The following is a 46,792-nucleotide window of genomic DNA, read 5'->3' as shown; positions in this document are numbered from 1 at the left end:
GATGTAGGAACTAACGATGAGAACCCTGACGGACCTGTAGACAGTGAAGTTTACACGGTATTGACTCAGCCAAGTAATGGTACTTTGGTATTCAATGCTGACGGGACCTATACGTATACACCAAATGACGGGTTTATCGGCACCGATGGCTTCAGTTATGAGGTATGTGATGGCGGAAGCCCTGTAGCTTGTGATAGTGCAGATGTTACTATTCAGGTGATTCCTGTAGGAACCCCTGATAATGCAGCCCCTGTAGCCAATGATGATACAGCAATTACGGAGTCAGATACTCCTGTTGATGGTAATGTACTGGTTAACGACTTTGATCCTGATGGAGATACTATAACAGTAACCGGTAATACACAACCCACCAACGGAAGTGTAACGGTTAATCCTGACGGAACGTATACTTATACTCCAGAGCCTGGTTTTGTAGGAGAGGATAGTTTTGAGTACACCGTATGTGATGATGCAAATCCATCATTATGTGCAACAGGAACAGTGACTATCGAGGTTATAGCAGATAGCGGTAATACGACTGTTGCTAACGACGATGCTTACTTCGGTTACATCGGAGAAGAGATCACCGGTAATGTACTTGCTAACGACAGCGATCCTGAAGGTGATGCGATCAGTGTAGTGGGTAATACCAGTGCACTAAACGGAAGTGTATCTTTAGGCGCAGACGGAAGTCTTACCTATACTCCAAATGCAGACTTCAGCGGATCGGATCAGTTCACCTATACGATTGAGGATGCTAACGGAACACAGGATACCGCAACGGTATACATCAGTATTGATCCTAGTCCAAACGGAGGGAATGTTATCCTTGCGATCAATGATATCAACGATACCTTTGAAGGTCAGCCTGTGAGTGGAGATGTAGGAACTAACGATGAGAACCCTGACGGACCTGTAGACAGTGAAGTTTACACGGTATTGACTCAGCCAAGTAATGGTACTTTGGTATTCAATGCTGACGGGACCTATACGTATACACCAAATGACGGGTTTATCGGCACCGATAGCTTCAGTTATGAGGTATGTGATGGCGGTAGTCCACAGGCTTGTGATAGTGCAGATGTTACTATTGAGGTGATTCCTGTAGGAACCCCTGATAATGCAGCACCAGTAGCCAATGACGATACAGCAATTACGGAGTCAGATACTCCTGTTGATGGTAATGTACTGGTTAATGACTTTGATCCTGATGGAGATGCGTTGACAGTAACAGGTAACACCCAACCAACCAACGGAAGTGTGACGGTTAATCCTGACGGTACCTATACCTATACTCCAGAGCCTGGTTTTGTAGGAGAGGATAGTTTTGAGTATACCGTATGTGATGATGCAGATCCATCATTATGTGCAACAGGAACAGTGACTATCGAGGTTATAGCAGATAGCGGTAATACGACTGTAGCCAACGACGATGCTTACTTCGGTTATATCGGAGAGGAGATCACGGGTAATGTACTTGCTAACGACAGCGATCCTGAAGGTGATGCGATCAGTGTAGTAGGTAATACCAGTGCACTAAACGGAAGTGTATCCTTAGGCGCAGACGGAAGTCTTACCTATACTCCAAATGCAGACTTTAGCGGAGCGGATCAGTTCACCTATACGATCGAGGATGCTAACGGAGCACAGGATACCGCAACGGTATACATCAGTATCGATCCTAGTGAGAATGGCGGTAACGACATTTTAGCGATCAATGACATCAACGATACCTTTGAAGGTCAGCCTGTGAGTGGTGATGTAGGAACTAACGATGAGAACCCTGACGGACCTGTAGACAGTGAAGTTTACACGGCATTGACTCAGCCAGCTAATGGTACTTTGGTATTCAATGCTGACGGGACCTATACGTATACACCAAATGACGGTTTTATCGGCACCGATAGCTTCAGTTATGAGGTTTGTGATGGCGGTAGTCCACAGGCTTGTGATAGTGCAGATGTTACTATTGAGGTGATTCCTGCAGAAGATTCAGATGAAAATGAGTCACCAGTTGCAAATGATGATACCAATATTACAGAGAGCGGTGTTCCTGCTACGGGTAACGTGTTAGTCAATGATTTTGATCCTGATGGAGACGCATTGACAGTAACGGGTAACACCCAACCAAATAATGGCAGTGTAACGGTTAATCCTGACGGTACCTATACTTATACTCCTGAGCCTGGTTTTGTAGGAGAGGATAGTTTTGAGTATACCGTATGTGATGATGCAGATCCATCATTATGTGCGACGGGAACAGTGACTATAGAGGTAATCTTAGATTTAGGGAACAGTACTGTAGCTAATGATGATGCCTATTTTACACTTATTGATGAGATAATATCTGGAAATGTGTTGGAGAATGATTTTGATCCTGAAGGACAAACTCAAACAGTGGATACCAGCGTAACACCTCTAAATGGACCTGTAAATGGAACACTTGCAATAAACGCTGATGGTTCATTCACTTATACTCCTGATGATGGTTTTGTAGGTACAGATCAGTTTACCTATCAGATTGTAGACTCTGGAGCTCCAGTTGCAACAGATGTAGCAACAGTTTATATTACTGTTAGAGATGCCAATTTACCACCTCCTCCACCGCCACCAGCACTTATTTCAAGTTTAAGCCTTGAAAAAGTAGGAGTGTTTAATGATGAGAATGGTGATCAAAGGCCTCAGATAGGAGAGACTATAACCTATACATTTAGAGTTATAAATACTGGTGAAACCACAATTAGTGATATTGTGATAGATGATGAATTAGTCGATGTTACCGGTGGTCCAATAGAACTGGCTCCTGGTGAAGAAGACAGTACAACATTTACTGCAGTTTATTCTATAACACAAAGTGATATTGAGCAATTGGCTGTAGAAAATCAAGCTCTTGTAAGTGGTGTTAATCCAGACGGAGAGGTAATAGATGATCTTTCTGATGATCCAAACAATCCTGCAGATGTTGATGTAGATGGCGATGGTGAGCCAGATGATGTAACAGTGACCATAATTCCTAATGTACTTGCTGATGAAGATATTATCGTTTATAATGTGATGACTCCAAATGGAGATGGTCTTAACGATATCTTTATGATTCAGAATATTGATAGATACCCTGATAATAAAGTTCAGATCTTTAACAGATGGGGAGTAGAAGTGTATAGTACTGAAGGTTATAGTATAGATAACGGAAATGTATTTAGCGGATTCTCTGATGGTCGGGCGACAGTAAGGAGAGGTGAGCGTTTACCAACAGGAACCTATTACTATATTATAGAATATGCAGATCCAGATACGGGTGCTGTAAGAAATAAAGCTTCATTCCTTTACATTAATTAATAAAGATTACTCAATGAGTACTTATAATAAAATACTTATAATGATGAAAAGAAATTTGAGTAAGTTGCTACTTCTGCTTGTATTGTTAATTGCAGCTTCAGGCTATAGTCAGCAAGATCCTCAATACACGCAGTATATGTACAATCCTCTGGTTATAAATCCTGCTTATGCAGGTAACCGTGGGGTAACGAGTATTGTGTTACTGCATCGTAGTCAGTGGGTAGGTCTTGATGGAGCTCCCAGGACTCAAAATCTTTCGGTACACAGTCCAATAGGATTGGGTAAAGTAGGTATGGGTTTTAGTTTAGTGAATGATGTACTGGGGCCTGCACGAGAAACTTATTTCAATGTAGATTTCAGTTATACATTGGAGACAGGTGCTGAAGGTAAGTTTAGTTTTGGTTTAAAAGGGTCTTTAGATTTATTAGATGTAGATTTTAGCAGGACGAATCCTTTTAATACGAATGATCCTTTTTTAATTAATATAGATAATAAGCTTTCTCCTAATGTAGGAGTGGGTGTTTTTTATCACGATTCTAAGTTCTATGCAGGTTTATCTGCACCTCAGTTATTACAAACCGATCATTTTGATCGTAGTGGATCTCAGGGAGCAGAAACATTTGTAGCAGAGGAGAACATTCATTACTATGGTTTGGCAGGTTACGTTTTTGATCTAAACCGAAACGTGAAGTTTAAGCCATCAACCTTAGTTAAGATGGTTGCTGGAGCACCTCTGGCAGTAGATGTGAATGCAAACTTTATGTTTTATGATAAGCTTACTTTAGGGGCATCTTACCGATGGAGTGCTGCATTAAGTGGATTAGTAGGTTTTCAAGTTAATGACGGACTGTTAATAGGCTTTGCCTACGATCGCGAGTCTACAGACCTTGGTAATGCAACGTACAATAACGGTACCTATGAATTGTTTTTACGCTTTGAACTTTTCAAAGAATACAACCGTATGTTAACCCCTCGTTTCTTTTAATAAAACATACCCCTATGAATCTAAGATATTATGGTATTTTTCTTTTGGTATTTGTGCTTAATGCTTCTCAGGTAGTAGTAGCTCAGGAGCGTGAAGTAGCTAAAGGGAATAAGAAGTTTAATCAATATGCTTTTGTTGACTCTCAGAAGATTTACTTAAGAGTAGCAGAAAGTGGTTATGAGTCAGCCGACCTGTTCTCTAAACTTGGGGATAGTTTTTACTATAATGCAGATTATACTGAAGCAGTATCTTGGTATGATAAGCTTGTAGAAAAATATACTGAATCTGTAACTCCGGATCAATATTTTAGATATGCTCAGGCGCTTAGAGCTGTAGAGCAATATGATGAATCTGACAAAATGATTGAACGCTATCAGGAGCTTATGGATGCTTCTGGTGAATCGTATTATGATCCCAATACAATTAAGAAAATTCGTTCTGAAAGGCAGAATTATACGATAAACAAGTTAAATGTCAATGCAGCAGGTTATTCAGATTTTGCTCCTGCTTTTTATGGAGAGCGATTGCTTTTTGCTTCAACTCGTGATACAGGAACCTTTACAACGCGAATACATAAATGGAACAATCAGCCGTTTTTGGACCTATATGTAGGTACTATTGATGATACTGGTCAGGTTAATTTAGCAGAAAAATTAAAGGGCCCTGTCAATACAGAGTTTCACGAGAGTACAGCAACCCTATCTCCTGATGGAACAGCATTATATTTTACACGAAACAACTTTACAGCAGATCAGTATCGTTCAGATAGCAATAAAACGAATAAACTTAAACTTTATAAAGCAACAAAAGGGTCAGGAGATACTTTTGGTAATGTGGTTGAACTTCCATTTAACGATAATAGTTTTTCTACAGCACACCCGTCAATATCTCCAGACGGTAAGGTTCTATACTTTGCTTCAGATCGCCCGGGAACATTAGGGGAATCTGATTTATGGAAAGTGGATCTAAACGAGGATGGTAGCTTTGGAGATGTTGAAAATTTGGGAGGAACTATAAATACTCCCGGCCGAGAAACCTTTCCGTTCGTAGGTAAAAATGGTAAGCTCTATTTTTCTACCGATGGTAGAGGAGGATTGGGAGGTCTTGATGTTTATGTATACGATTTTGAGAAAAATGAACTTTCAAATATCGGCGAACCTATAAATAGTATAAAAGACGATTTTACGTTTATCTATGATACAGACTCAGGCAACGGTTTTTTTGCATCTAACAGGGCTAACGATCCGTTAGATGATGACATTTATAGCTTTATACGCAAAGCTTGTGAAAGTATTTTAACCGTAAATGTTATTGATAAAGAAACTAAAGAACCATTAAATGGAGCTTTAGTTGGAATACGAGATTTAGAAAACGAGCTTTTAGTTTCAGGAGAAGCAATAGTGCCAGATGCTACTTTTATTTATGAAGAACCTGAGTGTGGCGAGAATTACCTTGCTCGTGCAGCAATGGAAGGATATACTACCGCAGAGAAAATGGTAGAAATTCCTGAAGAGTCAACCGAGGTTGGATTAGTAATAGAACTAGAGCGTATAAAAATTGATCTTGGAAAGTTTATAAAACCGATTTATTTTGATTTTGACAAATCATTTATACGCCCTGATGCCGCTGCTGAACTCGATATAATTGTTAAGTATATGAAAGAGTTACCCGAAATTAGTATTGACGTACGTTCACATACTGATAGTCGAGGTAATGATGCTTATAACTTAGCACTTTCAGAACGACGTAATAAATCTACAATAGAATATCTGGTAGCAAACGGGATCTCTAGAGATCGATTAACTGGTCGTGGTTATGGAGAAACACAATTGCTTAACAAATGTAGCAATGGAGTGAACTGTACCGAAGAAGAACATCAGCTTAACAGACGTAGTGAATTTATCGTGCAAGGTTATTAATGCGCATCTACATAACACAAACCCTAAAAAGCCTTCTAATTTTGAAGGCTTTTTCTATTGTTAAGGCTTTAAGGTATTTGTACATTTACAGTCAAAAATAGTTTATGAAAGAAGAATTAGTGATTCTCGTTGATGAAAATGATCAGCAAATAGGTTTGATGCCAAAAATAGAGGCTCATGAAAAAGCCTTATTGCATCGGGCTTTTTCTGTATTTGTTTTCAACAGCAAAAAAGAATTGATGATTCAACAACGAGCACTTCACAAATATCATTCACCAGGTTTATGGACAAATACTTGCTGTAGTCATCAACGTGAAGGAGAGTCTAATATAGAGGCTGGTAGAAGACGTCTGATGGAAGAAATGGGTTTTACTGTAGACTTGGAAGAAAGTATCTCTTTCATTTATAAAGCTCCTTTTGATAACGGTCTTACAGAACACGAGTTTGACCATATTTTACTAGGTAATTTTGAAGGCGAGCCAAACTTAAATCCAGATGAAGTGGCTTCATGGAAGTGGATGTCCCTAGAAGCTATAAAAGAAGATATGAATGTTCATCCTGAGATTTATACCGAGTGGTTTAAAATCATTTTTGAAAAGTTTTACAATCATATAGCACAATGAGAGTAACCGTAAGTCGCAAAGCTCATTTTAATGCTGCTCACAGGCTCTACAGGTCAGACTGGGATGATGCTAAGAATTTAGATGTTTTTGGCAAATGTAGCTATCCCAACTACCACGGTCATAATTATGAACTTATAGTTGCTGTAACCGGAGAAATAGATATTGAGACTGGTTTTGTAATAGACCTTAAAATCTTAAAAGATATCATCAAGTCTGAAGTAGAAGACCCTTTTGATCATAAAAACCTCAATTTAGACGTTCCGGAATTTGCGGAGTTAAATCCTACTGCAGAAAATATATGTGTGGTTATCTATACTAAAATGAGAAAAAAAATAGGAGCTGAATTTGATATTGAAGTGACACTTTATGAAACTCCGCGAAATTTTGTAAGCTATAGCGGTCAGTAAAATTTTGATGCATTTATAATTAAAATCAAAAAATAAAAATCATTAATCATAAAACGCCTTTGTGGCTATTGTAAAAATTATGAGCAATTCTGTATATCCATTAACATTTAGACCTGTTCTTAAAGAGAAAATTTGGGGAGGTCAAAAGCTACATGAAATCTTCGGAAAAGGAGATAATGCAACTGCAAAAGTGGGAGAGAGCTGGGAGATCGCAGATCTTGAAGAAGGGCAAAGTATTGTGAAAGAAGGAGCCTTAGCAGGAAAAACTTTAAATGAAGCTATTGTTTCAGACCCTGAGGGACTTTTAGGTAAAAAGGTTTATAACGTTTTTGGGCCTCATTTTCCATTACTTATAAAGTTTATTGATGCTGCCAGTGATCTTTCTATCCAGGTGCATCCTACTGACGCAACTTCACCTACGGGAGTAGGTAAAACCGAAATGTGGTACATTATGCAGGCCGATGAAGGTGCAAAGCTAACAGTAGGTTTCAATACAAAAATCACAAAAGAAGAGTATGATGAGCGTATAGATAATCTTACTATTGAAGAAGTGATGGATGAGCACGTGGTAGAAGAAGGAGATTCTTTTTTTATAAATGCAGGTCGCATTCACGCTATAGGTGGTGGTGTTTTATTGGCTGAAATTCAACAAACATCAGATGTTACTTATCGCGTTTACGATTACAACCGCAAGGATGATGATGGTAACTTACGTGACTTACACGTTAAAGAATCTCGAGAGGTTTTAGACTTTGAAACCACTCAAGATTTTAAATTGGATTATGATCGCAGTGCTAAAAACGAGGCTCAGATTGTTAAGCATCATACCTATTTTAAAACGGAATGGGTAAATATTCAAGAACAAGCTTATACTGTAGAAAGAACAGACTCCTTCACGATAATCATTGTAGTTTCGGGTAGCCTTAGTTTTTCAGATGGAATAACAAATGACAAGCTCTCATCAGGTGAAACCTTATTAATTCCTGCTGCAAACAAAGCGGTTCATTTAGAGGCTGATAATTGTGAGATTCTAGAAGTTTATCTATAACAGCTGAGATAATTAAGCGTACTTTTGCGCAAAATTTATATTATGGCAAATATTAGAGACCTCAAAAAAGACATAAACTTCGTTTTAGGAGATATAATCGATGCAGTGTACATCTGGGAAGCAATTAACCCAAAAGAAGATCACAGTAAGTCTGAAGCGATTATAGACGATGCTATCGCAACTTTTGATGATTTAATCGCAAAGGTTAATGACAATAAAGTTGAAAACCGCAGTAAACATTTTAAAGCTGTTAACGCAGAATTAGAAGAGCGTGGTAAAGCTTTAATAGATCGTGTAAACGCTCTATAGTATCTTTTAAAATAAGCGAATTAAAAACGCCTCGTGTTTTAAAACACGAGGCGTTTTTAGTTATAGATTTTTATTTAGAATTAAGAGCTGAAGTTTGCAGCGAAATCGAAAGCCTTTCCTTGAGTTTTATTCGGCTTACCTCAAGGTGATTTACTTCTTAATCATCTTCTGAATAGGTAGTGTCTGTAACCGTATTAGTGGTTTGACTTTCTGCGTTTTTACGCTCTTTAATATAGCCTTTAAGAGCATTCCCGTATTTAGATTTTTTAATCTTTGGTTTTAAAGAATTATAAATGGTATCCAGATATTTTACGTTAGCGTCAAAAATTTCAGAAACTGCTAAGTAGGGCGCAACTTCATAATCCTTATTATTTATAGCAAAATTAACCGTGTATAGATATTTCCGCTTAGTTAGATTTTGCAGTTGATTGTCGTAGTAAATAATAGAATCTTCATTTGCCTCTTTGCGTACTTCAAAGGTTTTTTTGATCAGATCTAAATTCTGGTCATTAAAGCGTCTGATAATTTTAGTATACTCGTCTAATTTAAGCTGGTTTTCAGAACCGGTGATCGCCGCCTGACTTTCAAAGTTTTTTAAAGAAGTATTTAGAGTCATTTCGCCGGGTTCAGCAAAAATCATGATACGATCATCATAATCATAAGCATCTACTTTGTCTAAAGTTAAATACACGATTTGAGGTTCTTTCAAATCAGTTATAAATTCAAATTCTGAGTTGCCATCAACCACAAGACTATCTAGATTAACTAGTGTGGTATCTTCGATTTTTTGAAGGTAAATGGTTCCTTTTTTTAGACCGTTTATTTTACCTGTTAATTTAAAGTCTCCTTCTTTACTGCAAGCTGTTACTAAGAATAATACAATGAGGCTTAGAAGGGCTAATTTTGTACGCATTTTAAATATTTTGTGTGCTGCAAATATGCCTAAAATCTTTTTTAAAAGCTAATACAACGGGTCATTAGCACGACTTTTGTGAAAATGATTTAAAATGAGGCTGTTGAATTGAAAAATGTATAGATTTTAGATCTTAGGTGTATTTTTCCAGAACTGTAAAAGCTCGTTATTCATCTATAAAAGAAATGATATTTTTTATTAATTCTGAAGAAACAGGTCTGTAGGGTTCATTATAGGACTTTGAATTTTCGAGGTCATCACCTTCAATTTGTTTGAGAACGTGATTCATATCTTTTATGAGAATTAATTGCGCTTCGGGTTTTGCGCTTTTGAGTATTTCTGCTTGTTCCTGAGGAATTTGCAAGTTCTTAGTTCCCTGAATGAGAAGTATGGGTAAGTCTAGTTCTGTTATTATTTCTGAAGGGTCATAATTTATCCAACTTTTCATAAAAGGTTGTACAGAAGGCCTGAAAATTGTAACTAATCCCTGACTGTAATTTTTAGACTTTCCGGTTTCCTTTAGATCTTTAAATGCTTGTTTTGCGTTATCTACAAGTCCCGGTGCCTGCAATTCTAGTTGACCTATTATAAGCTGATCTATCGATTCTCCCATTCCGGCAATAGAAATTATTTTAGTCACTTCAATCTTTTGAGCAGCGAGCATCGCTATTAAAGATCCTTGAGCGTGTCCTATAAGGATAATTGAAGAATATTTATCTTTAAAAAAGCTGATAACAGCCACTGCATCATTTACTAAGTCATCAAAGCGCAAACGCTCTTCCTGAAGTGTATTTTGACGAATTAAGGGGATTAAACGTTTATCATATCTAAAGGTTGAAATACCTTCCTCTGTAATTTTTTCAGCTAAAAACTTTAAACTGTTGTTTTGCACATTCCGCTGATTCCCGTTTCGATCTGTAGGTCCAGAATCTGCAATAATAATCGCTAACGTATCTGACTCACTATTTTTTTCTAATAGCGTACCAGCAATGAGATTGTTTACCCTCAGGTTAGACTCTAATAAATTTTGTGAATGTAGCGTAACATTAAAAAGAACAAAGCACAGAAGAACTGCTATACGCATAGCGGATTTAATTTTTGAGAGGGATGTTGTACTTCTTGAAAAATTCCATGATTTTTTCAGGCTGTTGTGTGCCTAAAAGCAACTCATTTCCATCATTAAATATGAGTTGTATGCCTTTATTACCTTTTGTAGTAAGAGCTTTCCTTTTAGTAAAAGAAATGCGATAACCCCAACCTCCATACTCACGTATAGGATGGTATTTTCTTATTGTAGCACTTTTAATTTCTTTCCAGGATTTAAATCTTGATTTGATGTGAAAGGGAACAAATCTATAGGTAATGCCTTTTTCGTTGATTGTGGTTTCTAGCTTAAAGATATACCAGAATCCTAAAAACAAGCCTAAAATAACCAATATGCTCAATACTACAGATGCAATCTCAAAGCGTGATAATTTTAACGTATCCCAGTCCATAACCAAAGGACTTACTGCAATAGCCAAAATAACAACTAGTAAAAGTCGCAGCCACCATTGATCAAAACGTTGTACTTCATTAAAAGATTTCATAATAGAATTGCTTCTTATATTATTATGTAAAAACTAACGCAAAGGTATAAAGATAATCAACCCAATGTGTTCTTTTAAACGTAAGTTAAACTTAAATGTTTTAGATAACAACGCGAGGTTTTGCTAAAAAATCTTTAAATCATAATTGTTTTATTTTCAGTGTTATATATGACGGTTTTTTGTAATGATTGTCCATAACGTTTCTAAAGCCTTATAAAGGTTTAAATTTGCCAAAAATATTCTGATGAGAAATACATTTTTAAGCCTTTTACTATTGGTTTTGAGTACTGTTATCGTTAAAGCAGATGACTGGGGAAGTAAGGGGCATCGTGCAACTGCAGCAATTGCAACAAACTATTTAAATAAGAAAACCCAGCGAGAACTTGAAAAGTTACTGGGAGAAGAAACTTTAGTAGTCATCTCTACATATGCAGACGAGATAAAAAGTTATGATGCGTATAGAAAATATGGTAGTTGGCATTATGTGAACATAGCTCCAGGTCTTTCTTATGCAGAAGCTGAGCATAACAAATACGGAGATATCGTTATGGGTATCGAGAAATGTAAAGAGGTTCTTAGCTCAAAAACTACTTCTAAGAGTGATAAGGTTTTTTACCTTAAACTGTTAGTGCACTTTATTGGAGATTTGCATCAACCCTTACATTTAGGTCATGCTGAAGACAAAGGAGGCAATGACTTTCAGGTGCGTTGGTTTAATGATGGTACCAACTTACACTCACTTTGGGATACCAAAATGCTAGAAAGTTATGGGATGTCTTATAGCGAGATTGCTGAAAATTTTGGTTCAGTTTCTAAAGACCAATATAAAGAATTAACTAAAGGAAGTGTTCTTGATTGGGTAACCGAAGGGCAAACTCTGGCAGAAATGGTTTATGATTCGGCTGAAATAGGAGAGAAGCTAAGTTACAGGTATCAAGCAGATCATATAAAAATTGTGCAAGAACAACTCCAAAAAGGAGGAGTGCGTCTTGCTGCTGTTTTAAATGAACTATTTGGTTAAAAACCAAATCTCTAATTTATATAGCTATTTATCTGTGGCTACATGAGCATCTTTGTATTGCTTAGGAGTTGCTTTACAATATTTTTTGAAAATACGCGTAAGATGACTTTCATCTGTAAACCCTAATTGTATCGCTATTTGAGATACCGTAAATTCTGAATTTAAAAGTCTGTCTTTAGCTATCTCAAGTTTATAGAGTAGAATGTAATTATGAAGAGAATTCCCTGTTTCTTTCTTGAAATAATTACTCAACGTACTACTTGTAATATGAAAATGCTTAGCAATAACAGATATTTTAAGCATACTTGAGTCATATATGTTATATCGAATATAAGCATAGATCTCATCTATACGTTCCGTTTTTTTAGACTGTCTGTATGTATTACTTTCTGGATTGTTTTCTGTGATATTACGTGCTAATATACTCAAGAGTGTACTAACCATATTAGCGATTATTTGCAAGTGATATTGCTCTCTATTTGCATTTTCCTTACGTATAAAAAAGATAATTCTCCAGATCAGATCTCGCTCTTCTATTGACTTCAGAGCTTCTTGAAATCTTCTCTTGGGGTGATTAAGTATAAACTCACTACGCCTTAACCAATATTGCTTATCAGGAAGGCTTATCTTACTAGAAAACAATAAGTCTGTGAATTTAAATATTATAAAAGTTGTAGTCTCATGAATTTTAATCTGAGGAACTTCTTGTTTACTGAAAATAAAAACATCACGACTTTTAAAAGCAGTAACTTTTCCATCAAGAGTTATTCTCCCGCTTCCGTCTTCAATAAAAATTATCTGAAAGTATAAATCATCATCAAAGTCAGAATCCCATCTTGAAGTTGAAAATCGATTTATTATAAATATGTCTTGCCAGTTTAACTGTGCCATGGCATTTTGAGTTTAGTAGATTTTTGTGTAGCATCAAAGGGGATATATATGTCATTAGGGCTGTTTAAAAGTTACAGTATTTTAAGGGGATTTTTACAATCGCATCTAATTTAACAAAAAATTAAGAAAATGACTTAAGATGTATTAGTTTGCTAAAAGTTTTAAAGTCTAGTTGACTATTAGTTTAGCTGGTAGTAAATAGTTTAGTTAAAATAAATAGTCTAAACGTGTAATCTCCTAATAAAATTCTATTTAACAAAACTATTTGTTAAATAGTAAAAATTTGAAAGTAAATTAAGTGTTTAGAATTCAGTTAAAACGGCTATAATATTCTAGGAGACAATAAATTTGAGTTCATTACGATATGTAGATGGTGTTTTACCTGTAAACTTTTTGAACTGTTTATTAAAGTGACTAAAATTATTAAACCCACTTTCAAAACAAACATCTGTAATACTTATCGGTTTTTCATGAAGAAGTTTTGCAGCATGGACAAGTCGATATTCATTTACAAATTGAGTAAATGTTTTTCCGGTAATTTTTTTGAAATATCTGCAAAAGGCAGGAACGGTCATACTAACTAATTCAGAAATTTCTTCAAGAGTGATTTGTCTTTTAAACTCTTCCTTTACAAAATTGAAAATTATATTAATTCGATTATTATCTTGTAATTCAGTCTCTAAAATAAATCCTTGTGCATTGAGAACTGTGTATTTATCTGCAATTTCTAAGAGTTTTAAAATTTCAAGTAAGCCCAATAAACGTTCGTAATTTGATACATCTTTTAATGCTTCAATTTTGGCGCCTACATCTCTCTTTAATTCCCCGTGAAAGACAATGCCCATTTTAGCGCGCTCAAAGAGAGCTTTTATACTTCGCATTTCAGGAATATTAAAAAAAGACTCTCCTAAAAAGTCTGGACGCATTTGTATAACAGTTTCACGTTCGTAATTATTTAATGAATCTGTAAAGCCACAGTGGGGTAAATTAGAACCTATGAGTATGAGTTCTCCATTGCGGTAATAAGAAATGTGACTACCTACTTGTCTCTTACCTGTACCGCCCTTTACATAAACTAATTCAAGTTCAGGATGATAATGCCAGAAATTGTGGTTGTTGTTTTCGTGATTTTCATCATACATGCGGTATGAAAATGAACTGCCAAAACCGGGTTCAATTTTCTCAAATGCTGGTTTTGGAGATTTAATCATGGGCTTAACTGTTAGTTCAGTATAAATTTAGACAAGCGTTTAACTTATAACTTGTGCTATATTAACCTAAATATATATAGTTTTCACAAAAATAAATAAAAAGATATTTGTTAAGTTAAAATAGCACATAATTTAGCACAATGGGTTCTATTTTAGAGTGAATTACCACCATACATTTGCAATGTGAATAAATTAAATCACTCACAAAAAACCAAACCTATGAAAACAAGTATTAAAACTTTGGTATTAGCATTGACATTAGCTTTTAGTTTAAATGCCAGTGCAGCAGATGGAATTGCAGTGACGGTTAACGAGAACTTTATGGTTCAAGTAGAATACACAAATGCGATTGAAGGAGCTCAGATTTATCTTGAGGATGGTGACGGAGAGCGTCTTTATACAGAATATGCAGGTAGTGTCGCTAATGATACAAAAACATTAAGTCTAGAAGAACTTCCTGTAGGAAAGTATTATCTTATATATGAAGATGATTATGCTAAATCTTATACTACCATTAAAAAAGAGTATAAAGGATTAGATGTTATTAAGGACGAAAGCAAAACTATCTTTAAGCCTAACTACAAAGTTCAAGATGATATCGTAATGATTTCTTTTACAAACCCTAAAGAAGTAAAAACTACTACTCGTGTATATGATGAGAATGGTTCTATTATAGAATCTCTTACAGATCATAACCTAGTAGTGAAGCAAGCACTAAACTTTCAGGAATTGCCATCTGGTAATTACAGAATAGGAGTGTCTGTAGGTAAAGATTATTTCTCAAAGCAAATTGAGATCAAATAAGAAATTATAATCAATCATTTATAAGCCTTTGCTAATTTAGCAAAGGCTTTTTTTATACTGTTAAATAAAAATAAGCCCAGTACATCAAACCAAATTGTAAAAAAACTCTTCCCCATAAAACCCAAGAGGGTAAATTGAGCCCTGCTTTTTTAGAAGATAACATATAAAAATGGACGAGTAAAAAAACGGCAAGCATCAAAATAATTAACCAGATCGCTGTATTTTTTGTTTCTGAAAAACATAACCCAACTCCAAGAAGAATTTCAGCAAAGCCGCTCAAATAAACCAAACTCTTAGGAGCCGGTAAATATCTTGGCATTATGCGCAAATAAGCTTTAGGTTTTATAAAGTGCATAATGCCGGCAATTATATACATAGCCGCCATCAGGTAAAGATGCCAAGGGTAAATCATAGTTGAATTTTCTTTTAAAAGTAGACAAAAAAACAGCCAATTCATTAATCTAGAGTTGGCTGTTGCTTAGATTACAATATTTTATCAATATCTGCTTTAACTAGGATTAGTTAAGCGTCTAACTTTTGCATTCAGTAGATCTGAGATAACAGAATATAGATTAATAGTTTTTGTAGAATATCTGATTAGCTTTAAAATTTTGTAATTAAGCTAAACGAAATTTATAGATCATTGCTGATAAATTAGTTGATGATGCTCTAAAAAATCTCTTTAGCTACTTTTAACCGCGAAGTAAAATGTTTGAATTTTCTAAGTGATTCGGGTTGTACCTCTAAAGGATTAATTTTAATCTTTTTTTTACTTCCTTCAATAACATAGTCTCCTGCTTTATTGCGGTAGAACCGTCTTACTTCTTTAATAGGGATTGCTTTTTTATAGATAATCCGCTGTTTGACTATTTCTTTATCTGTTATCGTAAGGTATTGAAATTTATAATTAAAATAATACTGAGTAAAATAATACAAGGCTAAGACAAGCATTGCGTAATCAAGCCAATTGATAGGCTCTTTGATGATAAATTTAGACAGAACAAGAAGCACACAAGTTATACCTATTATTAGGTTTAAATAAACCCTACGTTTTTTGAAAAGTAACTGCATTAAATTAAGTTTGATAAATTGCTAAACCAAGCTTTTGCTTTTTATAAACAAGATGCTATTTAAATAGTAATGTTGATTTTCAGTAAGTTGGGATTTTGTAAAAAGGTAGGGACTTTTAATCAGGAGCAATTTAAATCAAATTCTAAAAAAAACATTACGGAATTCCTTACAAATCAATGTGTTTAGTGAAATTTTATGTTGATGAATCTTAGAATGCAACTTTAATAGGGATTTGTCGCTTGTCTATCTTGTTAAGATCTTCAATATAGCTGGTTTGATCTGGGTATGCTAGAGAATTAGAAATGCAGAGGCAAAGCGCATCTAAAATGTCATCTCTCTTAACTTCTTTGCGTTTGGTTTCTTCAAGGATTTTATTATAGTTTTTTTCAATACCGGGCTCATATTTTTTCAAAAGAGATAGGCGTTGTTTAATACCTGTTTTGTCTGATTTTTTAGAGTGTATAATTTGCGTGTGGTTGAGGTATTTAAAACAAATCTCAGGGTGACTTTCTAATAGTTAAATAGCAGCATTATTTTTAAAAATATACTTGTCAACTTCTTGAATTCTGTCTTTTATATTCAAGGTTTGTTCAGATAGATTTTTACCCTCAATTTGAATATTTAATTTTTTGGCCTTTTGTCTGTCTGATTCATATACTGCCGGCCTGCACGGAGCGTTAAAAACAGTTGAGCTTCTGGGGCCTAGTTCAGATCTTAACCGGGTATCAACTGTTCTAGTGAATTCTCTAGATGATAAACCAATAGGAATATCAATAAAAAATCGGGCCTTTTGGTTTTTGAATAATTCTGTTAGCTCTTCGATTTTTTTAATGAAGAAATATTGAAAAATAGATTGAGATTTAGTGATAACAACCCATCCATATTTGCAGCCATCTATTCCGCCTAAAATCATAATAAATCTTTTTGCAAAATATAGTTTAAAGCGATTGGTAAATTCATTTGGTGAAGGTTAAATCTATTGTAAATACGGTTTGACTTGAGATAATAAATAATAGGTTTTCTAAATTGAACACTAAATAGAAATAACTTAGTGATGGGCTCAAAGTCATCAAAATCTTTAGGAGTATTAGCTGTTTGGGCGTTAGCTGCTGGTGGAATGGTAGGTGGAGGTATTTATACCGTACTTGGCGTAGTAATCGCAGTTTCAGCTCAATGGGCGTGGTTGGCCTTTTTATTAACCGGATTAGTTGCATTACCTTCTGCATACAGCTACGTTTTCCTGACTAAAAAATTTCATAAAGAAGGTGGGGTATTTGTTTTTTTAGAAGCAATCAAAGCTAAAAATATGGCAGGTAATCTGGCCTGGATGTTGATTCTGGGTTATGTTTTGACTATTTCAGTTTACGCTTTCGCTTTTGGTCACTATGTATCTTTTGCATTCAATTTTGATCCGTTAATAACTCGTTTGCTTGCGTTGACAATCGTAGCATCTTTAGTCGTTCTTAATCTTGCTGGTGTAGGTAAACTCTCTAAAGTAGAAATAGCAATAGTTTCTGTCAATCTCATCGTACTATTTAGCCTGGCGATTTATGGGATTATCAACTGGGATCCAAATCAATTAGTCTCGGGAATTGAACCCAGACCGTTTTGGTCAAGCCTTATAGGAGGGGCGGCCATATTTATGGCTTACGAAGGTTTTCAGCTGCTTACGTATGAGTATAGTAAAATAAAAAAGCCTAAAAAGTATTTAATGCCTACGTTACTAAGTGCTGTTGGGTTTGTAGTTATACTTTATATCCTCGTTGCTCTTGGAGCGACTATGCTAGGAGGTGCATTATCTCTTGTGCGTTTTAAAGAGATAGCACTCAGCATATCTGCTCAAAATGCATTTGGAAAAACCGGAATCATAGTTATGACTATTGCTGCTGCATTTGCAACGGCCGCAGCAATAAATTCGACATTATTCTCCACCGCAAATCTATCTAAACGTATTGCAAAACAAAACGAATTACCTTCTTGGTTTAACCATACAAATACTAACGATGTGCCAGATCGTTCTATTATTCTTCTCGGGGCTTTGGCTGCAGGTATGGCGGTAATAGGGAGTCTAAGTTCACTTGTGGAAGCAGCCAGTCTAGCGTTTTTATGCACTTTTGGTATTGTGAATTGGATAGCTTTAAAAGAGTCAGATTCAAAAAAATGGATACCTCTATGTGGTATCATTATAAGTGGAATAATAGGTTTGGCACTGGTATTTAGACTTTCAATTTCTAAGCCTTTAGCATTAGTAGCTGTGGGAGCACTTGTTTTATTAATTGTTGTGGGGAGACCTTATTTACTGAAAAATACTATTAAAAGAAGTAATCAAAATGAGAGCGATTAAATACCTAATTCCTGTTTTTCTTCTATACTTTATAAGTTGCTCAGAAAAAGGTGATCAATATGTTGAATTGCGATTGGGAGATTTTTTAGTCGAAAATTCAGCGGTTAGTATGAAGCTTATTTCTGATGGTGCCACCGAAAAGTACAGCCTAAATTATAGCGACCTTACTTCATATTATAAAATAAAGCCTGGCGTGTATCAAATTCAGGTCGTCGTACATGAAAAAGTTATTCTAGAGAAGAAAATTGGTTTTGCTGCCGGAGGAAAATTCACGCTTTTTATTTATGGTCTATTGTCAGAAAATCAAGTTGTTAACCAGACCACAACTTCTTCTCAATTGCATAGTATCGTTAGTGGGGCTGAAGCGCGCACCGCTAATGGTTATTTACCTCAGATGCGTCTTCTGGATGATCATTATGAAGGAGGTAAAACTACGGCTCAAATGCGCTGGGTGAATCTTGTTCCCTTTGAGAAATCATTTACTGCTGAAGCATCTTTAGATTCTGATATTAATTTTGGTACTACTGCTTACGGAAATGACCACGCTTCACAGAAGTTTGATATCGGGACGTATTCGGTTATTTGGAGATCAAAAAGTTCACCTATTAAGCGTTTAGAAATGAGCCAAGCTTTAGATAAGCAAACGCTATATACTTTTTTCTTGATTCCTGAAATTCAGGCAAAAACCGGTGATTTAAAAGTTGTAACAGGAGAAAGCTCAAAAACTAATAAAGAATAAAAAAAGCAGTTGCTTATTGCAACTGCCTTTGTGATTTATATAATACTTGGTAACTTACACTAATTCTTCAGCGAGTTTAATTCTCCCGCCTTTCTCGTAAATTTTGTCTTTCATCAGATCAAAGGCATCAGAGTCTAGCGCGCGAGTTGCATCTTCGTATAAGGTTACTTTAAACCCTTCATTTAATGCATCTAAAACTGAATAACTCACACAGAATTCTGCAGCAAGACCACAGAAGTATAAGGAGGTGATTCCTTTTCCTTTTAAGAAACCGGCAAGACCTGTTGACTTTTTATGTGCATTGTCATAAAAACCGCTGTAACTATCAATTTTAGGATCTGTTCCTTTTCTGAAGATAGCTTCTATTTTAGCAGCATTCATATGTGGGTGAAAATCGGCACCATCTGTTGTTTGAATACAATGTACGGGCCAAAGAGTTTGCTCAACACCATCAATAATTGTAGTGTCAAAGTCTTCTTTATCATGATGATTATCTGCAAAACTAGAGTGGTTTTCAGGATGCCAATCCTGCGTAGCAATGACTAGGTCAAATTTCTCTTGCAATTTATTTACTAATGGAATGATCTGATCGCCACCGGGAACAGCAAGTGCACCACCAGGCATAAAATCATTTTGCATATCAATTATAATGAGAGCTTTCATATTTTAAGATTTGGTTGTTTTTTGGTTGTTAAGTTTTTGTAACGCTTCAGTGATTCTATCATCTTCAGAAGTCATTATCACTACCCCGCAACTTGCCCGAGAGCCATATAATGCTGAAGCTGATATTCCTTTTAAAACGTGTACCGACGTTATGTTTTCTGCTTTGAGCATTTTAACTAAAGGTATGTATTGAGGACTTTTCTGTAGATCTATGGGGTATGTGTTTTCTGTGTGTAATACAAACAGTATTTTGCAAGCTGCAGTAGGTTTAGGCTTTGTATTATTACTTGTTCTTAGAGCCGCACGTTGTTTATTGTTTAAGCCGGTAAGACACATGCCGGGTCTTGGCTCAACATACTCTGAATCGCTAAGTGTTTTTTGCTTAATCGCTTCTAGTTTTAGGTCTTTGCTGGCTAGCTTTTCAAAATTTGCCAACCAAGTTTCATTATCTTCTCTTGACAAATAACCTGCTGTTTTTTCGCTTTGCGAAAATGAGGACAGTGAAATAAATAGAAAAAGAAAAGAGAAAAATTTAATAATCATCTATCTGATTTTTATGTTCGGCAATGAGGCGGTCACGTTCTTCTTTTAGGCGATCACTAATTCCTACTTTGTAAATATGCGGATTGTCAAACCGTTTGTATTCATCAGGTAACAAAGCCAATTGTTGTTTGCTGAAGTTAGCAATTTCTTCGATCGATTTTTTGGGGTGATTGCGTTTTCCGTTTTGCATTACGGGTTTTAACAAGGCTTCTTGTTTTAGTGTTGCTATAACAAGATTTTTAAACGGTTCTACCGGGTGATGCATACGGTTAAGATGCCATTCATCAGCAAGGCCAATGGCATCTGCGCCTATTTGCTGGCCGTCTTCATTAAAAATTCGATACACCTGTTTTTTATGTGGAAGCGTAACTTTAGAGATGCTTTCTGAAATTTTAATACGTGGTTTATTATTTGCAAAAGACAGCTTATAAACACCGTCTAATGCACCGTCTGGTTTACCAATAACAAGATTGGTTCCTACACCATAAATATCTATAGGTGCATTTTGATTTTGTAAACTTTGGATCACATATTCATCTAGCTGATTAGAAGCAGCAATTTTCACATAATCCAATCCTGCTGCATCCAGCATTTTGCGGCATTGTTTAGATAGATAAGCAAGGTCACCGCTGTCTAAACGAATGGCAAGCAGTTTTTGACCTCTGGATTCCATTTCTTTTGCGACGGTTATTGCGTTAGGCATTCCGCTTTTTAAGGTATTGTACGTGTCTACAAGTAATACACAATTCTTGGGTCTGTTCTCGGCAAAATCTCTAAAAGCAACCAATTCGTCATCATAGCTTTGTACAAATGCGTGTGCCATTGTCCCGCTAATAGAAATGTTATAATCACGCCCTGTAATTACATTGCTACTACCGTTAAAACCACCTACCATTGCTGCACGTGTTGCGTAATATCCACCTGGCCCCTGAGCTCTGCGTAAACCAAAATCAAGTAGTGTTTTGTCTCCAGCTACGTTACGAATACGGCTCGCTTTGGTCGCGATTAGTGTTTGAAAGTTTAAGGTGTTGAGCAGTATGGTTTCAATAATTTGTGCTTCGATCAGGTTGGCTTCAACCTGTAAAATAGGAGCAGTAGGAAAAACGATTTCGCCTTCAGCCACAGAGTTGATAGTTCCGCGGAAGCGAAAATCCTTTAAATAATTTAAAAATTCTGGTTCAAAATCGTGTTGTTTGAGATATTCTATATCTTCTTCAGAAAAGCGTAGATCTTCTATTATAGAAAGGATTTCTTCTAATCCTGCAAAGATCGCATAACCACCTTTAAATGGAAGTTTTCTAAAAAAGTAATCAAAAACAGCCTGCTGATTTTGGTTTTTATTGAAGTAGACCTGAGCCATGCTCAGCTGATAGAGGTCGGTATAGGTTGCAGTAAATTGAAACATTCTAAAACTTTAGTTAAGTGAATTTAACAAATTATGTATGAATCTATCTCAATTAGGGGTTAAAGAAACGTTAGAAGTTAAGTGCTTATGAGATGAGGATTTTTTTAAAGTTTAGGCAATAAAAAACCGCTCTTTTTAAAGAGCGGTTTTAGTTATGAAGTCAGGGTTTTAGATCTAGTGTCTCAAATCTAAGATCTAACTACCTATTTAATCATCTCATAGGAGCGTTTAACAAAGTTAGTTAAAGCTTCTCCTTTTAGCAAGCCCTGAGATAAACGAGCTAAATCCATAGACTGAGAAATTAAACGCTCTTGTTTTTTCTTAGTTTTTGTACTTAATATCTCGTTAACCAACTCACTGTTAGTGTTTACCACGACGTTGTACATGTCTGGCATATTACCCATGCCAAACATACCGCCACCACCACCGGTTGCTTGCATCTCTTTCATACGACGCATAAACTCGGGTTGTGTAATCATAAACGGCGCTGCATTACTATCCATCGCTTCTAACTTAACTGTGTAAGATTTATCTGCAATGGTCTCTTCAAGCAAAGTTTTTAAACTTTCTTTTTCTTCGTCAGAAAGTTTAGAGATCTGCTCTTCATCTTTCTTGATGAGATTGTTTACATCATCACCATCTACTCGTACAAAACTTACATTTTCTTTAGAAGTTTCTAGTTTTTGTAGCAAATGTGAAACGATAGGAGAGTCTAATAACAATACCTCATAACCTTTATCTTTTGCAGCCTGAATGTAAGAATGCTGTGCATCCTGATTAGAAGCATAAAGAATTACAAGTTTTCCGTCTTTATCAGTCTGATTGTCTTTGATTTTTTCCTGAAGCTCTGCAAATGTGTAATACGCGCCATCAACGGTAGGATATAATGCAAAAGCATCTGCTTTATCAAAGAATTTGTCTTCACTTAGCATTCCGTATTCAATAACCACTTTGATGTCGTTCCATTTCTTTTCAAAATCCTCACGATCTTCGTTGAAAAGAGATTTTAGCTTATCAGCAACCTTACGGGTGATGTAACTCGAGATTTTCTTAACAGCTCCATCTGCCTGAAGATAAGAACGAGAAACATTAAGTGGAATATCTGGTGAGTCAATGACACCACGAAGCATCGTTAAAAATTCAGGAACAATTCCTTCTACATTATCGGTTACAAAAACCTGGTTTTGATACAGCTGAATTTTATCTTTCTGAATATTCATATCCTGACCTAAACGCGGGAAATATAAAATACCGGTTAGGTTAAAAGGATAATCAACATTTAAATGAATGTGGAAAAGTGGCTCTTCAAACTGCATAGGGTACAGTTCGCGATAGAACTCGTTGTAGTCTTTTTCTTCAAGATCTACAGGTTGCTTCGTCCAGGCTGGATTAGGGTTGTTGATGATATTATCAACAGTTTTAGTCTCTGCTACTGCATCTTCGGCAGCATCTTCTGGTAATGGTAGCGTTTCTTCTTTAGTACCAAATTTAATTGGCACCGGCATAAACTTGTTGTATTTAGTAAGCAACTCGCTGATGCGATTTTCTTCTAAAAACTCTTCAGAATCCTCTGCGATATGTAAGATGATTTCGGTACCTCGCTCTGTTCTATCAGCAGGAGAAATGGTGAACTCAGGAGATCCATCACATTCCCATTTTACAGCAGGCTCCTCTTTAAAAGACTTAGTGATGATCTCAACTTTACGGGCAACCATAAAAGCAGAGTAAAAACCAAGACCAAAATGGCCAATGATTCCACTATCTTTAGCAGAATCTTTATACTTATCTAAGAATTCTTCAGCGCCAGAAAATGCAACTTCGTTGATGTATTTCTGAACTTCTTCTTCGGTCATCCCGATACCCTGATCTATGATACTTAAGGTTTTTGCATCCTTATCAACCTTAACTTCGATTACAGGGTTCCCATATTCAACACTAGCTTCGCCAATGTTAGTTAAGTGTTTCAGTTTTAAAGTAGCATCAGTTGCATTAGAGATTAGCTCCCGCAAAAAGATCTCGTGATCACTGTATAAGAACTTCTTTATCAGCGGGAAAATGTTCTCAACAGCAACATTAATTTTACCTGTAGACATAGTGTTATGTGATTTTTAGTACCGATTCTTTAAAATCGGATTATATGATTTTATTTGAAAGGTTTGCATTATAGCAAATCTGAAAGCTAAGAGTCAAAAAAAGTACCAAAGGCAGGTGCGTGACAAACTGACACAACTTTCATTTTTACTGAAAGAACTTTAACGTAAGGTTTTGTTTAAGAATTTTGAAATAAAATTAAACAGGTTTAATTTTACTTATCTAAATCACTTAAGATATGGCGACTACCCAAAAAAAAACTACAGCTAAAAAGAAACCAGAATTAACTCAACAACGTGTAATGACACTGTATATGGAGTATGTTTTGGAACACGGTGAGCGACCTGCTTCAGTATTTAAATTTTGTAAAGATCATGGGATTGAAGAAGGTGTCTTTTATAACTTTTTTGGTTCTTTTCAGGGAATTCGTGAAGCTATATGGGTTGCATTTTTTGACAATACAATTGCTGTGATTCATAAAAATAAAGAATATGCAACCTACCCTAACCGGGAAAAAATGCTTTCATTCTTTTATACTTTATTTGAAGTTTTAACAGCAAACAGAAGTTATGTACTTTTCGCTTTGCAAGAGCAAAAAGATAGTTTGAAGACTTTGGGACAGTTGAGAGATCTACGATTAAAAGTGAGAAGTTTTGCGGGAGACCTAATTGAGCAAGCCAACGACGAAAAGTCGTCTAGACTTACAAAAAATCCGGTTTCTGTATTTAGTGAAGGGGCTTGGTTACAAACCTTATTTCTTTTAAAATACTGGATGGACGACAACTCCGCACGTTTTGAAAATACAGATGTTGCAATTGAGAAATCTGTTAATGCCATTTTTGACGTATTTAATACAACACCTTTAGAAAGTGTTCTTGATTTTGGAAAGTTTTTATTCAAAGAGAATTTCTCAAGATCTAAATAAACGCTTATGAAAACGATAGACTATATCCCGACTAATAAGTTACAGCGTGCTTCTAAACTGGTTAAAACAGGAGTGAAAGTGGGAGGTAACTACGCAAAATATTATGGAAAAAAAGCGTTTAATAGTGAACTTACCCGTGAGGAGTTAGATGATGATAATGCAGAAGATATATACGACGGCCTCAAAAGCTTAAAAGGAAGTGCGCTAAAGGTGGCGCAAATGCTAAGTATGGAGAAGAATATTCTTCCGAAAGCATATGTTGAGAAATTTTCGCTTTCGCAATTTTCGGTGCCACCGCTTTCTGCAGCATTAGTTAGAAAAACATTTAAAAAGTATTTAGATAAATATCCGGAAGAGCTATACGATACGTTTACAACCCAAAGTATAAACGCCGCGAGCATCGGTCAGGTGCACCAGGCGACGAAAGATGGGAAAAAACTTGCTGTGAAAATTCAATACCCCGGGGTTGCAGACAGTATCAGTAGCGATTTGGCTCTAGTGAAGCCAATCGCCAGCCGGATGTTTAATCTAAAAGGAAAGGATAAAGAGAAGTATTTTAAGGAGGTAGAAGATAAACTACTTGAAGAAACAGATTATATTCTTGAAGTAAACCAGAGTCAGGAAATCACTGAAAAATGTAGCGTGATTCCTAATCTTAAATTTCCAAAGTATTACCCTGAATGGTCTAGCGAGCGTATCATTACAATGGATTGGATGGTAGGGGAGCACTTGAGTGAGTTTACTGCTAGAAATACAGATCAGAATTCTGCAGATAAAATAGGGCAGGCACTTTGGGATTTTTATATGTATCAAATGCATCATTTGAAGCAGGTGCATGCAGATCCTCATCCCGGTAATTTTTTAGTGGATAAAGACCAAAATCTTATTGCTATAGATTTTGGTTGTATAAAGAAAGTTCCACACGAATTTTATACTCCCTATTTTGAATTGGCAGAGCCGGAAAACATCAATAATCCAGACATTTTTATGACAAAAATGTTTGAGTTAGAAATCTTGAGAAAAGATGATTCCCCAGAAGAAATCAAATTCTTTTCAGAATTATTTCACGAGATGCTGAGTCTGTTTACAAAACCTTTCCATCTAGAAGATTTTGACTTTAGTGATGAACGCTTTTTTGCTCAAATCGCAGATTTAAGCGACAAATACTCAAAAGATACTCAGCTTCGTAAAATGAACGGAAACAGAGGAAGTAAACATTTTTTATACATCAACCGAACATTCTTTGGTTTATATAATCTGATGCACGATTTAGGAGCAAAAATAAAGGTAAATAACTATGAAAATTATTTAAACAAATAGTTAGTAAGACTATTGGTTAGGTTGTTTGGAGAGGCGTACTTTTTGGTTGGAGTGCGCCTCTCTATTTTTAGCTGTTTACTTAATTAAGTATAAACTCTTCCAATGTCTTTGCTACAGCGTGCTCTTTGTTTGTAAACGCACTCACATAATCTGCAACATCTTTAACTTCTTGAGTAGCATTAGCCACCGCTACCCCAAAGCCAACGGTTTTTATCATCGTCGTGTCGTTAAAATTGTCACCAAAGGCAATAACCTGATCGAGCGTTAGCTTATATTTGTTTTCGATCAATTCATTTAATGCAGTGCTCTTATCAATATTTTTAGGTGTGATCTCAACATAAACATCCTTAGATCTGTAAAAATGCGCTTCGTCACCATGCTTATTTTGTAAAACATCTATAAGGCTGTCTAAAGCTCGTGGAGAGCCCATACACATGATCTTATGTGGTTGCTCATCAATTTCTTTCAAAATCGCTATGTGCTCGTTAATCGGAGTTAAAACAGGTTCTACTCGAGTACTTCGTATTTCACGTAATGTCCAGTAATCTACATGTGCCGTGCGCCAAGTATCAGTACAATAGGTACTGATGTTATAATCATATTTTATTTGATGCTCAATAACAGTGGCAAGAAAGTCTAATGAAACAGTATTGCTTCTTAATTTTGTGCCGTCAGTGTCTAAAACCAGTCCGCCATTGTAGCTGATTATTGGACTATCTATTCTGTTTAATTTTTCTTGTAAATAATACATAGCAGAAGGCATTCTTGATGAGGCCAGAATCACCGGAAAATCTGCCGGTAACTTATTAATTGCATCAGCTGTTTCTGGAGCGATATCGCGTTTTGCGTTGAGAAGTGTACCGTCTATGTCACAACATAGCAGTTTAATTTGATCTTTCATTTTACAAAGATAAATGAAGCAAATTTCCCAAAGAAAATTCTGAGGGTCCTTGTTTGTTTGATATTAGAGAATTTAATATTGAGAACGCTTATTTTCTTTTTACTACAAGTGCTACCAAAGCACTAAAGACCAAGCCAAAAGTAAGACTACTTACCACAGCCTGTATAATGTAGCTCTGTAGATTGAAAAAACCTTCGGCTTCTTCAGGAGAAGTTTTTCCGGTTTCAATGGCATAAGCAATGACATTTTCAAAATAATAAGGCGTAATAAATGTGCTTATGATGTATTGGGCGGGAGCTGCCAGTACTGCTATAAATACAGTAAAAATAAGCCCTGATATGAAGGCTTGTTGAAAACTAATGATTCCGCCGTAAAAATTATTGCGTTTGTCGCTCAAAGCACAATAGTAGAGCACTGCCGCCGGAATGTAGAAAAAAAGGGTGTAAATGTGATGCCTATCTATATGTGCATCGTGCCAACCCATAAGCCGTTCAAAGATCATCCACACCAATAAAAAGATGGTGTAGATAGCAGCCCATTTTAATTCAAGTTGGTAATTATTCATAGATACCCTTCAATATAAAAGATGAAGGTACTGCAAATCCTGTAAAAAGTAAAGCACTTGTAACTAATAAAAGCCTAGTAATAAGCTTTAGCCTTTTTAATGGTTTTAACCTGCTTTTTGATATCGTAGCCTAAATTGCGCAGGCTGTTTTCCCAGTCTAACCTTGCATAACGATCGGTACTGCGATTATTTTTAAGGTATTTAATGCGTTGCAAAATACTCTGAATAAAAAAGCAATCTGTTTTGGTTAGTTCGTCTGTAGATTTCATTAGAATCATCAGCAATCTGTTAGATTGATCCAGTGATGGAGCATCTTTATAATTGGCCACAGTAATAGGCGCAATATCGGTGCGTAACCAAGCGCGTAATTCTACTGCAGTCATATTTGTAGACTGTAATAACTCGTTGTATAGACGTTCTTTAGAAAACAATATAATATAATTTTAAGTGACAAAGCTAGCGGTATTCACATAGCTCAAAAAGGCTGCAATATTAAGTTTATGTAAAGAATATACAATACCGTTTTTGATTAATTTTTAGGCTTGTCATCTGATCCTAAAATTTGATATTGAATGGGTTTGAAAGTACCTCCATTACTGTCTTCTGCACTACAGGCTGTCATTCCGATTATAAGATCCATTTGAGCTTCAAGAAGGACATAATCACCAGCTGTACTGGTAGGAGGTAAAACCGAAAGTTTACCATCTGGTTCAAATTGAACATTCATAAAAATATTGAATGCTGTGGGAATGTCGTCTGGTGTAATTCCGAAATTTTCCAAGTTGGTATGTAGATTCTCAAAACAACTGGGATGATACCCCTTGTGATCATACATTATCTCAAAGGTTTCCGGGCTACAAGGTGCGAGTAAAATATCATTGCGACCATTTGTATCTTTAATGATTTTCATCATTTTTCTGCTGCGGTTGCTCCACAGAAAATTATTTTCACAAATCAGTATAGATTCTTCAAAATCCATCGTTTTTCCTGCGGAAATTTTTTCTCGAACATCAGCTTCATTAAAAAGAACAAGATCACTTACCTGGCCACCTTGTGGATCTATTACTTTAAGCAGTTGTCCTTTTTTAAGTCTAAAGGCACTTCCTGTTTGTTTTGCAATGGTAATTAAGTCACTCATGATTTATCTAATTTCTACATTTTTATTTAGAAAGGGGCATTTCCAAGAATTATCAACAGCTCTTCCGCTATATTGTTTGGCTTCACTTTGTTTACCAAAATCTTTAAGCATGGGGTTAATACTGCCATTCGTTTCGGCATCGCGTTTTCGAATACGGTCTCTTACATTATCATAAACATTCATCGTTCTTAATTTTTCGAACTGCCAATGTAGATTGAATACCAAAGTCGCAAATGGAGCTTTACGTGCATTTCTGGAGCTATTAGGATGCATCCCTACAATATAAAATGAAACTCCGTTAAGACTAAAGCTAAACTTCGTGTCATTAGGATCACTACTCACTGAAGTATCCCAGTCTTTAGTGTCCAGCTCATGCAATGATTGTAGTTGTTTCCAGAGTGCTTTTTCAAAACTACGCTCATCTTCTCTTGGGTGATTAGGAAATACAGCAATTAGTGTTTCAAAATCATTGTTTTCAAACTGATAAGATTCTATGTAATTTTTGACAGCAACTAATAATCTTGAAGTTACCGAATCTGAGTCAAGGCGTTCTTGAAACACTTCAAAATTGACTGATTTCTGTTTGAATGTGGTTTGGGCCATAATGCACGGATGATCATTTTTTAAAATGAAATCTTCAAACATCTTATAATAAGGGGTAGACCTGGATTTGGATTTAAGCTGTATGGATGTTTCTGGTATTTCGGTAGTTGTCATAGATAGATAATAGATACTAGTATTTGAAGAATTGAAAAGCAAAATTCAACTCAATAATTATTATCTAAAACTATATTTTATTATCGTAGTCAAATTATCTATTAACAAAGATTGGCAACAGGTTTAATAAATATTTATAGTTTTTTAGGTAGAATCTTGTCGGGGTAGGTTTAAAAGAAAAAGGCCTGCGATAACGCAAGCCTTTTAATATGATTATTATGAGTTATTATCTTACTCATCTACAAGCACCCAATCTCCTTTATCAAGAAGGGGAATAGCTTGTTTAAACTTCATTGTTTTATTTTCGCCATTCATTACGTGTTTTATCGTCACTTTGTCGTTACGGCCTATTTTAGGTCGCTCCCGCGTAATGGTTTCGGTAATTTGCTGACGTTGTGCTTGTGTATTACCGCTGGCAGCTCTGCTTTGTGCAGCACGCTCGTCAAGATTAGGGATTTCTTCTTTTGATGTTTGTGTCTGTTCTTTTTGCTGAATCTGGCGCGCTTCGCGTATCTGATTTTGCTGTTGAACCGGAAGCTCTCCCTTAAACAAGAATGAGATCACATCTTTATTCACTTGATCCATCATTTGTTTGAAGAGTTCAAAAGCTTCAAACTTATAGATCAATAATGGATCTTTTTGTTCGTGAACCGCTAACTGTACACTCTGCTTCAATTCATCCATCTTGCGTAAATGCGTTTTCCACGCATCATCTATAATGGCAAGAGTAATGTTTTTCTCAAAGTCTGTGATAAGTTGTTTCCCTTGAGATTCATAAGCCTCTTTTAGGTTTGTAACCACTTTGAGTTCTTTGTTTCCGTCAGAGAAAGGAACCACGATGCGTTCGTAGTTGCTGTCTGGATTTTCGTAAACATTACTAATGATAGGAAATGCAATTGCTGCATTACGCTCCATTTTTTCTCTATAATGTTTTAGCGCAGCATCATACACTTTTACGGCAAGTTGTTTTGCTGAAGAACTACCAAATTCTGCTTCATCAACCGGACTGCTCATTGAGAAGAAACGGATCAATTCAAATTCAAAATTCTTAAAGTCCTGAGCCATTTTATTGGTCTCAGCAATCACTTCTGAAGTGTCGTAGATCATATTAGCAATATCTACACGCAGACGCTCTCCAAATAACGCGTGGTAACGACGCTTGTAAATAACTTCACGTTGTGCGTTCATCACATCATCATACTCAAGCAAACGCTTACGAACCCCAAAGTTATTTTCTTCTACTTTCTTCTGAGCTCGTTCAATAGATTTTGAGATCATTCCATGCTGAATCACTTCGCCTTCCTGAAGCCCCATTCGGTCCATCATTTTAGCGATACGTTCAGAACCAAACAAGCGCATCAGGTTGTCTTCAAGAGACACATAAAACTGTGAACTGCCCGGATCTCCCTGACGACCAGAACGCCCTCTTAACTGGCGGTCAACACGACGTGAATCGTGACGTTCTGTACCTATAATGGCCAGACCTCCTGCTTCTTTTACTTCTTTACTTAGTTTAATATCGGTTCCACGACCCGCCATGTTTGTAGCAATTGTCACCTGACCAGAGTTACCCGCATCAGCAACAATATCAGCCTCTTTTTTATGGAGTTTCGCATTCAATACATTATGAGGAATCTTTCTTAATGAAAGCATACGTCCTAATAATTCTGAAATCTCTACGGATGTTGTACCGATAAGTACCGGTCTGTTCTGTTCAACAAGATGCTGAACTTCGTCAATAACAGCGTTGTATTTTTCACGCTTGGTTTTGTAAACCTTGTCATCTTTATCATCACGGGCGATAGGACGATTTGTAGGGATTTCAACAACATCAAGTTTATAGATTTCCCATAATTCACCGGCTTCAGTTACCGCAGTACCCGTCATACCACTCAATTTGCGGTACATTCTAAAGTAATTCTGAAGGGTTACTGTTGCAAAAGTTTGGGTCGCATCTTCAATCTTTACATTTTCTTTTGCTTCGATCGCCTGGTGTAAGCCATCGCTATAACGACGCCCATCCATAATACGACCGGTTTGCTCGTCAACGATTTTCACTTTATTATCCATCACCACATACTCGGTGTCTTTCTCAAACAGGGTGTATGCCTTAAGCAATTGATTCATCGTGTGAATGCGCTCACTCTTAACGCTGAATTCTCTAAAAAGTTCTTCTTTTTTCTCAGCTTCTTCTTCTGGAGATAAGTTGGCATTCTCGATCTTGCTGATCTCAACACCCATTTCTGGCATGATAAAGAAGTTAGGATCGTCTTTACCAGAAAGGTGGTCAATACCCTTATCAGTCAGTTCTATCTGATTGTTCTTTTCATCTATAGTGAAATACAGATCTTCATCAATCACGTGCATTTCGCGATTGTTGTCTTGCATATAGTGGTTTTCGGTCTTCTGTAAAAGTTGACGAATCCCATCTTCACTTAAATATTTTATAAGTGCTTTGTTTTTAGGAAGACCTCTGTAAACCCGTAATAATTTTATAGCTCCTTCTTTAGAATCTCCAGCAGCAATAAGTTTTTTAGCTTCAGCTAATACACTTGTTAATTGCTGACGTTGAAGGCTTACGATGCTGTCAATTTTAGGTTTTAAAGCGTCAAACTCGTGTTGATCTCCTTTTGGTACAGGACCTGAAATAATCAAGGGTGTACGCGCATCATCTACTAATACCGAGTCGACCTCATCTACAATGGCATAGTTGGGAGCGCGCTGCACCAAATCATTGGGTGCGTGCGCCATATTATCACGCAGGTAGTCAAAACCAAATTCATTATTAGTTCCATAGGTTATATCTGCTGCATAGGCCTTACGACGTGCTGCAGAATTGGGTTTGTGATAATCAATACAGTCTACGGTTAAACCGTGAAAGTTAAACAAAGGAGCCATCCATGCGCTATCTCGTTTTGCAAGATAATCGTTAACAGTAACGAGGTGAACTCCGTTTCCGGTTAAGGCATTGAGATAAACCGGAAGGGTGGCAACCAATGTTTTACCCTCACCTGTTTGCATCTCTGCAATTTTACCTTGATGCATTGCAACACCACCTATAAGCTGCACATCATAGTGAATCATATCCCAGGTTATTGGTTTTCCTGCAGCATCCCAGCTGTTAGACCAAATGGCATCATCACCTTCAAGTTGAACGTAAGCTTGTTCTGCGCTAAGCTCCCGGTCAAACGCACTTGCTGTAACTTTGATTTGAGGATTGTGGAAAAATCGTTTTGCGGTTTCTTTTACAACAGCAAATGCCTCAGGCAGTATTTCGTTGAGAACCCCTTCACTTATTGAGTAAGATTCATCTTTAAGCTTGTCGATTTCAGCATAAATTTCTTCTTTGCGGTCTATATCGTCAGTCTCGTCTGCTTCTTTCTCAAGGGCGAGTAGCTTAGCATTTGTATCTGCAAGAGCATCAGCTATTTTGGCTTTAAACGCTGTGGTCTTTTGCCTGAGTTCATCGTGAGACAATTTTTCAAGAGCAGCTTCAAAACTTTTTATCTGATCTACAATAGGTTGAATTGCGGCGACATCCTGTTTAGATTTGTCTCCTACAAATACCTTTAATACTTTGTCTAATAATCCCATAATTGGTATTTAAATTTATTCCCGCCAAAGGGTCTCTCGATCCCCGTGGCTCTTTTAACGGGAAATTAATTTCCTGTTTTTTCCGCTCTGCGGAAGTAATAACCAGTATTAACCGGTTGTTTATTTTTAAAAGCTTATTTGATCACTATATTTTTCAAGCGTTTCAAATTTAAGCAAAAAAAAAGCCTCATAGCGAGACTTTTTATGTGTTTACATGATGTAAAATCTAGTATTCATCCTCGTTCCAGAGGTAGTCGTCATCAGACGGATAGTCTGGCCATATTTCATCGATAGAATCGTAAGAATCACCTTCGTCTTCCATAGATTGTAAATTCTCTACGACCTCTAATGGTGCTCCCGTTCTAATCGCATAATCAATCAATTCATCTTTAGTTGCAGGCCAAGGTGCGTCGCTCAAATGAGAAGCCAGTTCTAATGTCCAGTACATAGGTTAACGTATTTATTTTTTTGCAAAAATAAATTTATTACCATAAAATCCAAGAAAATTGAAGATTATTTCAAAATTATTTTTAAGAACGTACGTAACCTCTTGTGATTACGAGCATTGAAGTTTGATTTTTTCAGGAGAAAACCTAAAAATCATTTCTTTTCGGGTATCCATTTAATCTCTTCTGCTTGTAGCTGTTTTGACAACATTCGTGCCAGCACAAATAGATAGTCAGAAAGACGGTTCAAATATTTTAAAGCGTTTTCTTCAAACGGAACTTCCTGATAAAGAGCTGTTGCAAGGCGTTCTGTTCTGCGACAGACTGAACGGCTTATGTGACAGAATGACACGGTTTGATGTCCTCCAGGAAGTATAAAATGGGTCATGGGCGGTAACTGCTCGTCCATAGTATCCATTTCATTTTCTAAAAAGGAAATATCGTCAAGACTTACTTTATCAATATTCAGGCGTTCTTTACCGTTTTTTAAAGTTGCTTTCTCAGGGTCTGTTGCTAAAATTGCACCGATTACAAAAAGTTTTTCCTGAATTTTGATCAGTACTTCTTTACTGTGTGCATCAATATTCTGATCTCGCAGCAGTCCCAGGTATGAATTGAGCTCATCTAATGTGCCGTAGCTCTCTATACGAATATTGTGCTTGGCAACACGAGTGCCGCCAAAAAGGGCAGTAGTACCATTATCACCGGTTTTAGTATAAATTTTCACAGGGATCGTTTTATTCCGCATAGCGGAAATTAATAGTAGAATCGCTATTTGGCCTTTTCTTGCTCTTCGCGTTCTAAAGCTTTTTTTCGCTCGATATAATCTGCTTTAAAACTGCGTTTTCTATGCTTACGTAATTTGCTTTGATTACGCTTGTTATTTGCCATTACTGCCAGAAAAAGCACTGCCAGTACGATAACAATTATAATGGATTGTAAATTTTCAGGTATAAAATCTAGCATAATACAAAGGTATAGTATTTATAGCGCAAGGCTATTCCATAGCATGCTTGGCATAGCTGCGCCACTTTTCAATACAAGCAACCATATCTTCTGGGAGTTCGCTGTCAAAACGCATCCACTCGCCAGTTTTAGGATGTTCAAATCCCAGAGTCTTAGCATGTAAGGCTTGTCTGGGTAATATTTTAAAGCAGTTATCTACAAACTGTTTGTACTTCGTAAAGGTTGTTCCTTTTAAAATAGCATCACCACCATAGCGCTCGTCATTAAAGAGGGTATGGCCAATGTACTTCATATGCACTCTAATCTGATGCGTTCGACCTGTTTCAAGCCTGCATGAGATGTTGGTCACATAACCTAAACGCTCTAATACTGCATAATGCGTTACGGCTTCTTTACCCTGATCACCATCTTCATAAACTGTGTTTTGCATGCGGTTTTTAGGATGACGACCTATATGACCTTCTATAGTGCCGCTCTCTGCTTCTACATTACCCCAAACAATAGCGATGTATTCCCGTTCGCTGGTTTTGTCAAAGAATTGTTTAGCAAGATGGGTCATTGCAGCTTCGGTTTTAGCTACTACAAGAAGACCGCTGGTGTCTTTGTCTATACGGTGAACGAGACCGGGTCTGCCGCTGCTGTTTTCCGGTAGGTTTTCAAAATGATAGATCAGCGCATTGATCAGGGTGCCGCTGTAATTGCCATGACCGGGATGAACGACCATTCCGGCAGGCTTGTTAACTACGAGAAGGGTGTCATCTTCATAAACAATATCCAGAGGGATATCTTCCGGCGTCAATAAAAACTCATACGGCGGGTGTTCAAATAGCACGCGCACCACATCATCAGCTTTTACTTTGTAATTCTGTTTAACAACAACTCCGTTAACTTGAATATTTCCGTTTTTTGCTGCTTGTTGAATTTTATTACGTGTTGCTTTTTCGATAAAATTCATCAAGAATTTATCTACACGTAGAGGTTCCTGACCTTTACCTGCGGTAAAGCTGTAATGCTCATACAATTCATCATCCTGCTCGTCTGGTCCTTCGGTATTAATATCCTGCATCTTCTAAATCATCTGCCTCGTTAATAGAATCTTCTGCTGCGTCTCCTGAAGTGCGATAACTGCCTTTGCCGTTGCCTACTACCATGTCAATAACAGAAGTTTTACGCAGGGCGTCACCTGCTTGTATTGTTTGTCCGTCGTGTCTCAATTCTAAAACTTCGTCTGGCGAAATATGATCGCGGTAATCTATTTTGCCTATTTTAAAACCAAGAGCCAAAAGCGTTGGTTCTACTTGGCGTTGTGTTCTTCCTACCAATTGTGGGATTTCAATTTCACGAAATCCACTTGGGTTGAGCACTAGATATATTTTTCTTCCTTCTTTTACAAATTTACCGGCAGCGGGATTTTGCTCTATTACAGAAAAAGTAGGATAGTCTGGGTTATAGTTAGAAGAGTCTATAACGACATAGTTTAAATCTGCGTTGTCAAGCTCTTGTTGTACCAGTCCCAGAGACATTTTGCTGAGGTCTGGCACGGCAATGCGTTCGTCGTGATTGGTAGAAGCGCGCAGCCCATACAGCAGCACGAAGGTTAGTATAACAAGAGCTAGTACTGCGAGCACAAGCTGCATTAAAAAGGTCTTGCTAAATAAAAATTTAAAGAATCCCATAGGTACGCGATTTTGCGGCTACAAACTTAGTTTAAAATTGGCTGACGCTCAATTGCAATCATTTTTTTTGCCTATTTATTCTAAAAATAACGTTCTTTGAAGCCTTGTTTACTCGATAATCGAGGATTGAATGAGTTGAAAATTATCTTGTTTTAAAATTTACTCGATAATCGAAGTTTAAATGTTTCGAGGCTTGCCTCGTAGTTAAAAAAAATCATTTAAATACCTCGTAGGTTTGCCTGCAAGGTGATTTACTGAAAGATTTGAGCAATTTTGCCAGACTTTCTAAATACTTAACGTTAAGCTTTCTGTTTTACTATGTCAAAAAAAAATATTGCAGTCGTAATGGGTGGATATTCCAGTGAGGTGAATATCTCTATATTGAGCGGAAATACGGTTTGCAAACATCTTGATGCTTCAAAATATGCGGTTTATCCCATTCATATTTTAAAAGAGGGTTGGTTTTGTAAGCACGCCGACCATAAACCCATTCCTGTTGATAAACACGATTTTTCGATAAATGTTGAAGGAACTAAAATCACCTTTGACTGTGTGTTTAATTCCATTCACGGTACGCCTGGAGAGGATGGTATTCTACAGGCTTATTTCAACTTACTTAGTATTCCGCAAACTGCTTGTAATTATTATGAAGCAGCACTTACTTTTAATAAGCGAGACTGCATCAGTGTTTTGAAGGCCTATGGTATAAAAACAGCTACAAACTATCTGTTGAATACAGGTGATGCAATCAATACTTCAGAAATTGTTGAGAAGGTGGGGCTGCCTTGTTTTGTGAAAGCCAATAAAGCGGGTAGTAGTTTTGGGGTTTCTAAGGTTTATGAAGAAGAAGAACTTGAAGGGGCTATTGTAGTTTCTTTTAAAGAAGATGATGAAATTATTATTGAATCCTTCTTAGAGGGTACCGAAGTTTCTGTAGGTGTGATCAATTATCGAGGTAAGGTAATGGCATTGCCAGTAACTGAAATTGTTAGCGAGAATGATTTCTTTGATTATCAAGCCAAATACGAAGGGAAGAGTCAGGAGATCACACCTGCCCGAATCTCACCAGAACAAACAGAAGCGGTGCAACGCGAGGCAGAAAAGGTTTTTAAACTATTGAAGCTAAAAGGACTTACGCGTGCAGAGTTTATTTTTCATAGGGGCGAACCGCATTTCTTAGAGGTAAATACCACTCCGGGGTTGAGTCCGGCGAGTATTATCCCGCAGCAGGCAAAGGTAGCCGGTATCAATTTATCCGATTTGTTTGACAATGTTATTCAGCAAGCGATCTCCAAGTAAGAAATGCAAAATATGAAGTCAGAGTTTTACTAGGTGAAACCTAAAAGCCAGCTATAATTTGTATTTTTATATTTCATTTTCAACCTTGAAAAACTAACTATGAAACGTGCTGTATTTCCCGGATCTTTTGATCCACTTACTTTAGGTCATTATGATATTATAGAGCGCGGACTCAAACTTTTTGATGAGATCATTCTGGCTATAGGTGTGAATGCAGATAAAAAATATATGTTCAGTCTGGAGCAGCGCGAGCATTTTTTGAAAGAATCATTTAAAGATGAGCCCAAGATAAAAGTAATGACTTATAAAGGGCTGACGGTTGATTTTTGTAATGCTACAGATTCCGGGTTTATCTTGAGAGGTTTACGCAATCCAGGTGATTTTGAGTTTGAGAAAGCAATCGCACATACGAATAGAAAGCTGTCTCAAATAGAGACAGTTTTCTTATTGACTTCTTCGGGTAAAAGTTATATATCTTCTTCTATAGTGCGAGATGTAATACGTAATGGAGGTGATTATACCGGCCTGGTGCCAGACGCTGTGCGGGTATAAATTGATGCAACGCAGGCGTAAAACTCGGGTCTTTTAAGCACAGATCTAGTTTATGCCAAGAATTTTCAGTTGCCTTTTCATTATTTTCTTCGGAATTAAAATTCATTCTCAGACTACTGCGGGTAAAGTATATGCTGAGGATAAGACTAAAGAAGGCGTACTTATCATTAATACTACTCAAGATAAAATGGTCTCTACAGATAAGTGGGGGAATTTTGAAATCGCTGCAGCAGTAGGAGACTCTCTCATTTTTAGCGCTTCGTTTTTTGGGACTCAAAAATTTAAAGTGCAGCCGTATCAGCTTGAAGAGAAGTGGGTCGTAGAGCTTAAAGAAGTTTTGAATCAATTAGAAGAAGTGCGACTTACAAGCACCACTTCAAAAATTAAAGAATTCAGTGTAGTGGAATACGATAAGAATTTCAACACCTGGCTGCAGAAGGATATACAGGAAAATTACGGAAAGTATAGTCCGCCATCTTCGGGTTCAGGGATTGATTTTATCGCTATTGGTAGAATGCTTTTTAAAAATAATAAGAAGCCTAAAAAAGAGAAGTCCAATCCCAACCATTTTAGAATCCTTGAGCTAGAAGAACTAGTAGCTTTTTTTAAAACCGATGCTTTTTTTGATAAAAATCTATTGAGAAATCAATTAGAAATTAGCGCCAAAGAAGAAGGTATGTTTTTTGACTATTGTGAGAGTCGGCAAGTAGATGCGCGTTTGCTGCAAAAGAAAAATCAAATACGATTTTTAGATTATCTGTTAAAACGAAGTAAAGAGTTTCATAAGTTGTCGCAAGAAACTTTAAATTAAAAGTACTTTGTACAACCTAAACACACTTATGAGTATTAAGATCTTTTTTACAATTTGTTTTTTAGCTGTTTCCACTTCAGTATTTGCTCAGAATACAACGGGTAAGGTCTATGCAGGCGACAAACGCGTCCCGGGTGTTTTAGTGGAGAACAGGACTCAGAATAAGAGTACGGTTACTACAGATGCCGGGGATTTTAGTATTGCCGCACGGCTCAATGATTCTTTAGTGTTTAGCGCGCCTTTTATGGAAACACAATTTTTTACGGTTGAAAAATATCAACTGGAGAAAGTCTGGGTAGTGGAGCTCAGTGAAAGTTTAAATGAACTTGCTGAAGTACGTCTTACCGAAGCACCAAAAGAGAAAAAATTTGATCAGACTGAATATAATGAGCAAGTAAATGAGTTGGTGCGTAATGATGTCAAACAAAGCCCGCAGGAGTACAGACCTAAATATACCAGTAACGGGATCGATTTTATTATGCTGGCGAAGCGATTTATAGGGTTGTTTAAAAAAGACCCTTCTAAGCAGCAAAAAGAATATGCTCCCATAACCTACGAGCAGTATCAAATACTGTTTGCCACAGATGATTATTTTGATCAAAAATTCTTAAATCGTCAATTGCAAATAGAACCCTATTATCAGAGTTTGTTTTTTGAATATTGTGATGCGATGCAATTACCGGGAGATTTGTTGTTACCCGAGCGTCAATTGGATCTTCTGGATGCCTTGATGAAGTTAAGTGGCGATTTTAGAGCCGAACTCAAAAAGTTTGAAGAGCAAGAAACTTCACTTCCCGAAGACAATTAGTAACTTCTATTATTCTGAATCAATTCAAATTAAAATTCAATCCCACGTAAAAATTAATAGGTTCTCCCGGGTAATAATAACGAGGAGCAGCCCCGCCAAAACCGGTGGCATTAGGTAACACCTGCGCTGCATAAGCGGTGTCAAACACATTGTTGACCCCAGCATAAGCAGCAGCTTGTAGCTTATTCAAAAAATTAAAAGTGTAATCGGTTCTTAGATTGAGGAGATTGTACGAATCACTATAGATCGTGTTGGCATCATCCAGTGGAATGTTCCCATTATGTCTGTAATTGATATTGAATGAGTATCTGTTTTTATACTTCAGATCCAGCCCAAGGTTGATTACTTTGTCGGCAACTCCGGTCAAGGCGTTCCCGTTATAATTGATGTCGTTATCGGTAAATTCATCAAAAGAATAATCGTTTAAAGCTAGAGATCCATACGGCTGAATCATCCAGTTTGTAGTAAGATGGGTTCTGTAATTCACCAATACTTCTATTCCGTTGTGATCAGTAGCTCCGGCATTCCGTCCTACATATTGGTCATTGCCCACACGTTCAGCAACCAACAAATCATTTACTTGCACGGTATAAAAAGCCAACTCGGTATACAGGCTTTTATCAAGCCATTGCGCTTTTAAACCCAGTTCATAATTCACTCCGGTTTCGGGTTTGATCTCAGGGTTTATGGCGCCTTCGGGAGTTAAAGTCTCTGCAACAGTAGGAAGCGAAAAACCTCTGCTAACCGTAGCATACAAAAACTTATCAGTCGCTACTTCATAAGACAAGCCAGCTTGCGGCAAAAAGATTCTTGGGTAGGTGTATACTCCACTATTATCTGTGTCAGATTTATTTAGATAATCATCTAAAATATATCTACTGTGATTATAGTTGAGCCCCAGATCTGCTTTAAGGCGTTGAGTAAGCTGCAGACTTATTTGTGCAAAAAGGTTGAGGTATTTTCGGTCTTGCTCCTGATTGCTAAAGCGAGCACCTTGCAAACTTCCTTTACCGGAATTGTCTTCGTATAAATTTTCAAAGAGCTGGGCTTTGTAGTTTTCATCAAAATACTCTACACCTATGCTGCTTTTCGCAGGAATATTAAAAATCGTAAACTGGGATTTGAGATTGCTTCTAATCCCAAAAGCAAAGGATTCTTCATCTAAAATATCAAAGGGGCGTGGCTCATAGCCATCGCGGTAGTTTCCAAAAACACTGGTTTGCCACAAATTATTTTCACAAATATTCCAAGAATAAGAAATACCGGCTAAGGCTTTATCATAGGATTCGTATCCCTGAGCTTGTCCCCAGGTGAATGCAGCATTTTGAGGACTATTGATTAAAGTTTCCTTATTGACAGAGCTGGGTATGAAAGCTTTTAAACGCGTGTAGTTCCCAAAAAAGCTAAGCGAACTGACGGCGTTTAAAGCTGTTTTCGCATAAGCTGTATACGAATTTCTATTGTAGTTGCTGTTTTCCCGATACCCGTCTTTCTCTAAATGATTATAACTGATAAAACCCTTTGTTTTGGCAGAAACTAAAGCCGCTGTTGCTCCACTTTTTAGCAAGCCGTATGAACCCGTGAGTCCGTTGATGCTGACAGTGGTTTTTTGGGATTTGATGACTGAAATATTGATCGCCCCTCCTAAACCAGCACCATAGCTGCTGGAAGCTGGACCTTTAATAATTTCGAGACGCTCGATCAGGTTGAGGTCCAGATCTTCTAAAGTAGTCTCGCCTTCACCAGTGGTAAGCGGTATGCCTTCGATATAGGCTTTGACACGATTTGTAGAATACTGGCTGCGCGCGCCCAATCCGCGTATGCTTATGCGGCTGGTGTTTAAGGCACCCTGTTGCATTTGAATTCCGGGATTTTTATTGATCTCGTTAGCTATTGAAAGTGGTGTGCCGCGCTGTAGGTCTTCAGCATTTATAAGGTTTACAGCCGCCGGAATGCGCTGCAATTTAGCTTGAATAGGGGTAGAAGTCAGGATGACTTCTCCTAATGTGTTGCGTACTAAAACAGAATCTGCTGTTACCGGTTCTTGAGCAAAAGCAAAACAAGAAAGTAACAGCAGAAAACTTAAAATATAGTTGCCCATATATTATTTTACAGATACACGCCAGATCACTCCGCCGTCATCATCGTTAACTAAAAGAGAGCCATCTGGAGCAGCTGTAGTTGCAACAGGGCGACCGTAAACTTCATTTCCATTTTCATCAGGAACAAAGCCGGTTAGAAAATCAACAGGTTCTTTTGGAATTCCATTTTCAAAAGGAATAAAAACCACTTTGTAGCCTGAGAACGGTTCGCGATTCCAAGAACCGTGTTGCCCAACAAATGCTCCGTTTTGATACATCTGGGGAAATTGATCTGCAGTATAAAAGGTAAAACCTAATGAGGCTGTATGTGGTCCTAAAGGCACATCTGGAATAATTGCTTTGTCTACTAAATCCTGATGCGGATCTTCATCCCATCTTGGGTCATTGATTTGACCATAATAGCTATAAGGCCATCCATACCAGCCGCCTTTTTTTACACTTGTGGCATAATCAGGAACCAGATTATTGCCCAACTCGTCACGCTCGTTAACAGCAGTCCAAAGATCACCAGTAACCGGATTCCAGTCCATACCTACAGGGTTTCTCAAACCGGAAGCATAAACGATTTCTCCGCTTCCGTCCGGATTAACCTCTAGAATATTCGCGCGGCGTTCTTCTTTCTCCATTCCTTGTTCTCCTACATTACTTGCAGAACCTACAGAGATGTAAATCTTATCGCCAGCTTCGTTCGTGATGATATTTCGCGTCCAGTGGTTGTTGTAACCACTAGCAGAAAGTTCTACTATTTTTTCTCCTTCACCTTCTAATTTGGTTTGTCCTTCGGTATAGGGAAAGCGATAAAGTCCATCTGTATTAGCGATGTAGAAAAAATCACCAAGAACCAGCATTCCGAAGTTTTGATTCAATTTATCTTTAAAGACAAAGCGTTCATCTATTTTTCCATCCTCGTCTGTATCGCGTAATAATGTGATTCGGTTGGCGCTGTCTTTAGTATTAGATTCTGCTACAAAAATGTCGTTATTAGGAGCTACATACGTCCAGCGTGGATGCTTTAAAGAATCTGCAAAACGCTCTACTTTAAACCCCTCAGCAGCAATAGGGGTTTTCCCAGCAGGCCAATCAACGACCTTGCTTTGTTTGGTCACGGACTCTGAGGTAAAGGGAGCAGGAAGTTCCAAAGGACCAACAGTAGTTTGTACAGTAACCGGTCCATTGTCTGCAAGTTCTTCTTTTTCATCTTCAGAGACTTTGGTATCGTTTTTACAACTACCCAGAGCTAATAAGCCGGCTAGTAAATATAAGCGTGCTTTCATAAGTATTCATTTTATACGAAAATAAGACATTGATACAGGCTGGCAACTCCACCAATCTGCATTAGTATAAGTTTAACGAGATTTTGAACTGAAACAGACCTGATCTGACAGCGAAATCCTTGTAGTGAAATTAGCTGATTTAAACCTTTACTTCTGAGTGCTAATGAGCGGGTTTATCGCTTTGGCTTCTGATTAAAAAAGCTATTTTTGCAGCCAAATTGAGAAGGATGTTAACAAGCTAAATTCCAATACGTTCAGTTTTTAATGGCACTGCCAAAGGGTTTACTACCCCTGAGGCTTGCCGCGAAATTGAAAATTTGTTTCTAACAAATGCCTCGTGGGCCTGCCCCGAGGTAGTTTACTCTTGTTTTTTAATCCACTTAACGCGTAAAGACATAAAAATCGAAGCACCAGGCATTAAACTACCTTTATGAAAAAAGTATTCAACTTATTTGATCTCACTCAAAAGGTTAATTATAAAACAGAAGTATTAGCAGGTTTGACTGTTGCGATGACGATGATACCCGAGTCGTTATCTTTTGCTATCCTGGCTGGCTTTCCGCCATTGATGGGCTTATATGCTTCTTTTATAGCAGGATTGATCACAGCAATTTTTGGTGGAAGACCGGGAATGATCTCCGGGGGAGCAGGTGCTACTGTTATTACCCTGATAGCCTTGATGAATTCTAACGGACTGGAATACGTGTTAGCGGCTGTTGCTTTAGCGGGAGTTATCCAGATTTTTATAGGACTTTTTAAACTGGGAAAATTTATCAGACTGGTCCCACATCCGGTGATGTTTGGGTTTGTAAACGGTCTGGCAATTGTGATTTTCATGTCTCAGATCAAGCAGTTTAAAACCATTGTAAATGGTGAAGTTTCCTGGCTGACCGGAACGCCTTTAATGATTATGGCCGGACTGGTAGCTTTGACGATTGCAATTGTGATCTTTTTACCGAAATTAACCAAAGCAGTTCCTTCTTCTTTAGTAGCAATTATTGTGGTTTTTCTTTTGGTTTATTTCTTAGGGATTGACACCAAAACTGTAAAAGATATCGCTTCTGTAAGCGGTGGTTTTCCTCCATTTCACATTCCTGAAATTCCTATTTCTTTTGAAACTTTAACGATTATCGCACCCTATTCTATGGTGATGGCAGCTGTAGGGCTTACCGAAGGTTTGTTAACCTTAAACTTAGTTGATGAGATCACAGAAACTAAAGGAAATGGTAACCGGGAGTGTATTGCACAAGGAAGTTCTAATATGTTGAACGGCTTTTTCTTTGGAATGGGAGGGTGCCCTATGATCGCTCAAACTTTGGTAAACCTTTCAGCAGGATCTCGCGCGAGACTTTCGGGTATTATTGCAGCACTTACCATCCTGATTATTGTTTTGTTTGGAGCTCCGGTAATCGAAAAAGTACCTATGGCGGCACTGGTAGGAGTTATGATTATGGTGGCAATAGGAACCTTTGAATGGGTGAGTTTAAAAATTATAAATAAAGTGCCTAAAAAGGATGTCTTCCTTGTAATTATTGTGGCGGTGATCACTGTTATTTTGCACAACCTGGCTCTAGCTGTGTTAGTAGGAGTAATCCTTTCTGCACTCTTTTTTGCCTGGGAAAGCGCTAAACGCATTAGAGCTCGCAAGTATGTAGATGATGATGGAATTAAACATTATGAGATATTTGGTCCGTTGTTTTTTGCTTCAACGACTAACTTTATAGAAAAGTTTGATGTTTTGAATGATCCTGAAGAAGTGATCATAGATTTTAAGGAAAGCCGTGTTTCTGACATGTCTGCTATTGAAGCCTTAAATGTAATTACACAGCGCTATCATAAAATAGGTAAAAAAGTACATTTGCGCTATTTGAGTAAAGATTGTATCCGTTTGTTGAAAAATGCAGAAGCCATAATCGATGTGAATATTATGGAAGACCCAACCTACAAGATTGTCGAAAACCGAATAGAATACTAGACGAAGAATCACACAAAAAAGCCGATTTAGAAACTCTAAATCGGCTTTTTTATGTGAATTTTAATAAATCGTCTTATTGTTTATTCTGTTGGTCTTTGATTGTTTTTTCATCAATGTCAACCTTATTTGTTTTCTCGTTTCTGTTACCTGTAGGATTTGTTGGGTTCTTTTGTTCTACAGTTCTTTCAAATTTCTTATCCATAATATTTTCTCTTTTTTGTTATTCTAAAGATACAAAGAAGAGTTGTTAATTATTAATAAGGTCTTGCTAAGACAAGGTTAAGACTTGTTGTTAATCAGGGTCTTATTGATTTGATAAAGCTTGAAATTCCTTCAATTCCTTTTTCAGTAAGCATTTTTATAAATGCTGAACCAATAATGGCGCCTTTTGCGGTTTTAGTAGCCGCTTTAAATGTCTCTTCATCTTTTATTCCAAAACCTACGATCTGTGGGTTTTTAAGATTCAAAGCATCAATTCGTTCAAAATACTCCCTTTGCACGTTGCTGAAGCCTGAAGTTTTACCGGTAGTACTCGCACTACTCACCATATAAATGAAGCCGTCACTAGCAGTATCTATCTGTTTAATACGCTTGTCTGAAGTCTGTGGTGTGATCAAAAAGACCATTTTAAGATCATACTTTTCAAATGTAGCTTTGTAATGTTCTTCATATTCAGCAAGCGGCAGATCTGGCATGATGAGTCCGTCAATACCGATTTCAGAACATGCTTTGCAAAATTTCTCAACACCGTACTGAAGCATGGGGTTGAAATACCCCATAACGATTAAAGGAATGTCAACCGTTTTTCTAATGTCTTTGATCTGGTCAAAAAGCTTTGTGGTGGTCATTCCGTTTTTTAGCGCAGTAGTAGAACTTTCCTGAATGGTAGGTCCATCTGCTAACGGATCACTAAACGGAAGCCCAATCTCAATCATATCAACTCCGGATTTAACCAACTCTTCCAATACCGGTACTGTATCTTCCAATTTGGGATATCCTGCCGTAAAATAGATAGAAAGCAACTTCTTGTCTTCCTGTAATTTTTTATTTATTCTGTTCATTTATATCTTTTTTTAGTCATTACCACACAGGTGGAAATCTTTAAAAATCTTTTAATTAGAGCCACTTATATTTTATGCTACCATCCAACTCAGGTCCTTCCAATCTGGATTCATTTCGTTAATCAGGTTCTCTTTCCAAGCTGGATTCCATTTTTTGAGCTGTTTTTCCCTTTTAATGGCATTTTCGACATAAGGAGTAGATTCAAAATAGATGAGTTTCTCGACATTGTATTTTCCTGTAAACCCTTCATTACTTTTTTGTGTGTGCTGCTTAAGTCTTTTTCTTAGATCGCTAGTTACCCCAATATACAGAACTGTATGATTTCTGTTAGTTAGTATATATGTGTAAAATAATTCTTCCATTGGGTATTGGAGTTTGTATCATGAGATTTCCGCCTTCGCGGAAATGAAAAATTAAACTCGACCTTTACGGAAATGAAAAAATCAAACTCGCCTAAGCGAGTTTAAAATATTCTATATATGTATTCAAATCTTTATCACCTCGACCACTTAAATTAACCACAACTACATCATCTTTCCTGAACTTTCGGTCTTCAAAAATGGCAAGTGCATGAGACGATTCAATTGCCGGGATGATGCCTTCTAGCTTACATAAGTCTAAACCGGCTTGCATTGCATCCGCATCCGTTACGCTGATGAATTCGCCGCGGCCACTTCTAAACAAATGCGCGTGCATGGGCCCAACTCCCGGGTAATCCAATCCTGCTGAAATGGAATACGGCTCAG

The 46,792-nt window shown here is 37.0% G+C and carries 46 protein-coding genes and 1 pseudogene (1 of these 47 only partly in view); 18 read left to right on the top strand and 29 right to left on the bottom strand.

What is annotated here, in order from left to right:
• From DSM03_RS16275 to DSM03_RS16245, 7 genes are all read left to right on the top strand, one after another.
• Positions 1–3,339 (top strand): Ig-like domain-containing protein (locus DSM03_RS16275; protein WP_128763389.1); only part of this gene is annotated, 3,339 nt, incomplete at its 5' end.
• A gap of 40 nt (positions 3,340–3,379) precedes the next feature.
• The gene (locus tag DSM03_RS16270; protein ID WP_128761817.1) at positions 3,380–4,324 is read left to right on the top strand and encodes a PorP/SprF family type IX secretion system membrane protein; all 945 of its coding nucleotides are present in this window, start codon (positions 3,380–3,382) and stop codon (positions 4,322–4,324) included.
• Between the two features lie 14 nt (positions 4,325–4,338).
• Positions 4,339–6,243, top strand: coding sequence for an OmpA family protein (locus tag DSM03_RS16265; RefSeq protein WP_128761818.1), 1,905 nt, complete (start codon positions 4,339–4,341; stop codon positions 6,241–6,243).
• A 104-nt stretch (positions 6,244–6,347) separates the two neighbouring features.
• Positions 6,348–6,866 carry an isopentenyl-diphosphate Delta-isomerase gene (idi, locus tag DSM03_RS16260; protein WP_128761819.1) on the top strand — a complete coding sequence of 173 codons (519 nt, stop codon included), beginning with the start codon at positions 6,348–6,350 and terminating at the stop codon, positions 6,864–6,866.
• On the top strand, positions 6,863–7,273 hold the full coding sequence (locus DSM03_RS16255; protein ID WP_128761820.1) for a 6-pyruvoyl trahydropterin synthase family protein: 411 nt from the start codon (positions 6,863–6,865) through the stop codon (positions 7,271–7,273). The genes idi and DSM03_RS16255 overlap by 4 nt, the downstream gene beginning before the upstream one ends.
• Positions 7,274–7,352: 79 nt before the next feature.
• Entirely contained in the window at positions 7,353–8,321 is a 969-nt protein-coding gene (locus DSM03_RS16250; RefSeq protein ID WP_128761821.1) for a type I phosphomannose isomerase catalytic subunit, read from the top strand.
• Positions 8,322–8,363: 42 nt separating this feature from the next.
• Entirely contained in the window at positions 8,364–8,630 is a 267-nt protein-coding gene (locus DSM03_RS16245; RefSeq protein ID WP_128761822.1) for a hypothetical protein, read from the top strand.
• Between the two features lie 157 nt (positions 8,631–8,787).
• On the opposite strand, the gene DSM03_RS16240 is transcribed toward DSM03_RS16245, so the two are convergent.
• From DSM03_RS16240 to DSM03_RS16230, 3 genes are all read right to left on the bottom strand, one after another.
• Complete coding sequence (locus tag DSM03_RS16240; protein ID WP_128761823.1) at positions 8,788–9,543, bottom strand: DUF4369 domain-containing protein; 756 nt, start codon at positions 9,541–9,543, stop codon at positions 8,788–8,790.
• Positions 9,544–9,709: 166 nt separating this feature from the next.
• Complete coding sequence (locus tag DSM03_RS16235; RefSeq protein WP_128761824.1) at positions 9,710–10,627, bottom strand: alpha/beta hydrolase; 918 nt, start codon at positions 10,625–10,627, stop codon at positions 9,710–9,712.
• Between the two features lie 7 nt (positions 10,628–10,634).
• Positions 10,635–11,132: a hypothetical protein gene (locus DSM03_RS16230; RefSeq protein WP_128761825.1), complete on the bottom strand. Its 498-nt coding sequence runs from the start codon at positions 11,130–11,132 to the stop codon at positions 10,635–10,637.
• 244 nt (positions 11,133–11,376) lie between these two features.
• On the opposite strand from DSM03_RS16230, the gene DSM03_RS16225 reads away from it, so the two are divergent.
• Complete coding sequence (locus DSM03_RS16225; protein ID WP_128761826.1) at positions 11,377–12,153, top strand: S1/P1 nuclease; 777 nt, start codon at positions 11,377–11,379, stop codon at positions 12,151–12,153.
• Positions 12,154–12,177: 24 nt separating this feature from the next.
• Here DSM03_RS16225 and DSM03_RS16220 read toward each other — a convergent pair whose 3' ends face one another.
• Entirely contained in the window at positions 12,178–13,044 is an 867-nt protein-coding gene (locus DSM03_RS16220) for a helix-turn-helix domain-containing protein (protein ID WP_128761827.1), read from the bottom strand.
• A gap of 332 nt (positions 13,045–13,376) precedes the next feature.
• The gene (locus DSM03_RS16215) at positions 13,377–14,255 is read right to left on the bottom strand and encodes an AraC family transcriptional regulator (protein WP_128761828.1); all 879 of its coding nucleotides are present in this window, start codon (positions 14,253–14,255) and stop codon (positions 13,377–13,379) included.
• A 219-nt stretch (positions 14,256–14,474) separates the two neighbouring features.
• Here DSM03_RS16215 and DSM03_RS16210 point away from each other — a divergent pair, with 219 nt between their 5' ends.
• Positions 14,475–15,059, top strand: a complete 585-nt coding sequence (locus DSM03_RS16210; RefSeq protein ID WP_128761829.1) for a T9SS type A sorting domain-containing protein — start codon at positions 14,475–14,477, stop codon at positions 15,057–15,059.
• A 52-nt stretch (positions 15,060–15,111) separates the two neighbouring features.
• On the opposite strand, the gene DSM03_RS16205 is transcribed toward DSM03_RS16210, so the two are convergent.
• The 3 genes and pseudogenes from DSM03_RS16205 to DSM03_RS19145 all read right to left on the bottom strand — a co-directional run bounded on the left by DSM03_RS16205 (position 15,112) and on the right by DSM03_RS19145 (position 17,043).
• The gene (locus DSM03_RS16205; RefSeq protein WP_128761830.1) at positions 15,112–15,471 is read right to left on the bottom strand and encodes a DoxX family protein; all 360 of its coding nucleotides are present in this window, start codon (positions 15,469–15,471) and stop codon (positions 15,112–15,114) included.
• Between the two features lie 257 nt (positions 15,472–15,728).
• The gene (locus DSM03_RS16200) at positions 15,729–16,130 is read right to left on the bottom strand and encodes a hypothetical protein (RefSeq protein WP_128761831.1); all 402 of its coding nucleotides are present in this window, start codon (positions 16,128–16,130) and stop codon (positions 15,729–15,731) included.
• Positions 16,131–16,338: 208 nt separating this feature from the next.
• Positions 16,339–17,043 (bottom strand): annotated as a pseudogene (locus DSM03_RS19145) (DUF429 domain-containing protein).
• A 141-nt stretch (positions 17,044–17,184) separates the two neighbouring features.
• Between DSM03_RS19145 and DSM03_RS16185 the strand changes: the two are divergent.
• Both DSM03_RS16185 and DSM03_RS16180 read left to right on the top strand, forming a co-directional pair.
• Complete coding sequence (locus DSM03_RS16185; protein ID WP_128761834.1) at positions 17,185–18,474, top strand: APC family permease; 1,290 nt, start codon at positions 17,185–17,187, stop codon at positions 18,472–18,474.
• Positions 18,461–19,213: a DUF4397 domain-containing protein gene (locus DSM03_RS16180; protein ID WP_128761835.1), complete on the top strand. Its 753-nt coding sequence runs from the start codon at positions 18,461–18,463 to the stop codon at positions 19,211–19,213. The genes DSM03_RS16185 and DSM03_RS16180 overlap by 14 nt, the downstream gene beginning before the upstream one ends.
• A gap of 54 nt (positions 19,214–19,267) precedes the next feature.
• Here the strand turns inward: DSM03_RS16180 and pncA are convergent, their stop codons facing one another.
• From pncA to htpG, 4 genes are all read right to left on the bottom strand, one after another.
• The gene (gene pncA / locus DSM03_RS16175) at positions 19,268–19,876 is read right to left on the bottom strand and encodes a bifunctional nicotinamidase/pyrazinamidase (RefSeq protein WP_128761836.1); all 609 of its coding nucleotides are present in this window, start codon (positions 19,874–19,876) and stop codon (positions 19,268–19,270) included.
• A 3-nt stretch (positions 19,877–19,879) separates the two neighbouring features.
• On the bottom strand, positions 19,880–20,419 hold the full coding sequence (locus tag DSM03_RS16170; protein ID WP_128761837.1) for a hypothetical protein: 540 nt from the start codon (positions 20,417–20,419) through the stop codon (positions 19,880–19,882).
• A complete protein-coding gene (locus DSM03_RS16165; protein WP_128761838.1) occupies positions 20,409–21,824 on the bottom strand; it encodes a nicotinate phosphoribosyltransferase in 1,416 nt (471 codons plus the stop codon). The genes DSM03_RS16170 and DSM03_RS16165 overlap by 11 nt, the downstream gene beginning before the upstream one ends.
• A gap of 203 nt (positions 21,825–22,027) precedes the next feature.
• Positions 22,028–23,917: a molecular chaperone HtpG gene (gene htpG, locus DSM03_RS16160; protein WP_128761839.1), complete on the bottom strand. Its 1,890-nt coding sequence runs from the start codon at positions 23,915–23,917 to the stop codon at positions 22,028–22,030.
• Positions 23,918–24,153: 236 nt separating this feature from the next.
• Between htpG and DSM03_RS16155 the strand changes: the two genes are divergently transcribed.
• Positions 24,154–24,840, top strand: coding sequence for a TetR/AcrR family transcriptional regulator (locus tag DSM03_RS16155; protein WP_128761840.1), 687 nt, complete (start codon positions 24,154–24,156; stop codon positions 24,838–24,840).
• Positions 24,841–24,846: 6 nt separating this feature from the next.
• Complete coding sequence (locus DSM03_RS16150; protein WP_128761841.1) at positions 24,847–26,160, top strand: ABC1 kinase family protein; 1,314 nt, start codon at positions 24,847–24,849, stop codon at positions 26,158–26,160.
• Between the two features lie 79 nt (positions 26,161–26,239).
• Here the strand turns inward: DSM03_RS16150 and DSM03_RS16145 are convergent, their stop codons facing one another.
• From DSM03_RS16145 to DSM03_RS16095, 11 genes are all read right to left on the bottom strand, one after another.
• A complete protein-coding gene (locus DSM03_RS16145; RefSeq protein ID WP_128761842.1) occupies positions 26,240–27,061 on the bottom strand; it encodes a Cof-type HAD-IIB family hydrolase in 822 nt (273 codons plus the stop codon).
• Positions 27,062–27,149: 88 nt separating this feature from the next.
• Positions 27,150–27,626 (bottom strand): DUF4199 domain-containing protein, encoded by a 477-nt coding sequence (locus DSM03_RS16140; protein WP_128761843.1) that lies wholly within the window; start codon positions 27,624–27,626, stop codon positions 27,150–27,152.
• Between the two features lie 74 nt (positions 27,627–27,700).
• A complete protein-coding gene (locus tag DSM03_RS16135; protein WP_128761844.1) occupies positions 27,701–28,057 on the bottom strand; it encodes a DUF3140 domain-containing protein in 357 nt (118 codons plus the stop codon).
• A gap of 98 nt (positions 28,058–28,155) precedes the next feature.
• On the bottom strand, positions 28,156–28,764 hold the full coding sequence (locus DSM03_RS16130; protein ID WP_128761845.1) for a DUF1989 domain-containing protein: 609 nt from the start codon (positions 28,762–28,764) through the stop codon (positions 28,156–28,158).
• 3 nt (positions 28,765–28,767) lie between these two features.
• Entirely contained in the window at positions 28,768–29,481 is a 714-nt protein-coding gene (gene gntA / locus DSM03_RS16125; protein WP_128761846.1) for a guanitoxin biosynthesis heme-dependent pre-guanitoxin N-hydroxylase GntA, read from the bottom strand.
• A gap of 231 nt (positions 29,482–29,712) precedes the next feature.
• On the bottom strand, positions 29,713–33,075 hold the full coding sequence (secA, locus tag DSM03_RS16120) for a preprotein translocase subunit SecA (protein ID WP_128761847.1): 3,363 nt from the start codon (positions 33,073–33,075) through the stop codon (positions 29,713–29,715).
• Positions 33,076–33,301: 226 nt separating this feature from the next.
• Complete coding sequence (locus DSM03_RS16115) at positions 33,302–33,523, bottom strand: DUF2795 domain-containing protein (protein ID WP_028374482.1); 222 nt, start codon at positions 33,521–33,523, stop codon at positions 33,302–33,304.
• A gap of 152 nt (positions 33,524–33,675) precedes the next feature.
• Positions 33,676–34,248 (bottom strand): cob(I)yrinic acid a,c-diamide adenosyltransferase, encoded by a 573-nt coding sequence (locus DSM03_RS16110; protein ID WP_128761848.1) that lies wholly within the window; start codon positions 34,246–34,248, stop codon positions 33,676–33,678.
• Positions 34,249–34,292: 44 nt separating this feature from the next.
• Positions 34,293–34,487 carry a hypothetical protein gene (locus DSM03_RS16105; RefSeq protein WP_128761849.1) on the bottom strand — a complete coding sequence of 65 codons (195 nt, stop codon included), beginning with the start codon at positions 34,485–34,487 and terminating at the stop codon, positions 34,293–34,295.
• Between the two features lie 31 nt (positions 34,488–34,518).
• Positions 34,519–35,553 (bottom strand): RluA family pseudouridine synthase, encoded by a 1,035-nt coding sequence (locus DSM03_RS16100; RefSeq protein ID WP_128761850.1) that lies wholly within the window; start codon positions 35,551–35,553, stop codon positions 34,519–34,521.
• Positions 35,540–36,163: a PASTA domain-containing protein gene (locus DSM03_RS16095; RefSeq protein ID WP_128761851.1), complete on the bottom strand. Its 624-nt coding sequence runs from the start codon at positions 36,161–36,163 to the stop codon at positions 35,540–35,542. Before DSM03_RS16095 ends, DSM03_RS16100 begins: the two co-directional genes overlap by 14 nt.
• Before the next feature lie 318 nt (positions 36,164–36,481).
• Here DSM03_RS16095 and DSM03_RS16090 point away from each other — a divergent pair, with 318 nt between their 5' ends.
• The 4 genes from DSM03_RS16090 to DSM03_RS16075 all read left to right on the top strand — a co-directional run bounded on the left by DSM03_RS16090 (position 36,482) and on the right by DSM03_RS16075 (position 39,633).
• Complete coding sequence (locus tag DSM03_RS16090) at positions 36,482–37,462, top strand: D-alanine--D-alanine ligase (protein WP_128761852.1); 981 nt, start codon at positions 36,482–36,484, stop codon at positions 37,460–37,462.
• A gap of 99 nt (positions 37,463–37,561) precedes the next feature.
• Entirely contained in the window at positions 37,562–38,014 is a 453-nt protein-coding gene (gene coaD, locus DSM03_RS16085; RefSeq protein WP_073100355.1) for a pantetheine-phosphate adenylyltransferase, read from the top strand.
• A gap of 52 nt (positions 38,015–38,066) precedes the next feature.
• Positions 38,067–38,825 carry a hypothetical protein gene (locus DSM03_RS16080; protein ID WP_128763388.1) on the top strand — a complete coding sequence of 253 codons (759 nt, stop codon included), beginning with the start codon at positions 38,067–38,069 and terminating at the stop codon, positions 38,823–38,825.
• A 28-nt stretch (positions 38,826–38,853) separates the two neighbouring features.
• Positions 38,854–39,633, top strand: coding sequence for a hypothetical protein (locus DSM03_RS16075; protein WP_128761854.1), 780 nt, complete (start codon positions 38,854–38,856; stop codon positions 39,631–39,633).
• Positions 39,634–39,652: 19 nt separating this feature from the next.
• Here the strand turns inward: DSM03_RS16075 and DSM03_RS16070 are convergent, their stop codons facing one another.
• Together DSM03_RS16070 and DSM03_RS16065 are read right to left on the bottom strand one after the other, a co-directional pair.
• Positions 39,653–41,734 (bottom strand): TonB-dependent receptor family protein, encoded by a 2,082-nt coding sequence (locus tag DSM03_RS16070; protein ID WP_128763387.1) that lies wholly within the window; start codon positions 41,732–41,734, stop codon positions 39,653–39,655.
• Between the two features lie 3 nt (positions 41,735–41,737).
• A complete protein-coding gene (locus DSM03_RS16065; RefSeq protein ID WP_128763386.1) occupies positions 41,738–43,009 on the bottom strand; it encodes a PQQ-dependent sugar dehydrogenase in 1,272 nt (423 codons plus the stop codon).
• A gap of 430 nt (positions 43,010–43,439) precedes the next feature.
• Between DSM03_RS16065 and DSM03_RS16060 the strand changes: the two genes are divergently transcribed.
• Positions 43,440–44,984, top strand: a complete 1,545-nt coding sequence (locus DSM03_RS16060; RefSeq protein ID WP_128763385.1) for a SulP family inorganic anion transporter — start codon at positions 43,440–43,442, stop codon at positions 44,982–44,984.
• A gap of 73 nt (positions 44,985–45,057) precedes the next feature.
• Here the strand turns inward: DSM03_RS16060 and DSM03_RS19230 are convergent, their stop codons facing one another.
• The 4 genes from DSM03_RS19230 to trpB form a co-directional block, all read right to left on the bottom strand.
• Positions 45,058–45,186, bottom strand: a complete 129-nt coding sequence (locus DSM03_RS19230) for a hypothetical protein (protein WP_262707738.1) — start codon at positions 45,184–45,186, stop codon at positions 45,058–45,060.
• Between the two features lie 94 nt (positions 45,187–45,280).
• A complete protein-coding gene (gene trpA, locus DSM03_RS16055) occupies positions 45,281–46,045 on the bottom strand; it encodes a tryptophan synthase subunit alpha (protein ID WP_128763384.1) in 765 nt (254 codons plus the stop codon).
• A 72-nt stretch (positions 46,046–46,117) separates the two neighbouring features.
• A complete protein-coding gene (locus DSM03_RS16050) occupies positions 46,118–46,408 on the bottom strand; it encodes a GIY-YIG nuclease family protein (protein WP_128763383.1) in 291 nt (96 codons plus the stop codon).
• A gap of 91 nt (positions 46,409–46,499) precedes the next feature.
• Positions 46,500–46,792 carry the final stretch of a tryptophan synthase subunit beta gene (gene trpB / locus DSM03_RS16045; RefSeq protein WP_128761860.1) on the bottom strand. 892 nt of this gene lie beyond the right edge of the window, so only the last 293 of its 1,185 coding nucleotides appear in the window; the start codon falls outside the window, past its right edge; its stop codon occupies positions 46,500–46,502.

It is taken from the genome of Leeuwenhoekiella aestuarii (assembly GCF_004104055.1).
In the GTDB taxonomy this organism is placed as follows: domain Bacteria; phylum Bacteroidota; class Bacteroidia; order Flavobacteriales; family Flavobacteriaceae; genus Leeuwenhoekiella; species Leeuwenhoekiella aestuarii.
Note: the sequence above shows the minus strand (reverse complement) of the source record. Positions and strands in the feature narration are given on the sequence as shown.

Bases quoted from the DNA above. Each gene is read 5' to 3' on its own strand.
- coaD (WP_073100355.1), top strand. From the start codon at position 37,562: ATGAAACGTGCTGTATTTCCCGGATCTTTTGATCCACTTACTTTAGGT.
- DSM03_RS16225 (WP_128761826.1), top strand. From the start codon at position 11,377: ATGAGAAATACATTTTTAAGCCTTTTACTATTGGTTTTGAGTACTGTT.
- DSM03_RS16210 (WP_128761829.1), top strand. From the start codon at position 14,475: ATGAAAACAAGTATTAAAACTTTGGTATTAGCATTGACATTAGCTTTT.
- DSM03_RS16065 (WP_128763386.1), bottom strand. From the start codon at position 43,009: ATGAAAGCACGCTTATATTTACTAGCCGGCTTATTAGCTCTGGGTAGT.
- DSM03_RS16130 (WP_128761845.1), bottom strand. From the start codon at position 28,764: ATGAGTGACTTAATTACCATTGCAAAACAAACAGGAAGTGCCTTTAGA.
- DSM03_RS16235 (WP_128761824.1), bottom strand. From the start codon at position 10,627: ATGCGTATAGCAGTTCTTCTGTGCTTTGTTCTTTTTAATGTTACGCTA.
- DSM03_RS19230 (WP_262707738.1), bottom strand. From the start codon at position 45,186: ATGGATAAGAAATTTGAAAGAACTGTAGAACAAAAGAACCCAACAAAT.
- DSM03_RS16200 (WP_128761831.1), bottom strand. From the start codon at position 16,130: ATGCAGTTACTTTTCAAAAAACGTAGGGTTTATTTAAACCTAATAATA.
- DSM03_RS16205 (WP_128761830.1), bottom strand. From the start codon at position 15,471: ATGATTTACCCTTGGCATCTTTACCTGATGGCGGCTATGTATATAATT.
- DSM03_RS16100 (WP_128761850.1), bottom strand. From the start codon at position 35,553: ATGCAGGATATTAATACCGAAGGACCAGACGAGCAGGATGATGAATTG.
- DSM03_RS16220 (WP_128761827.1), bottom strand. From the start codon at position 13,044: ATGGCACAGTTAAACTGGCAAGACATATTTATAATAAATCGATTTTCA.
- DSM03_RS16060 (WP_128763385.1), top strand. From the start codon at position 43,440: ATGAAAAAAGTATTCAACTTATTTGATCTCACTCAAAAGGTTAATTAT.
- DSM03_RS16185 (WP_128761834.1), top strand. From the start codon at position 17,185: ATGGGCTCAAAGTCATCAAAATCTTTAGGAGTATTAGCTGTTTGGGCG.
- DSM03_RS16255 (WP_128761820.1), top strand. From the start codon at position 6,863: ATGAGAGTAACCGTAAGTCGCAAAGCTCATTTTAATGCTGCTCACAGG.
- htpG (WP_128761839.1), bottom strand. From the start codon at position 23,917: ATGTCTACAGGTAAAATTAATGTTGCTGTTGAGAACATTTTCCCGCTG.
- pncA (WP_128761836.1), bottom strand. From the start codon at position 19,876: ATGAAAGCTCTCATTATAATTGATATGCAAAATGATTTTATGCCTGGT.
- DSM03_RS16250 (WP_128761821.1), top strand. From the start codon at position 7,353: ATGAGCAATTCTGTATATCCATTAACATTTAGACCTGTTCTTAAAGAG.
- DSM03_RS16245 (WP_128761822.1), top strand. From the start codon at position 8,364: ATGGCAAATATTAGAGACCTCAAAAAAGACATAAACTTCGTTTTAGGA.
- DSM03_RS16150 (WP_128761841.1), top strand. From the start codon at position 24,847: ATGAAAACGATAGACTATATCCCGACTAATAAGTTACAGCGTGCTTCT.
- DSM03_RS16165 (WP_128761838.1), bottom strand. From the start codon at position 21,824: ATGTTTCAATTTACTGCAACCTATACCGACCTCTATCAGCTGAGCATG.
- DSM03_RS16140 (WP_128761843.1), bottom strand. From the start codon at position 27,626: ATGAATAATTACCAACTTGAATTAAAATGGGCTGCTATCTACACCATC.
- DSM03_RS16105 (WP_128761849.1), bottom strand. From the start codon at position 34,487: ATGCTAGATTTTATACCTGAAAATTTACAATCCATTATAATTGTTATC.
- DSM03_RS16240 (WP_128761823.1), bottom strand. From the start codon at position 9,543: ATGCGTACAAAATTAGCCCTTCTAAGCCTCATTGTATTATTCTTAGTA.
- trpA (WP_128763384.1), bottom strand. From the start codon at position 46,045: ATGAACAGAATAAATAAAAAATTACAGGAAGACAAGAAGTTGCTTTCT.
- DSM03_RS16095 (WP_128761851.1), bottom strand. From the start codon at position 36,163: ATGGGATTCTTTAAATTTTTATTTAGCAAGACCTTTTTAATGCAGCTT.
- DSM03_RS16270 (WP_128761817.1), top strand. From the start codon at position 3,380: ATGATGAAAAGAAATTTGAGTAAGTTGCTACTTCTGCTTGTATTGTTA.
- DSM03_RS16080 (WP_128763388.1), top strand. From the start codon at position 38,067: ATGCCAAGAATTTTCAGTTGCCTTTTCATTATTTTCTTCGGAATTAAA.
- DSM03_RS16230 (WP_128761825.1), bottom strand. From the start codon at position 11,132: ATGAAATCTTTTAATGAAGTACAACGTTTTGATCAATGGTGGCTGCGA.
- secA (WP_128761847.1), bottom strand. From the start codon at position 33,075: ATGGGATTATTAGACAAAGTATTAAAGGTATTTGTAGGAGACAAATCT.
- DSM03_RS16075 (WP_128761854.1), top strand. From the start codon at position 38,854: ATGAGTATTAAGATCTTTTTTACAATTTGTTTTTTAGCTGTTTCCACT.
- gntA (WP_128761846.1), bottom strand. From the start codon at position 29,481: ATGACAACTACCGAAATACCAGAAACATCCATACAGCTTAAATCCAAA.
- DSM03_RS16265 (WP_128761818.1), top strand. From the start codon at position 4,339: ATGAATCTAAGATATTATGGTATTTTTCTTTTGGTATTTGTGCTTAAT.
- DSM03_RS16215 (WP_128761828.1), bottom strand. From the start codon at position 14,255: ATGATTAAATCTCCAAAACCAGCATTTGAGAAAATTGAACCCGGTTTT.
- DSM03_RS16145 (WP_128761842.1), bottom strand. From the start codon at position 27,061: ATGAAAGATCAAATTAAACTGCTATGTTGTGACATAGACGGTACACTT.
- DSM03_RS16155 (WP_128761840.1), top strand. From the start codon at position 24,154: ATGGCGACTACCCAAAAAAAAACTACAGCTAAAAAGAAACCAGAATTA.
- DSM03_RS16115 (WP_028374482.1), bottom strand. From the start codon at position 33,523: ATGTACTGGACATTAGAACTGGCTTCTCATTTGAGCGACGCACCTTGG.
- DSM03_RS16070 (WP_128763387.1), bottom strand. From the start codon at position 41,734: ATGGGCAACTATATTTTAAGTTTTCTGCTGTTACTTTCTTGTTTTGCT.
- idi (WP_128761819.1), top strand. From the start codon at position 6,348: ATGAAAGAAGAATTAGTGATTCTCGTTGATGAAAATGATCAGCAAATA.
- DSM03_RS16180 (WP_128761835.1), top strand. From the start codon at position 18,461: ATGAGAGCGATTAAATACCTAATTCCTGTTTTTCTTCTATACTTTATA.
- DSM03_RS16050 (WP_128763383.1), bottom strand. From the start codon at position 46,408: ATGGAAGAATTATTTTACACATATATACTAACTAACAGAAATCATACA.
- DSM03_RS16170 (WP_128761837.1), bottom strand. From the start codon at position 20,419: ATGATTATTAAATTTTTCTCTTTTCTTTTTCTATTTATTTCACTGTCC.
- DSM03_RS16090 (WP_128761852.1), top strand. From the start codon at position 36,482: ATGTCAAAAAAAAATATTGCAGTCGTAATGGGTGGATATTCCAGTGAG.